The sequence below is a fragment of the Vibrio sp. 10N.286.48.F5 genome (assembly GCF_041469785.1).
Classification (GTDB): Bacteria; Pseudomonadota; Gammaproteobacteria; order Enterobacterales; family Vibrionaceae; genus Vibrio; species Vibrio crassostreae_C.
In genome coordinates this window covers 115,344-173,014 of record NZ_JBFRLG010000004.1, presented here as the reverse complement: position 1 = coordinate 173,014, position 57,671 = coordinate 115,344, and the positions used below count along the sequence as shown (strand labels likewise).

At 44.0% G+C, this 57,671-nt stretch carries 46 protein-coding genes (2 of these 46 cut by a window edge); 23 read left to right on the top strand and 23 right to left on the bottom strand.

Features of this window, described 5'->3' with window-relative positions; translation table 11 throughout:
• The 4 genes from AB4185_RS03505 to AB4185_RS03490 form a co-directional block, all read right to left on the bottom strand.
• On the bottom strand, positions 1 to 487 hold the start of the coding sequence (locus AB4185_RS03505) for a YcjF family protein (RefSeq protein WP_102333205.1). 566 nt of this gene lie to the left of the window's left edge; only the first 487 of its 1,053 coding nucleotides appear in the window; the start codon lies at positions 485 to 487; its stop codon lies beyond the left edge, outside the window.
• 14 nt (positions 488 to 501) lie between these two features.
• Positions 502 to 1,875 carry a YcjX family protein gene (locus tag AB4185_RS03500; protein WP_108149991.1) on the bottom strand — a complete coding sequence of 458 codons (1,374 nt, stop codon included), beginning with the start codon at positions 1,873 to 1,875 and terminating at the stop codon, positions 502 to 504.
• Positions 1,876 to 2,104: 229 nt separating this feature from the next.
• Positions 2,105 to 2,290 carry a hypothetical protein gene (locus AB4185_RS03495; RefSeq protein WP_004734731.1) on the bottom strand — a complete coding sequence of 62 codons (186 nt, stop codon included), beginning with the start codon at positions 2,288 to 2,290 and terminating at the stop codon, positions 2,105 to 2,107.
• Between the two features lie 164 nt (positions 2,291 to 2,454).
• A complete protein-coding gene (locus AB4185_RS03490; RefSeq protein ID WP_102320448.1) occupies positions 2,455 to 3,972 on the bottom strand; it encodes a fumarate hydratase in 1,518 nt (505 codons plus the stop codon).
• Positions 3,973 to 4,226: 254 nt separating this feature from the next.
• On the opposite strand from AB4185_RS03490, the gene pabB reads away from it, so the two are divergent.
• On the top strand, positions 4,227 to 5,606 hold the full coding sequence (gene pabB / locus AB4185_RS03485) for an aminodeoxychorismate synthase component I (RefSeq protein WP_372100855.1): 1,380 nt from the start codon (positions 4,227 to 4,229) through the stop codon (positions 5,604 to 5,606).
• Positions 5,607 to 5,748: 142 nt separating this feature from the next.
• Here pabB and AB4185_RS03480 read toward each other — a convergent pair whose 3' ends face one another.
• The gene (locus AB4185_RS03480; RefSeq protein WP_372134854.1) at positions 5,749 to 7,467 is read right to left on the bottom strand and encodes an ATP-binding protein; all 1,719 of its coding nucleotides are present in this window, start codon (positions 7,465 to 7,467) and stop codon (positions 5,749 to 5,751) included.
• 1 nt (position 7,468) lies between these two features.
• Entirely contained in the window at positions 7,469 to 8,011 is a 543-nt protein-coding gene (locus AB4185_RS03475; protein ID WP_017060423.1) for a heme NO-binding domain-containing protein, read from the bottom strand.
• Between the two features lie 303 nt (positions 8,012 to 8,314).
• Here AB4185_RS03475 and AB4185_RS03470 point away from each other — a divergent pair, with 303 nt between their 5' ends.
• The 3 genes from AB4185_RS03470 (at position 8,315) to AB4185_RS03460 (ending at position 11,959) form a co-directional block, all read left to right on the top strand.
• The gene (locus AB4185_RS03470) at positions 8,315 to 8,914 is read left to right on the top strand and encodes a CoA pyrophosphatase (RefSeq protein ID WP_065584175.1); all 600 of its coding nucleotides are present in this window, start codon (positions 8,315 to 8,317) and stop codon (positions 8,912 to 8,914) included.
• A gap of 309 nt (positions 8,915 to 9,223) precedes the next feature.
• Complete coding sequence (locus tag AB4185_RS03465) at positions 9,224 to 10,477, top strand: aromatic amino acid transport family protein (protein WP_372106222.1); 1,254 nt, start codon at positions 9,224 to 9,226, stop codon at positions 10,475 to 10,477.
• 120 nt (positions 10,478 to 10,597) lie between these two features.
• The gene (locus AB4185_RS03460; protein WP_017060420.1) at positions 10,598 to 11,959 is read left to right on the top strand and encodes an L-serine ammonia-lyase; all 1,362 of its coding nucleotides are present in this window, start codon (positions 10,598 to 10,600) and stop codon (positions 11,957 to 11,959) included.
• Positions 11,960 to 12,092: 133 nt separating this feature from the next.
• Here the strand turns inward: AB4185_RS03460 and AB4185_RS03455 are convergent, their stop codons facing one another.
• On the bottom strand, positions 12,093 to 13,235 hold the full coding sequence (locus AB4185_RS03455; RefSeq protein ID WP_017060419.1) for an amino acid permease: 1,143 nt from the start codon (positions 13,233 to 13,235) through the stop codon (positions 12,093 to 12,095).
• A gap of 81 nt (positions 13,236 to 13,316) precedes the next feature.
• Positions 13,317 to 13,514 carry a hypothetical protein gene (locus AB4185_RS03450; RefSeq protein WP_048611631.1) on the bottom strand — a complete coding sequence of 66 codons (198 nt, stop codon included), beginning with the start codon at positions 13,512 to 13,514 and terminating at the stop codon, positions 13,317 to 13,319.
• Between the two features lie 501 nt (positions 13,515 to 14,015).
• On the opposite strand from AB4185_RS03450, the gene AB4185_RS03445 reads away from it, so the two are divergent.
• Positions 14,016 to 15,638, top strand: coding sequence for a methyl-accepting chemotaxis protein (locus AB4185_RS03445; protein WP_136982513.1), 1,623 nt, complete (start codon positions 14,016 to 14,018; stop codon positions 15,636 to 15,638).
• A gap of 126 nt (positions 15,639 to 15,764) precedes the next feature.
• On the opposite strand, the gene AB4185_RS03440 is transcribed toward AB4185_RS03445, so the two are convergent.
• On the bottom strand, positions 15,765 to 17,255 hold the full coding sequence (locus tag AB4185_RS03440; protein WP_372106220.1) for a SulP family inorganic anion transporter: 1,491 nt from the start codon (positions 17,253 to 17,255) through the stop codon (positions 15,765 to 15,767).
• A 557-nt stretch (positions 17,256 to 17,812) separates the two neighbouring features.
• Here AB4185_RS03440 and asnS point away from each other — a divergent pair.
• A complete protein-coding gene (gene asnS / locus AB4185_RS03435; protein WP_017060416.1) occupies positions 17,813 to 19,213 on the top strand; it encodes an asparagine--tRNA ligase in 1,401 nt (466 codons plus the stop codon).
• Between the two features lie 133 nt (positions 19,214 to 19,346).
• Here asnS and AB4185_RS03430 read toward each other — a convergent pair whose 3' ends face one another.
• Together AB4185_RS03430 and AB4185_RS03425 are read right to left on the bottom strand one after the other, a co-directional pair.
• Positions 19,347 to 19,553 (bottom strand): hypothetical protein, encoded by a 207-nt coding sequence (locus AB4185_RS03430; RefSeq protein WP_004734707.1) that lies wholly within the window; start codon positions 19,551 to 19,553, stop codon positions 19,347 to 19,349.
• Between the two features lie 127 nt (positions 19,554 to 19,680).
• Positions 19,681 to 21,084, bottom strand: a complete 1,404-nt coding sequence (locus tag AB4185_RS03425; protein ID WP_017065418.1) for a PLP-dependent aminotransferase family protein — start codon at positions 21,082 to 21,084, stop codon at positions 19,681 to 19,683.
• 218 nt (positions 21,085 to 21,302) lie between these two features.
• Between AB4185_RS03425 and AB4185_RS03420 the strand changes: the two genes are divergently transcribed.
• From AB4185_RS03420 to AB4185_RS03410, 3 genes are all read left to right on the top strand, one after another.
• Positions 21,303 to 21,602, top strand: a complete 300-nt coding sequence (locus AB4185_RS03420) for a hypothetical protein (protein ID WP_017060414.1) — start codon at positions 21,303 to 21,305, stop codon at positions 21,600 to 21,602.
• A 249-nt stretch (positions 21,603 to 21,851) separates the two neighbouring features.
• Positions 21,852 to 23,393 (top strand): HD-GYP domain-containing protein, encoded by a 1,542-nt coding sequence (locus tag AB4185_RS03415; RefSeq protein ID WP_017071957.1) that lies wholly within the window; start codon positions 21,852 to 21,854, stop codon positions 23,391 to 23,393.
• A 202-nt stretch (positions 23,394 to 23,595) separates the two neighbouring features.
• Positions 23,596 to 24,786 carry an amino acid aminotransferase gene (locus tag AB4185_RS03410; protein ID WP_372106219.1) on the top strand — a complete coding sequence of 397 codons (1,191 nt, stop codon included), beginning with the start codon at positions 23,596 to 23,598 and terminating at the stop codon, positions 24,784 to 24,786.
• Between the two features lie 124 nt (positions 24,787 to 24,910).
• Here AB4185_RS03410 and AB4185_RS03405 read toward each other — a convergent pair whose 3' ends face one another.
• Positions 24,911 to 25,552: an outer membrane beta-barrel protein gene (locus AB4185_RS03405; protein WP_102333202.1), complete on the bottom strand. Its 642-nt coding sequence runs from the start codon at positions 25,550 to 25,552 to the stop codon at positions 24,911 to 24,913.
• A 150-nt stretch (positions 25,553 to 25,702) separates the two neighbouring features.
• Here AB4185_RS03405 and AB4185_RS03400 point away from each other — a divergent pair, with 150 nt between their 5' ends.
• Entirely contained in the window at positions 25,703 to 27,592 is a 1,890-nt protein-coding gene (locus AB4185_RS03400; protein WP_017060410.1) for a DUF294 nucleotidyltransferase-like domain-containing protein, read from the top strand.
• A 5-nt stretch (positions 27,593 to 27,597) separates the two neighbouring features.
• The gene (locus AB4185_RS03395) at positions 27,598 to 28,314 is read left to right on the top strand and encodes a 3'-5' exonuclease (RefSeq protein WP_017060409.1); all 717 of its coding nucleotides are present in this window, start codon (positions 27,598 to 27,600) and stop codon (positions 28,312 to 28,314) included.
• Positions 28,315 to 28,524: 210 nt separating this feature from the next.
• Here the strand turns inward: AB4185_RS03395 and AB4185_RS03390 are convergent, their stop codons facing one another.
• From AB4185_RS03390 to AB4185_RS03375, 4 genes are all read right to left on the bottom strand, one after another.
• Positions 28,525 to 30,414, bottom strand: coding sequence for a GGDEF domain-containing protein (locus AB4185_RS03390; protein WP_102333200.1), 1,890 nt, complete (start codon positions 30,412 to 30,414; stop codon positions 28,525 to 28,527).
• Between the two features lie 20 nt (positions 30,415 to 30,434).
• Positions 30,435 to 31,583 (bottom strand): extracellular solute-binding protein, encoded by a 1,149-nt coding sequence (locus AB4185_RS03385; protein ID WP_372049990.1) that lies wholly within the window; start codon positions 31,581 to 31,583, stop codon positions 30,435 to 30,437.
• Between the two features lie 351 nt (positions 31,584 to 31,934).
• Positions 31,935 to 33,029: a 3-phosphoserine/phosphohydroxythreonine transaminase gene (gene serC / locus AB4185_RS03380; protein WP_017065411.1), complete on the bottom strand. Its 1,095-nt coding sequence runs from the start codon at positions 33,027 to 33,029 to the stop codon at positions 31,935 to 31,937.
• A 163-nt stretch (positions 33,030 to 33,192) separates the two neighbouring features.
• Complete coding sequence (locus AB4185_RS03375) at positions 33,193 to 34,455, bottom strand: DUF945 family protein (RefSeq protein WP_372134852.1); 1,263 nt, start codon at positions 34,453 to 34,455, stop codon at positions 33,193 to 33,195.
• A 183-nt stretch (positions 34,456 to 34,638) separates the two neighbouring features.
• Between AB4185_RS03375 and AB4185_RS03370 the strand changes: the two genes are divergently transcribed.
• From AB4185_RS03370 to AB4185_RS03360, 3 genes are all read left to right on the top strand, one after another.
• Positions 34,639 to 36,582 carry an ATP-binding protein gene (locus AB4185_RS03370; protein ID WP_017060404.1) on the top strand — a complete coding sequence of 648 codons (1,944 nt, stop codon included), beginning with the start codon at positions 34,639 to 34,641 and terminating at the stop codon, positions 36,580 to 36,582.
• Positions 36,575 to 37,072 carry a response regulator gene (locus AB4185_RS03365; protein ID WP_017065410.1) on the top strand — a complete coding sequence of 166 codons (498 nt, stop codon included), beginning with the start codon at positions 36,575 to 36,577 and terminating at the stop codon, positions 37,070 to 37,072. The genes AB4185_RS03370 and AB4185_RS03365 overlap by 8 nt, the downstream gene beginning before the upstream one ends.
• Before the next feature lie 286 nt (positions 37,073 to 37,358).
• Positions 37,359 to 37,901, top strand: a complete 543-nt coding sequence (locus AB4185_RS03360; protein ID WP_017065409.1) for a hypothetical protein — start codon at positions 37,359 to 37,361, stop codon at positions 37,899 to 37,901.
• A gap of 161 nt (positions 37,902 to 38,062) precedes the next feature.
• Here the strand turns inward: AB4185_RS03360 and AB4185_RS03355 are convergent, their stop codons facing one another.
• Positions 38,063 to 38,644 (bottom strand): TfoX/Sxy family DNA transformation protein, encoded by a 582-nt coding sequence (locus AB4185_RS03355; protein ID WP_017060401.1) that lies wholly within the window; start codon positions 38,642 to 38,644, stop codon positions 38,063 to 38,065.
• 358 nt (positions 38,645 to 39,002) lie between these two features.
• Between AB4185_RS03355 and AB4185_RS03350 the strand changes: the two genes are divergently transcribed.
• From AB4185_RS03350 to AB4185_RS03330, 5 genes are all read left to right on the top strand, one after another.
• Positions 39,003 to 39,923 carry an HDOD domain-containing protein gene (locus AB4185_RS03350; RefSeq protein ID WP_017066065.1) on the top strand — a complete coding sequence of 307 codons (921 nt, stop codon included), beginning with the start codon at positions 39,003 to 39,005 and terminating at the stop codon, positions 39,921 to 39,923.
• A 54-nt stretch (positions 39,924 to 39,977) separates the two neighbouring features.
• Positions 39,978 to 40,883: a lysine exporter LysO family protein gene (locus tag AB4185_RS03345; protein WP_017071961.1), complete on the top strand. Its 906-nt coding sequence runs from the start codon at positions 39,978 to 39,980 to the stop codon at positions 40,881 to 40,883.
• A gap of 174 nt (positions 40,884 to 41,057) precedes the next feature.
• Entirely contained in the window at positions 41,058 to 41,585 is a 528-nt protein-coding gene (locus tag AB4185_RS03340) for a hypothetical protein (protein WP_372134850.1), read from the top strand.
• 118 nt (positions 41,586 to 41,703) lie between these two features.
• Positions 41,704 to 43,347, top strand: coding sequence for a pyridoxal-dependent aspartate 1-decarboxylase PanP (gene panP, locus AB4185_RS03335; protein WP_017060397.1), 1,644 nt, complete (start codon positions 41,704 to 41,706; stop codon positions 43,345 to 43,347).
• A gap of 358 nt (positions 43,348 to 43,705) precedes the next feature.
• A complete protein-coding gene (locus AB4185_RS03330) occupies positions 43,706 to 44,560 on the top strand; it encodes a MurR/RpiR family transcriptional regulator (protein ID WP_004734686.1) in 855 nt (284 codons plus the stop codon).
• Positions 44,561 to 44,684: 124 nt separating this feature from the next.
• On the opposite strand, the gene AB4185_RS03325 is transcribed toward AB4185_RS03330, so the two are convergent.
• The gene (locus AB4185_RS03325; protein ID WP_017060396.1) at positions 44,685 to 45,977 is read right to left on the bottom strand and encodes an iron-containing alcohol dehydrogenase; all 1,293 of its coding nucleotides are present in this window, start codon (positions 45,975 to 45,977) and stop codon (positions 44,685 to 44,687) included.
• Positions 45,978 to 46,383: 406 nt separating this feature from the next.
• Between AB4185_RS03325 and AB4185_RS03320 the strand changes: the two genes are divergently transcribed.
• Entirely contained in the window at positions 46,384 to 46,647 is a 264-nt protein-coding gene (locus AB4185_RS03320; RefSeq protein ID WP_009847069.1) for a GrxA family glutaredoxin, read from the top strand.
• 249 nt (positions 46,648 to 46,896) lie between these two features.
• Positions 46,897 to 48,579, top strand: coding sequence for an aspartate:alanine antiporter (locus AB4185_RS03315; RefSeq protein ID WP_017060395.1), 1,683 nt, complete (start codon positions 46,897 to 46,899; stop codon positions 48,577 to 48,579).
• Positions 48,580 to 48,885: 306 nt separating this feature from the next.
• Here the strand turns inward: AB4185_RS03315 and fabV are convergent, their stop codons facing one another.
• The 3 genes from fabV to AB4185_RS03300 all read right to left on the bottom strand — a co-directional run bounded on the left by fabV (position 48,886) and on the right by AB4185_RS03300 (position 53,266).
• Positions 48,886 to 50,088 (bottom strand): enoyl-ACP reductase FabV, encoded by a 1,203-nt coding sequence (gene fabV, locus AB4185_RS03310; protein ID WP_017065406.1) that lies wholly within the window; start codon positions 50,086 to 50,088, stop codon positions 48,886 to 48,888.
• Between the two features lie 210 nt (positions 50,089 to 50,298).
• Positions 50,299 to 52,581 (bottom strand): acyl-CoA dehydrogenase, encoded by a 2,283-nt coding sequence (locus AB4185_RS03305; RefSeq protein WP_017071963.1) that lies wholly within the window; start codon positions 52,579 to 52,581, stop codon positions 50,299 to 50,301.
• A gap of 55 nt (positions 52,582 to 52,636) precedes the next feature.
• Entirely contained in the window at positions 52,637 to 53,266 is a 630-nt protein-coding gene (locus tag AB4185_RS03300; RefSeq protein WP_017065403.1) for a TetR/AcrR family transcriptional regulator, read from the bottom strand.
• Positions 53,267 to 54,021: 755 nt separating this feature from the next.
• On the opposite strand from AB4185_RS03300, the gene AB4185_RS03295 reads away from it, so the two are divergent.
• Together AB4185_RS03295 and AB4185_RS03290 are read left to right on the top strand one after the other, a co-directional pair.
• Positions 54,022 to 55,329 (top strand): TolC family outer membrane protein, encoded by a 1,308-nt coding sequence (locus tag AB4185_RS03295; RefSeq protein WP_010441480.1) that lies wholly within the window; start codon positions 54,022 to 54,024, stop codon positions 55,327 to 55,329.
• Positions 55,329 to 55,940, top strand: a complete 612-nt coding sequence (locus AB4185_RS03290; protein ID WP_102270539.1) for an OmpA family protein — start codon at positions 55,329 to 55,331, stop codon at positions 55,938 to 55,940. Before AB4185_RS03295 ends, AB4185_RS03290 begins: the two co-directional genes overlap by 1 nt.
• 275 nt (positions 55,941 to 56,215) lie before the next feature.
• Here the strand turns inward: AB4185_RS03290 and nhaA are convergent, their stop codons facing one another.
• On the bottom strand, positions 56,216 to 57,382 hold the full coding sequence (nhaA, locus tag AB4185_RS03285) for a Na+/H+ antiporter NhaA (protein WP_010441484.1): 1,167 nt from the start codon (positions 57,380 to 57,382) through the stop codon (positions 56,216 to 56,218).
• Positions 57,383 to 57,657: 275 nt separating this feature from the next.
• Positions 57,658 to 57,671, bottom strand: the final stretch of a protein-coding gene (locus tag AB4185_RS03280) for a lipocalin-like domain-containing protein (RefSeq protein ID WP_017068753.1). It continues 1,135 nt past the right edge of the window; 14 of the gene's 1,149 nt are visible here — the last part of the coding sequence; its start codon lies beyond the right edge, outside the window; its stop codon occupies positions 57,658 to 57,660.

Below are 57,671 nucleotides of genomic sequence, written 5' to 3'. Positions count from 1 at the left end.
CGATGTTTTCACAGAACGCTTTGCCCTTGCCGACACTTTGACTTTGGAGTAGCTCTTCACTCTGCTCTTGCACACTAAAGTGATCTTTAAGTGAACGCAGTTTCCACAGCTCTTTGCCTATTGCGCCTAAACCCAATGAAGCAATGGCAGCAATGAAGCCTGCCCAACCTAACGCCAGCCAGTCAGCCGATTGAATCGCGGTAATGACCGAATCAATTGCCTGCCATCCAACTAGGCCAGAGAAAGCGACCAATAAACCCGTTCCAAACCACTTCTTCTTTTTGCTCGGTCGAATCACTTGTTCCAATTGCTGCTCAGCTTCACCATCAAGATCAGCTTTCACTTGCGGTGCGACAGGGACAAATTTCTCTTGCTCTGTGAACAGTTGTTGAGCGCCTAAATCCGGGCCAACGTCACTCTTGTCTTGCTCATCAAAAGAGGTCTTCAACGGTTCATTAAAGACCTGCTTTGTTTTTAATTCACTCATTTTGATTGCCTCAATTACTTCAACTTGTCGCCAATGAGATACTCTAAAACCTTGTCGACTCTTAGATGTTGGCAAGGCTCATCGGAATGTTGCTCCATCGGTCTAAAGCTCGTGAAATCAAACTGGTTGGTTTCCCAATACTGTTTATTAGGCAACTTACGCGGCACCTCTCCCGGATACATGGTTTGAGGGACATTATCCAAAGTCACACCTTGCAACGCCGGAACATTGTCTGAACCCGACGAGATATAACCCGCGCTGGTCGCTTGAATAGACGCGATACTCATACAACTCATGTCGATGTGTTCAAACGCCGCCTGCTGCCAAGCTGGATGCACCATCTGTTGTAACAGTGACACCAAGTTCGGATGTTGATCCGGTGTCACGTGGTCAGCTTTTGTGGCTGCAAACAAGATCTTGTCGATCTTCGGCGCGAATAAACGTCTTAAGATATTGCTTCGACCGTACTTAAAGCTCTTAAGTAACTGTTCTAACGCGCCACGCATGTCCATGAAAGAGTCATAGCCCGCATTAAGTGGCTGTAAGCAATCCACTAGCACGATTTGTCTGTCGAACGTCGCGAAGTGATTCTTGTAGAACGCTTTGACGACCTTCTGTTGATATTCTTCATAACGCGCTTTCAGTACCGCATAGTTACTTGTTTTTGAGAACTTACCCTCAGGTGCGATGCACGGGAAGAATTGCAACACAGGCGCGCCTTCAAGCTCACCGGGTAATACGAATCGACCCGGTTGTACCCAATGCAGCCCGTTACTTTTACAAGTATGAAGGTACTGAGTGTAGCTATCGGCAATCGCGACCAGTTTCTTTTCGTCCGCTTCTGCTAGCAAATCGATATCACCACGCATGGCGTTCCACTGTTGCGAGTAAGTTTCTCTGTCGCCTTTCAATGCGGCAAACTGAAATTGGCTCCAGGTATCGAAGTCCATATCCAGTAACGGCAAATCAAGCAGCCATTCACCTGGATAATCGACAATATCGAGATAAAGGGTGCTGTTTTTACTCAGTAGCTTTTTCGCGCCCTTCGCAGGCTTATATTTGATTGCTAGACGAATCTCACTGACATCACGCGTTGGCACTGGCCATTCTGGTGGCTGTGCATTCAACGACTCCATCGCTTCATCATAAGAGAAGCGTGGAATCATCATGTTGTGTTGCGGGATGCGCTTTGCGCCAATAATTCTTCCATCTCTCGCAGATGCAAGCAGTGGCAAGTTTTTGTGGGTAGACGTATGAAGAAGCTGATTAACCAGCGAAGTAATGAATGCTGTCTTACCCGCACGAGAGAGCCCCGTGACCGCTACTCGAATATGAGAATCCGTTCCTCTGCTTATAAAGTCACTCATTTCTTGAGTTAGGTGTTTCATTTGAACGACTCCGTGATAGTTAGGCTAGCTGGTTATGATAATAGAAAGGCAAGCCTATGTTCTTTCCCTGTTGGGATAATATGTATGCTTTTGCTTTTGCTTTTGCTTTTGCTTGTTCTTTTACTAATAGTAATGAGTATGCAATACACATTCTTAATGCTAGATGAATAAAAGCCCCTGACTACATTCATAATCAGGGGCTTTAGAATTTTTGCACGATATCCGACGTCTAATCGTCTTCAATCAACTTGTAGATAACAAACAGTGCAATCTCTGCAATTAGCCAAAGCGCACATGTAATCGTCACGTATTTATTATCAAAGATACTGATCCCTTTCAAGATCAGGTCGTAGCCAACAAAAGCACCAATCACCACTGCCAAGATAATCTGTAGGATCTGAATAAAACGAGGCATTCCTCTCTCCTATGTTCTTATATCAAACTATGTGTTTATCACTATATCATTGATAATAAGACAAAAGTGCAGATAATGCTGCACTTTTGTCTTTAACTTTCTGTCAAAAATTGCAATTCAAACGCTGAAGTTAGCGACAATTACGATTTTTTGGCGTCGATTAATTACGCTTTCTCAGCTTCAGCAATCTTCACTTTCCACGTGTCAGGGCCGATCTGGTGTGCGTTCACGCCGTTAGAGTCAACCGCTACCGTTACAGGCATATCTTCAACTTCAAACTCGTAAATCGCTTCCATACCGAGATCTTCAAACGCAACAACGCGTGCTTTTTTAATTGCTTTTGCGACTAAATAAGCTGCACCACCAACCGCCATTAGGTAAACCGCTTTGTGCTCTTTGATTGATTCAACCGTTGCAGGGCCACGTTCCGCTTTACCGATCATGCCCATAATGCCAGTTTCGTTCAGCATCATGTCAGTGAACTTATCCATACGTGTTGAAGTTGTTGGGCCCGCAGGACCTACCGCTTCATCACCTACAGCATCAACAGGACCCACGTAGTAAATGAACTTGCCTTTGAAATCAACGCCGGCTGGTAAGCCTTCGCCGCTTTCTAGCATGCCTTGAATACGTTTATGAGCAGCATCACGACCGGTTAAGATCTTACCTGACAGAAGAACCGTTTCGCCGGTCTTCCACTCTTGTACGTCTTCTTTAGTCACTTCATCAAGGTTAACACGACGTGTATTTGCGCCCGCTTCCCAAGTGATGTCTGGCCACTCTTCTAACTTAGGTGGCGTTAGCTCTGCTGGGCCGCTGCCATCTAGTGTGAAGTGAACGTGACGCGTTGCTGCACAGTTCGGGATCAAACATACAGGCTTAGAAGCAGCATGAGTTGGTGCTGTTTTGATTTTTACATCAACCACAGTAGTGAGACCGCCAAGACCTTGTGCACCAATGCCAAGCTTGTTTACACGGTTGAAGATGTCTAAACGAAGCTCTTCTTCTGCGTTCTCAGGACCTTTCTCGATAAGCTCTTGGATATCGATGTGTTCCATCAAAGATTCTTTCGCTAGCACAGCTGCTTTCTCAGCCGTACCGCCGATGCCTATACCTAGCATACCCGGTGGACACCAGCCTGCACCCATTGTTGGTAACGTCTTCTCTACCCATTCTGCAATATCATCAGAAGGGTTCAACATAACCATCTTGGTTTTGTTCTCAGAACCGCCGCCCTTAGCCGCGATTTGAATTTCAACTTTGTTGCCTGGAATCATATTAATGTGGACAACCGCTGGTGTGTTGTCTTTGGTATTAATACGCTTACCTGCAGGGTCCATTAGGACAGATGCACGCAATGGGTTATCTGGGTTGTTGTAAGCTTGACGAACGCCTTCATCAACCATCTGTTGTACTGTTTGATCCGTTTCCCACCTAACATCCATACCGATGTTCACGAAACAAGTAACAATACCCGTATCCTGACAAATTGGACGATGGCCTTCCGCAGACATGCGCGAGTTGATAAGAATCTGAGCGATCGCATCTTTAGCTGCTTGGCTCTCTTCTTTCTCGTACGCTTTTTCTAGGGCTTGGACAAAGTCTAAAGGGTGATAATAAGAAATGTACTGAAGTGCGTCAGCGACACTGCTGATCACATCTTGCTTACGAATAACCGTCATTGCATGCCTCTTTATTGTTCTGGTTCCATGTGGGTTCACAGTTTGACTATATGTGCCAAATCGAATTAGGTGGTTTAGCTTTTTATTGTGTTGAGCTGTATTTAGTTGCTTTAGCAATCGCTTGCATAGCTTTAAACTAAACCACTTGGATTACTCCGTTCTAATCAAGAACCCATTTTATTTTCAATTTATGATACTCTTGCTTCCTCTCACACGCCATGCAGTGATCGAACTCTTTGTCACAAATTAAACAAATGAATAACAACGAATTTCGCTCTATCCAAATCAAGCCGCTTGAATATCAATCAACTTTAGCTAAACAGCTGTTTTCTCATATTGAAAACCTGCCGTGGGCAATGCTATTACGCTCCGCTTCAGAAAGCCACGTTGATAGTCGATACGATATTTTAGTTGCTCAACCCATCGCCACCTTCGAGACAATCGGTGCAGAAACGACCGTTAATGTTAATGAGACGTGCGAGGTTTCAGACTCTGATCCTTTCGAACTACTCGACCAATATCAGCAACAATTATTGCCTGCGACTAAAGAGCACACTCAGTTGCCATTCGTTGGCGGCGCTTTAGGCTATTTTAGCTATGATTTAGGGCGCAGAGTCGAGACACTTCCATCACTCGCAAAGCGTGATATTGAAGCACCTGACATGGCAGTTGGCTTGTATGAATGGGCTGTTATCGTTGACCACCAATTGAAAACGGCGTGTATTGTCGGTAGCAATATCGATGAACATCATGATTGGCTAATGCAGCAGATGGCTCAATCACACCTATCACATGCGCCCTTTGGGTTAACCACACCGTGGCAATCCAATATGAGCGAAGAGAGCTACGCCACTAAGTTCGATAGTGTTCAAGAGTACCTGTTATCCGGGGACTGCTATCAGATTAACTTAGCTCAGCGCTTCAATGCCCAATACCAAGGTAGTGAATGGCTGGCTTATGACAAGTTAGAACAGTACAACTCAGCGCCCTTTTCGGGTTTTATCCGTTTGGCCGACTGCGCAATCATCAGTGTTTCGCCAGAGCGTTTCTTAGAACTCAAAGACAACGTCATTGAAACCAAGCCAATCAAAGGCACACGACCTCGTTCTGAGGACCCGATGATTGATAATGCCAACGCGCAAGACCTAGCAAGCGCCGATAAAGATCAGGCGGAAAACTTGATGATCGTCGACCTACTTCGTAATGACATTGGCCGAGTAGCAAAACCGGGCACAGTGCATGTACCAAAGCTCTTCGATATTGAAAGCTTCCCTGCCGTGCACCACTTAGTGAGCACGATACGAGCGGACCTTGATGACCAATACTCTGTAACTGACCTTCTGAGAGCCTGTTTCCCTGGAGGCTCGATTACTGGCGCACCAAAAGTTCGCGCGATGCAGATCATTGAAGAGTTAGAACCGCATCGACGTTCAGCGTACTGCGGCAGTATTGGCTACATCAGCCGAAATGGCAGAATGGATACCAGTATTACCATTCGTACATTAGTCGCCGAGAACAACACGCTTTATGCTTGGGCTGGCGGTGGTGTGGTATTTGATAGTGATTGTGCTTCTGAATACCAAGAAACACTGGATAAGCTGAGTCGAATTCTACCGGTACTTGAAGATTGCTAAACCTAGTGTCATTAACTGCGAGTTCCGTAGCTTAACGGCTAGCAAAAGTTCGATATAAAAAGAAACCGAAGGATCGTAAGATCACTTCGGTTTTTTAGTCTGTAAGTTAGAGTACATAACTCACAACGCTTTATTCGCGTGTTTAAGCGACCTTCACCGCAGAGACACCCCACTTCTTAAGCATCTCTTTCAGATCGTTGGCGGTGTAAGGTTTACTCAAAATGTCATCCATCCCACACTGAATACAACGTTCGCGTTCTTCAAGTGTCGTTCCGGCGGTCAGAGCCACAATAGATTTAACGTAACCCTTCTCTCTTAGCTTCTCTGTTGCTTCAAACCCGTCCATAACAGGCATTCTGCAATCCATGAATACAATATCGTATTCATTGTCTGACGCGAGTTCAAACCCTTCGACACCATTGCTTGCGATAGCAGGTTCAATCTCATGTTTACGAAGCATTTGCTGGATGATGATCTGGTTCATCTTAATATCATCAACCACCAGCACTTTAAGTAGTGACAATTCCGCCTCATACTCAAAGCCCTTGGCGACACTATCACTCTCTGCCGGAACATCGACAACTTGAAGAGGAATCGAGATGGTAAACGTCGTGCCTGAACCAACGACACTGGTCACCCCAATATCACCATTCATCAGAGCCACCAGTTTGCGACAAATCGCTAACCCAAGTCCTGTACCCTCATAGTTCCGACTACTTGAGTTATCTGCCTGCGTAAAAGGTTCAAACAGCGTCTTATGTGCTGATTCAGCAATTCCGACTCCAGTATCTTCTACAGAGAAAACAAATTGGTTTTTGTCCCATTCGATATCGACATTCACATGTCCTTCTTCTGTAAATTTAATCGCATTACCGATTAAGTTCACAAACAGCTGAGTGATGCGCTCTAAATCACCTTGGAAATGGGAGGGAACATTTGACGCAACACTGATATTAAATTCAAGCTGCTTCTCGATTGCTCGATTGACGAAAATACTATCAATCGTGTTTCGCAAGTCATTCAGGGCAAATTTCTTTGGAATAAGCTCTAACATCCCTGCGTTAATTTTGCTGTAATCCAATAGATCATTAATGATGGTTCGGAGAAACTCTCCAGATTGGCTCAGGTTGTTCACTATCTCACGCTGAGAGCTATTCAGTTCGGTATCACTGATCAACTCGGCACTGCCTAGTAAGCCATTAAGTGGAGTTCTTAACTCATGATTAATCATGGCCACAAAGTCACGCGTTGCCCTTTCGGACTCTTCCGCTCGTTTACGTGATTCAATATTTCGGTTGATTGCTAGTTGATGGGTTAAGGCACTGCAGATAAGGTCCGTGACCAACAACAGTTGGCTTTGGATAAACTCGTAGTCTTGGTCTAACAACCTGACTCTGACGATTAACGCACCAACTATGACTTTTTCAACCTCTAAGGGCACGGTCAGTAGGTTGTCTTGCCAATGAGGTTCTTGAATGTCTTGCTCTAACACCTCGACAGTCTCATCGCCATAATCATAGGTCTGTAACTGAGGGATGAGCTTGGGAGGTAGAATCAAACGACTGGCTTCGATTAAGTAACTGTTAGTCACGTTGGTCGTTAGTTCAGATAGCATGACATCATCGAGATCATTTCTTAGAAACGCGCGCCCAAAATCAATCAACAGGTTGTCGATTTGTTCTTGGAATTCAATGCGGCGTATATTCGCGTTGGAGCGCTTTTCTAACTGACGCAAAGCAAGCTCAAGCTGTTGGTTAGCCTCGAACAGTTCGAGGCTCTTCTGTTCCAACAATCCTTCAGCCGCTTTCCTTGCTGCGATTTGACGCTTAAGCTTCTTCTCTAGGGCAGATACCAGATCCATATTACTTTTCTACTTTGAGATTAAACCTAACCACGCTTTGGTCATCATTTTGTGGCGTCATCTCCACCGCGATAGATTCACCGTGGTATTCAGCACATCCTTCAATAAGCCCTAAGCAAACATGAGACATACACCTTGCGCTTTTGTAGTCAAAAACAAGTTGTGCTTCGGTCGTGGTGATAAAACTGAATTCAGGTGGCTCAGCATCCGGATAGAGCTTCTTCACTTCAACATGAATGTAACGCTCTACGTGCTGAATAAATTGAAAGGTGGTATTGCTGTGAGCAAGGCTCGCTTTATTCGGTAATGAGGCCAGTAAGTTCTTAAATACAGACTGCCCAAACACGCGTTGCAAGCTTGCCGCATCAATATCGGTTTTCTTACTCAAGTTGATAATCAACCTGACAAGGTCTTTGTGGTCGTAACTGCCGACCGACGTATAGATTCCTTCATCTTCTGACATTTCTAGAACTTCTTCCAAAAGCTCTAGCCCAAACTTGTCTTCAACAAGCTCTAAAAATTCGGTGAATATGATTCCTTTCATCTCATACCTTTTCTTCTATTTCTTTTTAGAATGGTCCACTAAGTTATTGTTATCAAATTCTTAAACAAAAAATCTACGTTTCGTCACCCAATTTTATGACATCGATAACGCTTACTCGCCTGTATGCACATATTGAATATAGCAAAAATCGTCATTTTGAGGAGATTCATCGGTAAACAGCCCCTCATGACGCCCAATTAATAACTAAAAGAGGGAAAGTGAATGAAGAAAAACTCAATATTGGTAATCAACCCACGGTTATGTCTATAATTAAAATCATAATAATCAATATATTGGCTTGATATGAATAAAGAAAACTTCCTTCAGCAATTCCAACTTAACCCTACCGTTGGCTATCACCCAGAGTCAGTAGAGCGTGTTTCGCACATCAGTGGCGAGCAATTACGTAAAGCGGCAGTGGTGGTAGGTTTAGTTGAAAGAGAAGATGGTTTACATGTCATTTTTACTAAAAGAGCGGCTCATTTAAAGCATCACCCCGGCCAAGTCAGCTTTCCTGGTGGTAAACACGAACTTTCTGACCCTTCTATGCAATTCACTGCACTCAGAGAGCTCCATGAGGAGGTGGGAATTCGATCGGATCAAGTTAAAATTGTTGGGCAATTACCTGCATTGAGTACTATTAGTAAATTTTCTGTGACGCCGATTGTTGCCATGGTCGATCCTGACTATGAAGCCATCATTGATGAGAACGAAGTTGCCTCAATTTTTGAGGTACCCGCTACCTATGTTTTAGACCAAGCCAAGTTACACAGCCACACTGTTAACTTTAAACAAATCAAGCATCGGGTTTTTGCGATGCCTTTCCAAGAGCACCTAATTTGGGGCGTTACGGCGCAAATTATCCAATCGCTGCAGCAACACGTACTGCAACGAATCACATAGCAACTACGTTTTGTTTAATCTCTGTTAACAAAATCCAGACTTTCTATGGAACAGATTTATTAATGCAATTTTACGCAAACGTTTCCCTGGTATAAATCTATACAACCCCGCCTTTCGAATAAATAAAACTAATACCAGGCATAAACATAAATCACATGTAGCACGCCATTTTCGTGATCAAAAATTCGTTTTTCGCATATCATGTGACACGCCGTTTCATTACATGATTTAGATCTATTTTTTGCAGAAGAAAATTCTGCAGAATTAGCCCCGACTTATTTCCTGTTCCCAAAAAATGAGTAATTTAACATGAACACAACAACTTCTTCGGCAAATGCCGTTAAAGATTCAAGCAAGTTTAACTATAAAGATTTTACCTGGTGTTTATCACTATTCGGTACAGCAGTTGGTGCTGGCGTACTATTCCTTCCAATCAAAGCTGGTGCGGGTGGTTTTTGGCCATTAGTTATCCTAGCTCTAATTGCGGCACCAATGACTTGGTTCGCACACAAATCTCTAGCTCGTTTCGTACTGTCTGCTAAAAACCCTGAAGCTGATATTACAGACACAGTTGAAGAGCACTTCGGTAAGACTGGCGCAAACATTATTACTTTTGCTTACTTCTTCGCTATCTACCCGATCGTTCTTATCTACGGTGTTGGTATCACAAACACAGTTGATTCTTTCCTAGTAAACCAAATGGGTATGGAATCTATTCCTCGTCCTCTTCTTTCTGGTGCACTTATCCTTGCTATGACAGCAGGTGTTGTATTCGGTAAAGAGCTGATGCTTAAAGCAACTTCAGCAATGGTTTACCCACTAGTATTCATCCTACTAGCGCTATCTTTTTACCTAGTTCCTGATTGGAACACTTCAATGATGGAAACAAGCCCAGAATGGTCAGCAATGCCTTCTATTATCTGGCTTGCGATTCCAATCATCGTGTTCTCTTTCAACCACAGCCCAATCATTTCACAGTTCTCTAAAGAGCAACGTCGTGTATACGGTGAAGACGCAGTTAAGAAAACTGACGCGATCACTGGCGGCGCAGCAATGATGCTGATGGGTTTTGTAATGTTCTTCGTATTCTCTGTAGTGCTTTCTCTATCTCCAGAGCAACTAGCAACAGCACAAGCACAAAACATCTCTGTTCTTTCTTACCTAGCTAATGTTCACGAGTCTCCACTTATCTCTTACATGGGTCCTCTAGTAGCGTTCGCAGCGATTACTTCTAGCTACTTCGGTCACTTCCTAGGTGCTCACGAAGGTCTTGTTGGTCTAATCAAGTCTCGCTCTGGTTCTTCAATCTCTAAGATTGAAAAAGCATCTCTAGCGTTCATCGTTGTTACAACTTGGATTGTTGCAGTAGTTAACCCAAGTATCCTAGGTATGATTGAAACAATGGGTGCTCCAATGATTGCAGCTATCCTGTTCCTAATGCCTGTGTTCGCGATGCAGAAAGTACCAGCTATGGCTAAGTACAAAACTTCAGCACCTGTGCAAATCTTTACAGCTTTATGTGGTCTAGCGGCTATTAGTTCTGTAATCTACGGCGCTCTTTAATCTCAAGCCCTTTTTATAAGATGGCATCCATCTTATATCGCGAGATTAGACAAAAAATATAATGATAATAAATGAGCCTCCCTACTCCCCTTGGGAGGCTCTCTTTTTGAGGTAATCGCTATGATTAGTGTATTTGATATCTATAAAATCGGTGTTGGTCCATCGAGCTCACACACAGTTGGACCAATGAAAGCGGGTAAAGAATTTATTGATGACCTACGTTCAATGGGAAAATTGCGCGACATCACTAAAATCACCGTGGACGTATATGGATCACTATCACTGACAGGGAAAGGTCACCACACAGATATCGCAATCATCATGGGTCTTGCTGGCAATACTCCTGAGCGTGTTGATATCGATTCTATTGCTGGCTTCATTGCTCGCGTAGAAGAAACTGAGCGCCTTCCTGTTGGCATGCACTGTCATACAGTATCGTTCCCACGCGATGGCGGTATGAACTTCCACACTAGCAACCTTTCTCTACACGAGAACGGCATGAGCATTCATGCATGGGTTGGTGACGAAGTTGCATACTCAAAAACGTACTACTCAATTGGCGGCGGTTTCATCGTTGACGAAGAGAACTTCGGCAAAGAAGAAGAAAACCCAATCAAAGCACCTTACGAATTCACAACAGCTGAAGAGCTGGTTAATCAGTGCAAAGAAAGCGGTCTTTCTATCAGTACACTGGTTATGAAAAACCAAGCAGCGTTCCACTCAGACGAAGAGTCTCGCACTTACTTCGCTAACATCTGGAAAACTATGCGTGAGTGTATGGATCGCGGTATGAATACTGAAGGTATCCTGCCTGGTCCACTACGTGTTCCTCGCCGTGCAGCAGCACTTCGCCAACAGCTAATGACTTCAGAAAAAACAACCAATGATCCAATGTCGGTTGTTGACTGGGTAAACATGTTTGCTTTCGCAGTAAACGAAGAAAATGCAGCTGGCGGCCGTGTAGTAACGGCACCAACAAACGGCGCATGTGGCATCATCCCTGCTGTATTGGCTTACTACGATAAGTTCATCCAAACAGTGACAGAGAAAGATTACATCCGTTACTTCGCAGCTTCTGGCGCGATCGGTGGTCTTTACAAGCGTAACGCTTCAATCTCTGGTGCTGAAGTTGGCTGTCAGGGTGAAGTTGGTGTGGCATGCTCTATGGCTGCTGCTGGTCTTGCTGAGCTTATGGGTGGTAGCCCTGAGCAAGTATGTATGGCTGCAGAAATCGGCATGGAGCACAACCTAGGTCTAACATGTGACCCAGTTGCTGGCCAAGTACAAGTACCATGTATCGAGCGTAACGGTATTGCTGCAGTTAAAGCAATCAACTCGACTCGTATGGCACTTCGTCGTTCTTCTGCTCCTACTGTTTCTCTAGATAAAGTTATCGAAACAATGCTAGAAACAGGTAAAGACATGAACGCTAAATACCGTGAGACTTCTCAAGGTGGTTTGGCTGTTAAGGTTGTTTGTTGATAGCCTTTGAATCAATCTGTTTTTAATCAGCAGATAATAAAAAGGAACGCCGATGCGTTCCTTTTTTGTATCTGAATTCCGGCCACTTATATCTAAGATGCTCGATTCGCATCTTAGATAATGGACCAAAGAACTAGATCACTTGTGAGATAAGCAGGAAGCAACCAAACAGCAGTGAGAACAACATCATTGCGCTGCCACCTTCTGCTCGGTATCGGTCATCAGCAACTTTCATGAAACGCTGTTTGTGGACCATAACCAGAGGAACAAACACCGCTAGGAACACCAAGATGATACCTGCGTAATTCAGCACTTGTAGGAACTTGTCTGCAGCAAGCAATGAACCCGCCAACGGCAAGATAAAGCTAATGCAGTACGTTACCGCTGTATTTTGGTTGAACATGTCTTTGTTCTGGTTGAACAACGCCATTGCTACGCCAAAGAAAGAAGTCAACAACGCCAAGCCAGTGAAGGTAGACAAGACGTTACCCACCCAAGGAGACTGAGCCTCAAACGCCGCCATCAAATCTGATACGTTCTCAAAGCTTCTGAATTGCTCTTCACTCAAGTTGCCCACTACCGCAAACAACCAACACAAGTAACACACTAATGGGATCAGAGAACCGATGATCACCATGTTACGCAGCTGTTTGTCTGTCGCTTCGTGGTTGTAAGAAACCAAGGTTGGAATCACCACCATAAAGCCAAAGCTCGTAAACAGGATGGCACTGGTTTTGATTAGGTCAACGTGGTCATGGCTGGTTACCTGCATCAAGTTTTCTTGAGTCATGCTCGGCGCTAAGAAGGCCATGGTTGCAAACAAACTAGCAAGCATCACGAAGAACAATGCTCGATTGAGCTTATCAATCACACCAGTACCACTTGCGACTACTGCGCCAGCAAGCAAGGTAAACACGGTTTGGCTGGTAGTCGCGGTAATTTCGACGCCAAAGTTAGACAGTAACTTACTCAGCAAGTCACCTGCGCCCAGAATGTAAGCCATTAATAGGCAAATCAACAACGCGTATAGCAAGCCGTTGGTAAGCAACTGACCTTGTTTACCCAAGGTTTTTCGGGCAATAGAGTTTAATCCTAGACCGCCACCCGCTTTGATGGTCGCTTCTAGAAGTAGTAATGCTGCGTAAGTCGTACCGAAACAGATCAGTACCATAAGCAGTGTGCCGTAAAGCAATCCGAATTGAGCTAATACCATTGGGATCGCAAGCATACCAGCACCGAGAGCGGTACCAGCGATAATTAGGGAGCTACCCATCATTTTAATATTCATTGTTTTTAACTTATTTGTTTAGTTTTTATAGATGTGAGTCTTCGTTCATCGAGCGGATGACAAAGGAGTTCAGATAGAAATAAAGTTATAAAACGAATAACAATAGGAGCGATAAGCGGTAAAGAAGCGTGCAGAGACGTTGTCGAACAGGGCGTTCAAAGGGGAGCTTGTCTTAAAAGAGGTAAAACGAGAAGCGTGAGTAAGCATTAACTGATGTGGTGAACCTTCCGTAGGTTCAATAATCGGTGATGTAATCTTGAATTTCATGTATGTGTCCAATAAGTCACATTCCATAGTATTTGAAGCAGCGTATCCGTTGCTGCCCTACCTCTATCATAGAGGTCTTTTCATCTTATCGAATGAGCCTCGAAACACAACGCTATAACCACAATTTTTGCTATTAAATTGAACAAAACAACCATTTGGATATAAATTGACCACTAAGTCGTCTAAAACAATAGTCTTTATTGATAAAAGACAAGCGGACAAATACATCGAACTAATTAACAACCTAGGCTTTTCTAATTATCAGCACAATCAAAACTCGATGGTGCACTTCAATTTTCCCAAAACAACAGTCTGTTTTAAGAACAGCGAGGAGCTTGAAGCGCGTTCCATTTCAACATCAGACACGACACAAACTCGCTACATCACAGAAACATAACCACAACCGGAGTGTGGTCACACAATTCGTTATACCCCATAGGTGGTAGGAATTCTTACTAGTACAGTATTTGCGTCATTATAATTAATAAAAACAAACACCTTATGCGCTCAACAATCACCTTTAAAATCCTAGTGGCCCTCGCCATCGTGTTCACCTTTTTGCTGGCAATATCGACCTATTTCCAATATTCGCAACAAAAGCAACTTGTAAACTCAGTGTTAAGTGAGCAGCTTCACGACAAAGCAAGTAACTACTTCGATAGCCTCAATATGATGATGCTCACCGGCACCATGGCACAAAAAGAGACCCTTCGTCAGAAAGCACTGGCTCAAGAAGGCATTGAAGACGTTCGTGTTTTACGCGCCGACGCTGTCAGCAAGTTATATGGCCCAGGTAATGACAACCAAACACCGGTTGACGATATTGATAAACGAGCGCTAGCGGGCGAAACCGTTATCGAACCTTTTTCTGCTGATTGGGGCAAAGGCTTGGTTATTGCTCTGCCAATGAAGTCGAGTGAAGATTACCGAGGAACCAATTGTGTCGCCTGTCATATGGCACCAGAAGGTGAAGTCTTGGGTGCGATTCGTCTCGAATATAACCTTAACCATGTTAACTCGCTGATTAACACTCAAACCATGGCTGCTATTGGCATTATGGCAGTGATCTCGTTTGCCGGATTTGTCCTTACGATGGGATTAATTCGTAAGATTATCGTGCGCCCGCTGCAACAGACTTCTCGCTTTATGACCCAAGTCAGCAACGATAAAAACCTATCCACTCGCCTGCCGGAACAAAGCAAGGATGAGATTGGCACGCTGGCTAACTCCATCAACTCGTTCATGGGAACCGTATCCGACAGCTTAGAAAAGGTACAAAACACCTCGCACAAACTGAATGCGTCTGCCAACCAACTGACTAGTGTCGCGCAAATTACCGAGCAAGCCGCCAGTGACCAGCAAAGCGAAACCGCCGAAGTGCAACATAATGTCGAAGGAATACAGGCACAGCAAGTCAATGTAGAACAAGCGACTTTAACGGCTTCAGAGCTTATCAATCACACCGCTGATGTGGCGTGTAAGAGTGCCAACCAAGCACACGAAGCAAGCAGTGAGATAAAAAACCTCGTTAGCAGCATAGAAGAAGTGAAACACAAAATACTGACACTCAATGAGCAAACCGGAGAGGTCTCTTCAATATTGAGTGTGATTCGTGGCATTGCTGACCAAACCAATCTTCTGGCCTTGAATGCAGCAATTGAAGCGGCACGTGCGGGAGAACAAGGTCGTGGGTTTGCGGTGGTGGCTGATGAAGTTCGCCATCTTGCATCACGAACCGCTGAAGCAACAGGCAGTATTGAGTCAATCATTCATCAGTTCCAGCAAGGCAGCGAAGAGTCGCTGACTTCTGCCGATCGCGTTTGCGAACAAGCCCATCAAAGCTCAACCGATATCGACGCACTTTCAATTGAAATGAATGGTGTGGTCGAAGAGATGAAACAGGTGCTGGCTCACGCACAGAATATTCAGCAGCAAACGCAATCCACCACACAAGCGACTCAAGATGTTCAACAAAAGGTTGAAACCATCACCTCTCACGCCAACAACACATCGCAATCCGCGGCTGAAACTCGCAACATCAGCAATGACTTAGAAGAGCTATCTGATCATCTTGAATCGCTGATTAATCAGTTTACTTTGTCGAGTACAAAGAAGAAGTCATAGATCGCCAACAAAAAAGCGCTCAACAATGAGCGCTTTATCTTCATAGCAACGTCTAATTCAGGCTTTCAGGCTTTCAGGCTTTCAGGCTTTCAGGCTTTCAGGCTTTAAAAGAACCGTAAACCAAGATTAGTGCGTAATGGAAACCGCGGTTAAGTCTTTATGCTTGTGATACATCGCGTGTTTGACTATCAGGTTCGCACTCACGCTATCCATTCCTGACACTTCAACGTAAGCCCCTTTTTTACGGAACTTGAACACAACCTTATCAAGCGCCTCGACCGAGGTATTATCTAAGAATGACGCATCCGATATATCGATGGTCACTAAAGAGGTCGCGTTGTCATAATCAAATAAGTCGACAAACGCATCTGACGAAGCAAAGAAGACATGGCCTTTTACTCGGTGAATGGTGTGCATTTCGTTTGTCACGACTTCATCGGATATAAACACCATGGATTTGCTGGCATGTGCATAAAACAGAGCCGACAGCACCACGCCAACCGCAACACCTATTGCTAAATTATGAGTAAACACCACCACCGCCACGGTTGCTAGCATGGTTACATTGGTTGGCAGTGTGTGATCTTTAAGCTCAACAATGGAACGCCATGAGAATGTGCCGATAGAAACCATGATCATCACAGACACTAAAGCGGCCATCGGTATCAGCTTCAACCAATCAGAAACAAACACCACCATTAGCAACAAAACCACCCCAGCGATCATGCTGGACAATCGGGTTAAGCCACCTGATTTGATGTTAATGATCGACTGACCGATCATTGCGCAGCCCGCCATTCCACCAAAAAGGGAAGCCACGATGTTCGCAACGCCCTGCCCTTTACACTCATTGTTTTTATTGCTTTCAGTATCAGTCAGGTCATCGACTATGGTCGCTGTCATCAAGGATTCCAACAAGCCAACCAGAGACAGAGCAATCGAATATGGCAGGATGGTTGCAAGCGTCTCAAACGTGAATGGAATATTAGGAATCAAGAACACAGGCAGTGAATCGGGAAGCTTGCCCATATCGCCAATCGTTCTCACATCTAAGCCGAAGAGCAAACTAATGATTGTCAGAGCAACAATCGCGACCAGTGGGGAAGGTATTGCACGACCAAACTTGGGAAAATAAGGAAGCAGATAAATGATCGCCAAACCCAAAGCGACTAACACGTAAACGCTTGAAGGGACGTTGATTAATTCAGGAAGTTGAGCCATGAAAATTAGAATGGCGAGCGCGTTAACAAATCCAGTAATCACCGATTTGGAAACGAAATTCATCAGGTTACCAAGCTTGAGATACCCAGCTGCGATCTGAATGACGCCAGCTAGAAATGAAGCGGCGAGTAGATATTCTAGTCCGTGCTCTCTCACTAAAGTGACCATTAGTAGCGCCATAGCGCCTGTTGCACCGGAAATCATTCCCGGACGACTGCCAACCAAAGCAGTGACGACACAAATACAGAACGAGGCATAGAGCCCTACTTTAGGGTCAACGCCTGCAATAATTGAAAATGCGATGGCTTCAGGGATCAATGCGAGTGCAACCACAATCCCAGATAATGAATCTCCTTTAACGTTTGATAACCAATGTTTTTTTAAATAATTAAGCATGTAATTCTCTTTTACTTGTACAGCCAGTCCTGCCTTGTTGAGACATAATTTGATCGACTGTTTTTCTTGAATGAGCGAGCGCTCGAAAAGTGCGGGTGTAGAGAGAATGCAGGGGTTAAGGCGGCGTAATTAACACGTAGATATTAAACTCCTCTTGTACTTTAGTGGGAAATTAAGAAGGTGATCAAGTCCAAAATGACTGAATCCGCGCCAATATAGAGTGAGTCTCAACACAATCACACTCCCATTATTGAAAACAAAGGTTTCGATTACGCCATGCTCGTTCAGCAGCTCACATAGGGTGAAAGGTAAGGCTGACGCTAAGATCGAACAAAAAACACACCCTCAAACCTATTTATCGTCAGTAGACACAATATTTCTTTCACCAAGCAAGAATAAAGGTTGAAGCTGTCGGTATGACAGGTAATATGTTCAATCGATTTAAAAAGTTTATACAACTTAATGTTTCGGCTAATTATTGTGCAAATGTATATTTATTTGCAGCAATACCAGAAACTTTGAGTTGAATTTGTCCCTCAATGGAGAATGAAATCAACATGACTTACGCGCCTGTAACAGACGTACTTGGCGGCAAGCTAGCGGTAGACAGTGAAGTAACTGTTCGCGGCTGGATCCGTTCACGTCGTGATTCCAAAGCTGGAATCTCTTTCCTTGCCATTTATGACGGCTCTTGTTTCGACCCGATTCAGGCCGTGGTTCCTAATAATCTTAATAATTACGAAAACGAAGTATTAAAGCTAACAACTGGCTGCTCTGTTGAAGTAACGGGTAAGATTGTTGAGTCTCCTGCGAAAGGTCAAGACTTCGAACTAGCAGCAACTGACGTTAAAGTTGTAGGCTGGGTTGAAGACGCTGACACTTACCCAATGGCTAAGACGCGTCACTCTATCGAGTACCTTCGTGAAGTTGCTCACCTACGTCCACGTACAAACGTGATTGGCGCAGTAGCACGTGTACGTAACTGTCTATCTCAAGCGATTCACCGTTTCTACCACGAGCAAGGTTTCTTCTGGACTTCTGCTCCGCTTATTACTGCATCTGATGCAGAAGGCGCTGGTGAAATGTTCCGTGTTTCTACGCTAGACATGGAAAACCTACCACGCACTGAAAAAGGCGACGTAGACTTCAACGAAGATTTTTTCGGTAAAGAGACGTTCCTAACAGTATCTGGCCAACTTAATGCTGAAGCTTATGCTTGTGCACTAAGCAAGGTTTACACGTTCGGTCCTACGTTCCGTGCTGAAAACTCAAACACAAGCCGCCACCTAGCTGAGTTCTGGATGGTTGAGCCTGAAGTTGCGTTTGCAGACCTTAACGATGTAGCGAAACTGGCTGAAGACATGCTTAAGTACGTTTTCGCTGCTGTTCTTGAAGAGCGCCGCGACGACCTTGAATTCTTCGCTTCTCGCATCGACAAGCAAGCAATTACTCGTCTAGAGCAATTCGTTGACGCTGACTTCGCACAAGTTGACTACACTGACGCAATCCAAATCCTACTAGACTCTGGTAAGAAATTTGAGTTTGACGTTGAGTGGGGCATCGACATGTCTTCTGAGCATGAGCGTTACCTAGCTGAAGAGCACTTCAAAGCACCTGTTATCGTTAAGAACTACCCGAAAGACATCAAAGCTTTCTACATGCGCTTAAACGACGACGGCAAAACAGTTGCAGCAATGGACGTACTTGCACCAGGCATCGGTGAAATCATCGGTGGTGCACAACGTGAAGAGCGTCTAGACATTCTAGACGAGCGTATGATTGCTATGGGTATCGACCCTGAGCACATGAGCTGGTACCGCGACCTACGTAAATACGGTACAGTGCCACACGCTGGTTTCGGTCTTGGTTTCGAGCGTCTAGTATCTTACGTAACAGGTATGGGTAACGTTCGTGACGTGATTCCATTCCCACGTACACCACGCTCTGCAAACTTCTAATTCGAAACCTATTCGATATTAAAAGTTAAGAACAAACAAAAACCTCCGCACTTGCGGAGGTTTTTTTATGTTCGGAATAAAACGAGTCCAGATGCTTCTGCGTGCCACTATCTGAGACTCATTATTTCAAAAGCTAATCCACATCTTGGTCGATAGCGTATTTTATTGCAAGACCGCAAATTGCCATCATAACGAATGGGATCGCGGCAGTGGTGTATTCCGCCCACGCCATATCAGCGAATGCTTTTGCCAGCAGTACGTGGCCGAGAATAAGCAGAAGCGCACACACAATAGCGACAATAATCAGCTTAACTTCATTTCCCATAGTCATTTTCAACATAACGGTATCTCCAATATTTGGTCTACCGTTATTGAATCACAACTCTTTGGTCAATTAGGCGTACAGTTACCCCACAAACAACCCGTACAGTTGGAATGATTGTCTTTTTTATGAGGGACTTAAGGTTTTACGAGTGCGTAAGTTGATGTGCCAGTTTGCCAAGCCAGATGAGCGCCTGTTCTTTCTCTTCTGTCAGTTCATAAGAGAAGTTCAATCGTATCGCGTTATCCACTCTGCCATGCTCACTAAACAGATCGCCAGATGCAACGCTAATACCTTGTTCGATAGCCAGTTGATGAAACTGTTGGCTGTCGAATTTTTCAGAAAAGCGAATCCATATCAAGTAACCACCAGCCGGCTCTTCAATCTCTATTGAATGCGGAAAGTACTGCTTAATGACATCGATAAATCGCTCTTTCCTGACGACAAGGTTTTTACGCAGTTTACGAAGGTGATTGTCGTAGCTTTCATGCGTTAAGAAATGAGCGACACCAAGTTGAACAGGAGCGCTACTCGATAACGTAGAAAGAAGCTGTAACTTTTGAATCGCGTCGTTAAAACGCGTGTTCACAACCCACCCTACTCGATAACCAGGACACAAACTTTTTGAATACGACCCACAAAGCAAGACGGAATCGGTCTTATCGAAGGCCTTTAGTGGCTTCGGCTTATGCCCTTCGTAATAAAGATCGCCATACACGTCATCTTCAATAATGTAGGTTCCATGCTGTTCTGCAATCTCTACCACACGGCGCTTTGCCTGTTCCGACAAACTGGTTCCCGTTGGGTTTTGAAAAGTCGTCATCAGCCAACACGCTTTAACATCTTGGTTTTGTAGCGCGTTTTCAAACTGCTCTATATTCAACCCATTGATTGGGCAAACGTCCACTTCGATCGGGTTAAGCCCGAGCCTCTCGACAGCCTGCAGAGCACCATAGAATGCGGGAGACTCAATCACGACGTTATCACCCGACTTGGTGACCGTTTGCAGGCTCAAGTTGAGCGCCTCCATAGCACCCGACGTAATCACGATGTCTTGATGATTAACCGTGATCCCTTGCTGCAGATAACGCTGTGCGATTTGCCTTCTCAAGGACTCACTGCCCGGTGGTAAATTATTTATCACACTCGCGCCAGTCATCTTCCTACCCGCGCTGGCAAGGTTTCGAGTCAAGGTAGGTAACGGGAAAAGGTCGGGATCTGGGAATGCAGAGCCGAAAGGAATCACACCTTCGGCTGAACTCGACTTCAAGAAATCAAATAAGCGGTCATTAATGGCTTTCTTTTCACTAACGAGTGGCTGTGCGTAGTCAACGCCGTCCAGCCTTGGCGCTACAAAGTAGCCCGACTGAGGTTTAGCGATGATCCACCCTTCGCTTTCTAGCAACTGGTAGGCTTGTAAGACAGTACTATTGCTGACGTTGTAATTTCGACAACTCATGCGTACCGAAGGGATCTTCTCTCCGGATCGCCACGTATTGTTGGCTATCTGAGTTCGAATATCCTTTGCAAGCTCTTCATAACGCGCCATCTAATTGTACTACCTAGAGAAATTCTGTGAGCCGGTGATTTTATCACTTACGCCAACAACTATTGCTGCTATCCATATGATCGCACCTAATTTCCACAATAGTGTGAATTGGTTCACAGATAACTTTGTAAGCTTTGCTAAGTTTGTACCCAAGGTAGGAGCTAAGTTGGCTTTCTACCTCAATAATTTGATGTAACCCAAAAACATGCGAGATAACAATGAAAAAAATAGAAGCAGACCAATTAAGTTATAAAGGAGAGTCAAACGGTGTTCACAGTTGGACAACACCGAGCGGTCAGCCATATTACTGGCACCCAGATTGGCTCCATATTGCTGAAGATGCGACAGGCTCACATCCAAAGCAAAAGATCGATGTCGAACAAGACCAAGCACCAACGGAAAAACACGCGGTGTCTGCTATTCTGAAACACATCAACCAATGGGCTGCAGACAAACTAGCGTCTCACCCTGAGATTGAAACCGGCTCAATCGAAGCTGAAATCAATCTCAAAAAGTAACGGGGTAAAGTAGATAGCAAACTCAATCACTCGCGATTCTAACCAGTACACAGACTGAATAGCCTCGAACCTCGACCGAGGCTATTCAAGTATCTTCATAAAAATGCTGCAATAACCCCCACCTAGCTAACAAATCTCTAACACAAACCAGTTTCTTGTATCAATCCACGAAAGCTATCGATAGAATTTCCGGTCTTATTCACGTCAGTTATGCTAATTATTCGCAATTCTAAAGTCGTGAATCAATGAATGCGTAAATCTAATAAGAATGAGAACAAAGGCTTACCGATGGATACTTCAAATTACAATCAATCGCTAACGACTAAGTTATACGTCATTGCTGGCGTGCTGTTTGGCACCTATGGCAGTCGGGTGTGCCCTATGCTCGATAGCTTAACGACGTTAGAGATTTTCACACAAGTCAGTATTGTGTTTATCTTATTATGGCTCGCACGTCGTTACCCATTGGCGCAACATACCTTGGTCAAGCAAGGCCGATTCACGCAACTCGATACCCTGCTATTTTTTGCTGCAAGTGTGCCTTTCGCGCTCTACTACAACTTAAGCTATGAATTCACCATAGATAGTAATTTGAAGGTGCTGTTTGGCATGAGTCTATTCGGCTTCTTTACCGGAACCATTCTTCAATTGAATGCCAAGCTCAGCCAAATGGATAAAATGGAGACGACTGGACAATTCGACTTCCAACTGGTTGGTGAAAGAAGTTCACTGGTCAAGCAGATGATAGGCTTGGTTATCGTGCTTCTGGTAACACTGACGACTATGTTGACGATGATTGCTGTCAAAGACATCTTCTGGTTAGAACATAACCCTGACCGCTTATTGGATGGCACCGGCAAGATCAGCGTGATCAAAGAGTTTATTTATTTGGCTGTGGTACTGGGTGGCTACGCGATAACCATCATGACGCTTTGGAGTAAGCTAATTAAGCGTATTCTCCTAAGCCAAGAGCACGCATTAAACAAAGTCACCAATGGCGAGCAAGGCGTTCGCTTACCTATTTTCGGCTACAACGAGCTTGGATCAATGGCATCTATGACCAATACCATGCTTGATAGCCTTGAAACCGCGCAAAACGAAGTGAAAACCACACGTGACGTGGCCATTGTGAGCTTATCGGCATTGGCTGAATCTCGAGACAATGAAACGGGCGCACATATCCTAAGAACTCAAGAGTACGTCAAGGTGCTCGCACAAGAGCTCAGCAAATCAGAAACCCACTCAAGCTTGTTAACACCAAACTACATCGAGTTGCTCTACAAATCTGCGCCTTTGCACGACGTGGGCAAAGTAGGTGTTCCTGATAGTGTGTTATTGAAGCCGGGCAAATTGACGGACGAAGAGTTTGAGATAATGAAAGGTCACCCCGCGATTGGGGCTGAAGCGTTATCTATTGCAGAAAAGCAGTTGGGAAGTAGCTCTTTCTTAAGAGTCGCAAAGGAGATATCTCTGACTCACCACGAGAAATGGAATGGCAGTGGTTATCCTAATCAGTTGTCTGGTGAAGATATCCCGTTATCTGGCCGTTTAATGGCATTAGCTGATGTTTATGATGCGCTCATCTCGAAGCGAGTCTACAAGCCACCCTTTACTCATGAACAAGCTAAACAGATCATCTTAGAGGGCAATGGGACGCATTTTGATCCGCAAGTTGTCCAAGCTTTTCTGGTCGTCGAACAAGCGTTTGTTTCAATTGCTGCGACCTACAAAGATGGCAAAAATGTAGCGAGTGAACTCGAGCGCGAAAGCTTTATTGCTCAACCAGCGTAATCTATTCAAAATCCACTAACTTCTTGCACCCTATAGGTTAATCCGTAGGGTGTTTTGTTATCAAATATCCTCTTTAGTCAATAAATCTGATTGAAATGGATTTTTTTTGGTCTTTCTGTTCACTTCGTATTGTCTTAAAAATTCCATACAGGTATAACTACCCATAGATACTATCCCCTCTCAATTGACATGGATGAAGATTATGTTTGAAAAAGTGTTAGCTGCTCCCGCCGATCCTATCCTCGGCCTTACTGAAGAGTTTAAAAAAGACTCTCGTGCAGAGAAAATCAACCTTGGCGTTGGCATCTACAAAAATGAAGATGGTCAAACACCAGTACTTAAAACAGTAAAGAAAGCAGAAGCTGCACTTCTTGAAAACGAAAAAACCAAATCTTACCTAACGATTGAAGGTACAGCTGAATACGGTCTAGCGGTTCAGAAACTTCTTTTCGGTTCAGACGCAGAGATCGTTGCATCTCAACGCGCTAAAACAGCACAAGCTCCAGGTGGTACAGGTGCACTTCGCGTAGCGGGTGAATTCATCAAGCGCCAACTGGGCGAAGTGAAAATCTGGATCAGTAACCCAACTTGGGCTAACCACAACGGCGTTTTCGCAGCTGCGGGTATCGAAACTGCTCAATACAGCTACTACAACGCTGAAACTAAAGACAAAGACTTCGCTGGCATGGTTGCTGACCTAGAGAAAGCTTCTGAAGGCGATATCATTCTTCTTCACGGCTGCTGTCACAACCCAACAGGTATCGACCCAACAACTGAAGAGTGGGAAGTACTGGCTAAATTGGTTGCTGAGAAGAAACTACTTCCTCTATTCGATTTTGCTTACCAAGGTTTTGCAAAAGGCGTTGAAGAAGATGCTGCTGGCCTACGTATTTTTGCTCAATACAACAAAGAGATCCTTGTTGCTAGCTCGTTCTCTAAGAACTTCGGCTTGTACAACGAGCGTGTTGGCGCATTCACTCTGGTTGCTGAATCTGCAGACGTAGCAACAACTGCGTTCTCTCAAGTTAAGAGCATTATCCGCTCTATCTACTCTAACCCACCAGCGCACGGCAGTGCTGTCGTTACTCACATCCTTGGTGATGCTGATCTACGTGCTGAATGGGAAGCAGAAGTAGCAGAAATGCGTGACCGTATCCAAGAGATGCGCGAGCTATTTGTAACAACACTGAAATCAGAAGGTGTTGATGCAGACTTCACATTCATCGAACGTCAAAACGGCATGTTCTCTTTCTCTGGCCTAAGCAAAGAGCAAGTAACTCGCCTAAAAGACGAATTCGCAATCTACATTGTTGGTTCTGGCCGTATCAGTGTTGCTGGTATGACTAAGTCAAACATGGGTCCTCTATGTAAAGGTATCGCTGCGGTTCTTTAATCGAAAAGCGAAACCTTTATTTGCAGACCAATAGATATGCAAAAGCCAGCAATCAAGCTGGCTTTTTTGTGTCTGCCTCTTTGTATATAAGAGCTATTAGGGCATGTAGCCTTTTCGTTACTGGCTAATACTCTAGGAAAAATTCCACACCTAGCTCGTTAGTACGTTCGCTACGAATTTTACCTTCACCATCTCGATGTTGGTATGACCCACCAATCGCAAACTTATTGGTCACTAGATAACGTAAACCTAAGTGATAGATCTGTTCATCAAACAGGTCACTTCGATTCACTTGCACACTCCCGTTAGCTATCCAACGTTTCGCAAATCCATAGTTAAGCTCAGCTTTTACCCCTTGGATGAACTCGGTGTCTGAAGATTCAGTTCGGTTGGTGTCATTATCTTCAACCTTACCTTTCGTGATACCAAGCAGGTAGTAAGCCACTATATCTAAATCTTTCTTAATGCTGTAACGGTAACCAACACCTGGCATCAGCGTATCAATTCGAGTTGTGGTGTCATCAGGGTGAATGAAGCGTGCGCTGTAGTCTCCCAGCAGCAACCAATCATCCGTCATCGCGTAACTGACGCCTAATCCATAAGACGAGGCATTGTTATTACTGCCTGCATCTTCATTTAAACTGCCCGAATGCGCCGTGGCATAAATATGGTCGTAATCTAAAATATCCACCGCGTTAGTGTCCGCCCACAAACTTGGAGAAAACATAAAAACCGCAGATACAAAACTAAGCTTCCACTTCGACATTCCTATCATCCTTAAACTGTCACTCCATTAATTGAAAGGTTAGTCTATCCATAAGACTTTAAAAAGGTTTTAGCTCACAGATTGATTTGTGACGGCAAAATATTATCAAATGTTGTACCATGAAATCATACAAACCAATGGATGATCATTATGGATGCTGAGTTATTAGAGATTCAAAACTTTCTGGCACAATACCCCCCTTTTACAGAACTCCCTGAGGAGATGTTGGCGAAAGTGACCAGTAGCGTGGAAATTTCTTATTACCGCCAAGATACCCCTATCATTCACTTTGGTGATCAAATTCATGACTTATACATCGTTCGAAGTGGCGAAGTCGAAGTCTACCGCCGTAAAGGCGAACTCTATAACCGCCTGGATGAAGGCCACTTGTTCGGTCAAATGGGCCTACTGACCAACAACAAGGTGCGTTTCCCAGTTAAAGCCACCGAAGATACCCTGCTTTACTGTATTCCTGAGCCTATCTTCCAAGAGCTCTACGACAACTACGACTCCTTTGCCGATTTCGTAGAAGTAGAAGATAACGCGCGACTGCGCCAAGCCAACTCAGACAGCAACGACGCTAACGACTTAACGACATCCAAGGTTAAAACGCTGCTGACCAGCGAAGCACCAATGATCGAAAAAACGCGCACGATTCAGCAAGCTGCGACCATGATGGCACAGGATAATGTTTCCTCTTTGTTGATCATCGACCCAGAAATCGTTGAAGATGATGAAGATGACTCAACACCCGTGATTGGCATCATCACCGACCGAGATTTATGTACTCGCGTTTTAGCTGAAGGGCTTGACCCATCGGATGAAGTCTCTAGCGTAATGACACCTGAGGTTATCTCTCTCGATCACAATGCTTACGTATACGAAGCTATGATGACCATGCTTCGCTATAACGTGCATCATTTACCAGTGCTTAAAGATAAGAAGCCGATTGGTATTATCGAAGCGACCGATATTGTTCGTTATGAGTCTCAAAACTCGCTGTTATTGGTAAGTAGTATCTTCCAGCAACAAAGTATCGAAGATCTGAAGGTGCTTTCCGAGCAAGTAAAAGACAGCTTTGTGCGCTTAGTTAACGAAGATGCCAACGCCCACATGGTGGGTACTGCAATGTCGGTAATTGGTCGTAGCTTTAAGCAGCGAATTATCGAACTGGGCGAAGAGAAATTGGGCAAGTCGCCTATTCCTTACTGTTTCCTCGCACTGGGCTCTATGGGGCGTGATGAGCAGCTGCTGGTTACCGACCAAGATAACGCAATCATTCTTGATGATACCTACGACGAGAAAAAGCACGGTAAATACTTTGAGGAGCTGTCGACCTTTATTTGTGATGGCTTAGATCAGTGTGGCTATGTGTATTGTACTGGCGATATCATGGCGACTAACCCAACGTGGCGTATGACTCGTCGACAATGGGAAGAGTGCTTTGCCGATTGGATTGATGATCCAAACCCGAAAGCACTGTTAAATGCTTCAATCTTCTTCGACTTAGATGGCGTTTATGGTCGTCTGAAATGGGCCGAGCAATTGAACAGCTTTATTGTTCGACGCGCACGTAAGAACAATCGCTTCTTGGCGTGCCTTGCACGTAACGCACTCAACCGTACACCTCCGCTCGGCTTCTTCAAAGATTTCGTGATGGAGAAAGATGGCCGTCACAACAACTCTATCAACCTTAAGCGTCGTGGTACTGCGCCACTCGCCGATTTGATTCGTGTTCACTCGCTCGCGGTAGCGTCTCGCTCTAAGAACTCGTTCGAACGCTTAGATGACATTATTGACGCCGGTATTCTGCCAAAAGGCCGAGCTCAAGATTTGAAAGATGCGATGGAGTTTATCTCTCTGGTTCGTATTCGCCACCAAGCACACGATGTCGACAACAACATCGAGCCTGATAACAACATCGAGCCAGAGAACCTGTCTGACTTCGAACGACGTAACCTAAAGGATGCATTCCAAATATTAAGTAATGCGCAAAACTTCCTTAAGTTCCGTTATCAAGCCAGCAACAAGTTTAAGTAGGGCCTATGAACAAACTATTCAGATCACCTGCGGTCGATTGGCCATTTAAGTTTGCTCAGAAGCTTGAACGAGCGAGAGACGAGCGCTTAAAGCACTTTTATAGCCAGCCTCTTCCTGCGCCTGATACGCCACTTTCAGAAGTGATGTTTTTGGCTGTCGACTTTGAGACAACGGGGTTAAACCCAAACAAAGACGGCATCATTACCATTGGTTTAGTGCCATTTACGCTCAATCGCATCTACTTGCGACAAGCCAAACACTGGACTCTAAGACCAAAACAGAAACTTGAAGAAGAGTCTGTCGTGATTCATGGCATCACTCACAATGACATCATTGATGCGCCAGACCTTAGCGAAGTGTTGGGCGAGATCTTAGAATCAATGGCGGGACATATCCCTGTGGTTCACTATCGTCGTATCGAACGTGACTTTTTGGACAATGCATTGAAAGTGCGACTCGGTGAAGGCATTGAGTTCCCAGTCCTCGACACGCTGGAGATTGAATCTCAGATCCAAAATAAACTGGCTGGCGGCTTGTGGAACAAGCTGAAAGGTAAGAAGCCAGCTTCAGTGAGACTGGGTCAGAGTCGTCGTCGATACCATCTGCCCGACTACACGCCGCATCATGCATTAACTGACGCTATTGCGACCGCTGAGCTACTCCAAGCGCAAATTGCTCATCACTTTGACTCTGAGATGCCTCTGAAGAGTTTCTGGCTCTAGCTGAGTTACGTAAGCTAAATACAAACACAAAGCCCATCAACTTCCATTGGTGGGCTTTTTCATTTTTATCGTCTGTGTTTAAGCAACGGTTGGCCCGACTAAGCGCATTTCCCATAAGCGTTTAAACATATTATAACGTCACACCGCAGCAGTTCCGCTCTAATGGACGTCGAAAATCGTGATCGCTATTTGTCAGCGCGATTGGCATTATTACTTCCCAACCACAGACAACGTTTGATAATAAAGACGCTTTTGCTGATACATATTCTCATCAGCGACAGAGAACAATTGCTCAACGTCTGTTGAATCACTAGAGGCTGCACCAATCGAGAATCTGACAGGAATAGAGATACCCGCTTTAGTCTCGATTGCCTGTTGCTCCTGAGCAATGTACAACTGCTCAGTCATCTTTGCGACATTGAGCGAACTCGACTCACCAGACGTTAAGGTAAGCACCGCAAATTCATCTCCACCCAAACGGTATAGATTACTGGCAGGTGTCAATTCGTGGCTGATTACGTCTACGCAGCGCTGTATCAGCTCATCCCCGGTCTCATGCCCATGAACATCATTGGTCGTTTTCAAGCCATTGATATCAATAATGATCAAAGAAATCTGATTTTGATTGTCGTTAATGCTGCGTTTACTGAATTCGAGATCTTCATTAAAAGCTTTACGATTCAAACAGCCAGTCGGCATGTTAATCCGTGTAATATTTTCGAGCTCTAGCCAACCAGCTAACTGTTTTTGGTACATGTCAAAAATCAGAAGATCTTCTTCACTGAGGACATCAAATGAACTTGAACAAAAATACCCGATCGCCGTCCCCTGTGAGTCACAGAGTATCAGGTCAGCCTCGCCAGTCCGGTTAAAATGAAACTGAATCGAATGTTGAACAAGTAATGTCTTTAACTCTTGATCGACCATTTGAGGAATCAACCGATATTCAGCCGCGTGTCTTGATGATGCAAACTGAACGATCTTCAAAAGACGATGCTTCTGGGATTCTTCACGCGCGAGCGAATTAGTTAACTTGCTGGTTTTCTCTTCGACTAAGTCCTCTAGCTGAACATTAAATCTTTCGAGTTTATCGTTACTTTCGGTAAGCTCACGGACTTGGTATTGTATGCGACCCCACAAGGTTTCCAATAAACGACTCAGCGTGACGAACTCTGTAAAACGATGTTCATCCACACTATGAGTCGGTGACTGGTTATGCGAATACGACGTAACAGATTCAGCCAACAGGTTTAACTGCCCTGAGAACCAGCGGCTTAGGAACAGAGCAAACACAATCGCGATGGCAAGCGTCGCCACCAATATTCTGACAAAGACCACCTGAGCTTGTTGCATCTCTAATAAACGCTCACTGTCGGAAATATGATGTTTGACGTTCAGTACCAATTTGTCGGTAAAGAATGTGCTGTCGATAGAGATAATGTTCGCACTTTGTTCAGAAGATTGAGCATCCGTTGAATCAATATAGTTAAACTCAACCGACTCATTTTGATAAAGGAAAGGCGTCACTTTAGTCTTAAGTCTGTCATACCCCATAAGAACCACAAGATAACCCTGCGGCGTGTATGTAGAACCTTCTATCAAACGATAAGGTAAAATCGGCGCGACAAAAGCGATACCTGCAGCGGCATTATCCGCCACTTCAGTTTCGGTAAACTCGGTGTGGAACAATTTCCCTTGCCCATAAACCGATTGAGGACGCTTCAAGCTTTCTAATAACTGGCTCTGCTCAAAATGGTACAAGCTGCCTTTGCTGTCATAAATGGGCTTCCAGTTTTGGTCCAGAATATAAGTCGCGGACACACTCTCCGCTAGCGCATTGAAGCTATCCATCTTGTCCCAAACAACACTCGAGAAAAAGATATTACCACCCGCTTTAATCAATGATCGGTCATGCGAATACCATTGAGTTAGGCTCGCCGTCAGCTTAATTTGCTCTTGTACGGTTTGACGAATACCGGTCGTAGAGTTGTCCAGCTTGGTTTCTTTTTGCTCTAAAGAACTTTGGTTTTGTTTATTGAGAATCAACTGTCCCGCTAGGTAAACAGGAAGCATTGAGCAAGCCAGCAACACCAAGCCCATGGTGTATTTTAATGATAGCTTCAATCTCTTACCCTCATATTCGCCGAGTAATATTGAACAAAATCATTGTAAAACTTATGCAGTTCACTCTTTGGCATCCCTGACTTGTAACGCTGATACGCCCGAGCCGATGCCTCCCAAACGATCGCCATCTTGTAGTCACTCGACATCATTTGCGATGCTTGAAACTCATCGTACATATTTGAAAGTGTCTGGTTACCTTCCTCAACACGGCGTTGATTAACCTCATAAAACGGCGAAACCATGGCACTCGAGTGAGCTAAATAGGTGAAACTGTTTGATTGCAGGTATTGAACGACTTCTTTCAAAGCCAATTTCTTATCTGGGTTTTGCATGCCTTTTTCCGTGACAGCAAAAACCTTTGCGCCACTAAATGAAGACATACTTTCACCACGATAGGTCGGCAACGAATTGATGTACAAATCTCGACCAAAGGCGGCATCGAGTTCGCTGAACGCCCAATCACCGTCAATCAAAAACTCGACTTCCCCATTGATGAACCTCTGCCTCGCGCAAATATCGCTGCACGATGATTCGATGACTTTTTTCTGCTGCAACATGTCGATGAAATCAAAGATAGCAACTAACCCTTCACCATTAACATTCTTCGACGATAATAAGTCTTCAGAAAAAAGCTGATAGAAAGCTAGATAGAAGTACATGTTTGGATTGGGAAAAAGCACGCTCACTTGTTCGGACTGAGCAGAGCGTTCAATTAGGCTCTCCCATGTCACGACTTGCGCTTGAGGCTTGCTCGAATACAGAACGACTTGGTTTCCAATACCAACCGGTAACGCCTTAAGCTCACCGTTGATGACCACTGCATCAAGCGCTTTTTTCTCATAGCGTTGGGTATCGACCCAAGCATCAGGAAGCGTCGCTAAATCGATATATTCAGTTAGACCTAAGAAGTCAGAAGGAACCCAGATGGCGTCGGGAAAGGTATTGTCTCTAGGATCAGCAACAAGCAGTTCAGAACGAATACTGTTGACGTCAAACGAACGAATTTCTACACGATGATCAGTCATCGCTTCGATATGTTCTTTTACATAATCGGCCGTTTCATAATTAATACCAGCCCATATTTCAAGTGTGGACGAACAAGCAACGGCCGGAAATAGCATCGCAAATAGACTCAATAACCTCACACTTGGTTCCTTGTGGTAAAAATTAGACGTTGGATTTTAATCGCCCATCAATAAACCGGGCGATGCGGCTTATCGCTCACTGCTCATGATTAGAGACCTAGCTTTGGGCGACACGTTATATAGTAAAAAGTGCCTAAATAACAGTTGATACTCTCGCTTTAAGAGAAAGGTCTGCTCATTCTGATACATCCGTCATATCTCTGGATGACTGTTCTTACAATAAATCAACATACCATACCCTTTATTATTAACGACAAAAAAAATGCCGCAAAAGCGGCATCTATCTCGTTCGGTGCATTCGACACAATAAAAATCAAATAAGCAATTTATCAGTCAAAGCCCTATCATCGATTAAGCGTATTTCTCTTCGAAATCTTTCATGAAGCTAACCAGCGCTTGAACGCCTTCCAGAGACATTGCGTTGTAAAGTGAAGCTCTCATTCCACCTACTGCTCTATGCCCTTTCAGTGATTTCAGACCTGCAGCATCAGCCAATTCTAGGAACTTGCCATCTAACTCAGGTTTCGCCAGTTGGAACGGCACGTTCATTCTAGAACGGTTTGCAGTGTGAACATCGTTTTTGTAGAAAGCTGAGCTATCGATTGCATCGTAAAGCAGCGCTGCTTTCTCTTTGTTCACCAACTCCATCGCTTCAACGCCACCTTGAGCTTTCAGCCACTTGAACACAAGGCCTGATAGGTACCAAGCGTACGTTGGTGGTGTGTTGAACATTGAGTCTTTTTCAGCAAGTACTTTGTAGTTCAGAATACTCGGCAACACGTCGTTTGCGAGTTCGAGTAGATCATCACGTACGATTGCAATGCAGATACCCGCAGGGCCGATATTCTTTTGCGCGCCCGCGTAGATAACACCGTACTGAGACACATCAATCTTACGAGACAGAATGTTAGATGACATATCCGCTACGATTGGCTTATCCGTTTGAGGAAGCTCGCTGATTTCAATACCATCGATGGTTTCATTCGGACAGAAATGTACATACGCAGCTTCCGGGTCAATTTTCCAATCTTTAGCTGGAACAACCGCTGCTTTACCATCAATTGACGTCTTCGCGTTGAATACATCGATTTCGCAATATTTGCTCGCTTCAGTCACTGCACTTTCTGCCCAGTAACCCGCATCAATGTAAGTCGCTTTCGTCGCATCACCTAAAAGGTTTAGAGGAACAGCAGCGAATTGAGCACGAGCGCCCCCCTGACAGAAAAGAACTTTGTAGTTGTCTGGGATGTTCAGAAGATCACGTAGGTCCTGTTCGGACTCGTCAGCAACTTGAATAAATTCCTTGCTGCGATGGCTGATTTCCATCACGGAAGTCCCTAAACCATTCCAATCAATAAAGTCCGCTTGCGCTTGTTTCATTACCGGTTTAGGCAGTGCAGCTGGGCCAGCACTGAAGTTGAATACGTTATCTAATGTAAGTTCCATGGGGATGATTGCTCCTGCTAAATAATAACTATGCAAGTAATACCATGTTTTACCCAACATAAAAACAACAAAAGAGGTCTTAAGACCTCTTTTGTTTTGTACCGTATAAAATGTTTAAGCTTAACCTGCTAAATCACCCTATCAGTATTCACGCCTGCTCTGTTTATTGAACAAAAACCGGCATAAGTAGAGCGATTAATGGAATTTCTTGTCCATTTTCGAACACTAGGTTTCCATTTTCTAAGTCAGCGCTGATTTCATAACCACTGTCTGTTTCCTTGATCATTTCCATCACAAGCAATTCATCGATACCTTCACGGATGAATGGATACTCTTCAACAAGTTCATTTGAGAAGCTAGAGTGAACGTTGCCCGTTAATGCAGGCATGATCATCGAAGGGTTGCTGCTGATGTTTTCGGTCCCTTCCGGCACGCTCACCAACCACTTAGATTCGAACTGTCCCTTACCTAACTCTAACGACATGTTGTTCATTGAAAGGTCGAAACCTTTAGCAAACAGGATATCGATAAATGGAATGATCTCTGCAACGTCTTCTTGCGTCATCACAGGATTAGATTGGTAAATCTCAAAGATTTTCTCAAACGACTCGCTATCCAACTTCGACATTTCAAAATCGACGTTTAGGTTGTTCAACTGGCCTTCACTGGTCTCGATATTTGCGATATCCAGCTTGAGGTTGCTGCGCAGACGCTTAGTTGCTTCATCTAGATGTGATTCAAAATCGTACTTAGAATTTTCAATGGTCATGAAAGGCTGCATTGCAGAATCTGAAACCAAGAAGCTATCGATAGTAAAATTCTGAGTACCTAACCAGTAGCCTTTCGCTTGTTGGCCTGAACCCACACCTTTCAGATTAGACAGCGTTACCTCTTCACCGGTTTCAAAATCAATTTGAACTGAAGGGATTGAAAGCTCGTAATCAACTTGGCCTAAAACAGTCGCATGGCCAGAAAGATTCGATTTAGTGATCGAGACCGAAGTCCTATTCTCATCAGAACCTTGGTGATTGAACTGGCTTAACTCAAAGTTAAAGTCAGTGTTGCCGTTTAGCTCAGTACTAGTGGTCAGAGTTAAAGGCAGAATATCGGTATTCTCAAACGTCGACAGTGCATTTAGACTCACCAAACCATGGCTAACCGCACTATTTATGACAAACTCACTCGGCAACCCATCAATCGCAAGTTGCTCTTTCAGGTTTTCATCCGTCACAGTTAAACGAGTGGTTACGTTGGAAGACAAGTAACCTCTATCGTATTCCACGATCTCAGCTTGAATGCTTGAATTGTTAAGCTTTGCAACGCCATCGGTAATCGCATTTTGTCCAATTTGCCCAACCGCTAGCGGCCAACAAAGTGCCAGTGAGATTGCTCCGCCAATAGCACCAATTTTTCTTAACTGTTCCATGAGTTCTCTTTCTACACGTGTCTATTTTTTTTAGTCTAACCCATCAGTAGCAAACAAGAAACATTGAGTTAAATCAGTCTATTGCTCGATACTTCGATTGCCTCAATAAATTAACGGCTAGCTCTCATCCTTATTCGGCGGTTCTTGCTAGGCTAAAGACGTCGCTACTATTAAGGTTGAGCTGTGAATCAATACGCTGTTATCTGTTTGGACAATAATCCGGTTAGCATTGAAAGAATACGTTCGGAGCTGGCTCCGTTGGCTTCTGTATTCGATATTTATACTGCCGAGAACATAGAAGACGCACATCACGCATTAGAAGATATTCATGATCACAACCAAACCGTTGCCTTGGTGATCACTCATCATCATTCTGAATTTAATGGCGTGCAATTCCTGATTGAACTTCAACAGCTGCCCCATAGTAATACCGCAAGAACGATATTAGTCAGCGCTTCGTCAGACATTCAATCCATTTTAACCGCTGTGAATGAAGGTAGGCTCAACCACTGTTTAACCAAACCGGTTCAAGATCAGGTTCTGTTCAAATCAGCGCAAAAAGAGCTGACCTCTTTTGTTATCCAATACGACTCAGAAAACCTGCTCTCTTACAGCGATGCATTGGATCAACAACGCTTACTCAGAGCGCACATTGAGCAAAAGATTCACTCTTTCCAATCGGGTTTCATTCACGACTACCACCAGCTTTCTGATAATGCCCTTGCAGAACGTGTCGTCAGTGCCTTACAAGATGTGTTTTCAAAAGATGACAAAACTAAGGCCATTCGTGACTATTCCCCCGAGCATCTACTCACTGTGGAAGGCGAAGACAATCGCTTTTTATGGCTGATCATTGAGGGTGAAGCAGCTCTTTATAAGAAAGATGAACTTGGGCAACAGCGGGAAGTGGTACGTCACTCCAAAGGGAACATTGTTGGCGGGATGTCATTTGTAACAGGCGAGCCTTCGTTTTCTACGGCGATCACCCTAACGCAGACTCGCGTTATCAAACTGGATAAAGATAGCTTTGCTCAGGTGATGCATTCAAACAATACCCTGCTGCCTTTATTTACCAATCTATTGCTCCGTCATTTTAATCGACGTTTGCAACGCAGCATCACCAATAAGATCAAACTGCAGCAGACACTAGAATCATTAGAGTCTGCACATCAACAACTGATCGAGAAAGAGAAAATGGCGATGCTCGGGCAGCTAGTCGCGGGAGTCGCACATGAGCTGAATAACCCGATTGCTGCCATATTAAGAAGCATCGAAACTCTGTCAGACCATCTCGACCAAATATTGGCAAACCTATCCGTTCCAGAGTCCAATAAAGGGACTGACGTACTGGCACATTCAAAGTTAGCTAAGCCACTATCAACAGCCCAAGAAAGACAGCTCGTAAAGCATCTTACGTCGACGATTAATGACCGTGCTTTAGCAAAAAAAGCCGTGAGACTAAACCTAAGCCAAGACTCTACGGTTCTAAACACATTAAAGGCGTCCCCTGTCGCAGGCAAAGAGCTGCTCAATGACTTAGAGCATTACCATTATGTTGGAAACTCTATCCGCTCAATTCAAGTGTGCAGCAAGCGTATTGCTGATATGGTCAAAAGCTTAAAAAGCTATGCTAGAGAAGATGAAGAAGTTCGCCACTACACAGATATCCACGAAGGGCTTGAAGATACCTTAGTGATCTTCGAAAACAGGCTTAAACACCACCAACTCGAAAAGCATTACGATACCGACTTACCGCCTTTATTGTGCCAGTCGCTCTCGCTGCAACAAGTGTGGACCAACCTTATCTCCAATGCGCTCGATGCCCTATCTGAACGAGGAAAAGTGACCATCACCACTTCTCAACAGACAAAAGGCGACGACGCGTTTCTTGTGGTGCAAATCTCCGATACTGGCCACGGCATTGCCAAAGAAGACATCAACACCATTTTCAACCCAAATTTCACGACTAAAAAAGAAGGCAACTTTGGTTTAGGGATTGGGTTATCCATTTCTCAACAAATCGTTTCGGCTCATCAAGGGTTTATTTTGGTGGAGTCAGAGGTAGGCAGCCATACAAACATGCAAGTGTGGCTTCCATTCAAACAAGAAGGAGCACCTCATGAATAAGTACCTAATTTTATGTGTCGATGATGAACCTGAAGTTCTCAATAGTGTCCTTCAGGACTTGGCGATATTTGAAGAGAACTTTCTGGTTGAAGGTGCAGAGTCGGTCGATGAAGCCAAGCAAGTAATCAAAGAAATGGGACAAGATGGTATTAAGCTCGCGTTAATCTTATGCGACCACATCATGCCAGAAGAAACCGGCATTGATTTTCTGATCGAACTCAACCAACACGACGCTACTAAACCAACGCGTAAGCTGTTGCTCACCGGGCAAGCTGGGCTAGAAGATACCGTCACAGCCATTAACAACGCAGCACTTGATTTCTATATTTCAAAACCTTGGCAAGGCGACCAACTGAGAGACACGATTACTCAACAATTGACTGACTATGTCATTGCCAACGACAAGCAATTGCTTAACTGGACTTCGATCTTGGATACCGAGCGCATACTGACTTCAATGGCGGATAAACGCACCAGTTTTGGTGAATAGCACTGATTGGTTAATGGATACTGAGAATAGCGTCATCCGATATAAAAACCTTCCGAATGTATACAAATTTTGGATAATTCGCTCGTCTATTTTTCTCATTCGCCCTAAACATGAGATCTCCGTTACATACTGATCCTTAATTTGCTTGTTTTTTAACTAAATGAGTAAGGTTTTACATTTTAAAGGATTACTTTTCCGTGAGTTAGATTAAACTGTCTCAATGTTTATGGTTTGCCGATTTGTCTCAAACCAAAGGAATTAACACTAATATAGGTTTACGGTCGTTATGCGCAAAATTCTACTTACTACCGCTATGCTATTGGCTTCTGGTCAAGCACTAGCTGTTGATGAACAACCACAGGTAATGAGCAACTTTAACTATGATTACTTTGAAGCACGTATCGGTGCTAGCCCAGTAACATTTGGTGGTGCGTTCAGTAAGTCCATTCACCCGAACGCTCACGCTATAGCACGTATCGATTCAGAATTTGAAAGCGATTACGACTCAGCTGTAGGTCTTGGTTTCCACGCTCCATTAAACAACTGGGCAGACCTAACAGGTGAAATGCTAGCTCGTATCGTTCAACCTGAGAACTCAAGCTCTACTGATATCGGTATGGAAATCAACATTGGTGTTCGCCAATGGCTTGGTCCACAACTAGAAGTTGGTGGTAAAGGTGGTTACGTTTCTATCGATGACAACGATGATTGGACAGGTTCTGTTTACGCGCGTTTCCACTCTACAGAGCTTTTCTCTTTAGGTGCTGAAGCTCGTATTAACGACTTCTACGGTGACCAACTTATGTTCACTGCTCGCTTCAAGTACTAATACTTAAAGCTCAAGCCCTAGCAAATAAGCTCTCTATGAGCACTTAGCCTTTTGATACTTAGTCTTTTAAGAAATCCGGCTAAGACAGAAACAAAAAAACCGAGGACATTCCTCGGTTTTTATTTATTAACAGTAATCTTAAGCATATAAGGTAAACTTCTTTAGTGGCAGCTCTTTAGTAATTGCTGCTTGCGTGGCTCTTGTAATAGTTTCCAGTGAATACCATCAATTGCACCCGCAAATTTCCAAAGTAGTTTTAGGTCAACATCGTTTCCGTACGCTTCGCGAACCTTATTAAACACTTCAGGTGCGCCCAACTGCATAAACATTGAAACATCATCCACACCTGCCTTTTTAACCATGCGCTCTAACGTAAGCTGCATGTTTGGTAGATCTCTTAATCTACGGCTAGCTGATGACTTCTTGAAGCTACGCTGCTGAATTGAATTATCGATTGAAGTACGAATAATACTATCCAATTCAGGATGTTCACAGGTAAACAGATCCGTAATGTCGTAATAGTTTACGGTTGCTGTTGTCTGCTTCTTTACATGACGATACTTTTCACAATCAAGATCGGTCAGTTTTTTATCTAATGATTTTCCACCTCTAATGAATAAACAACCTTCACTCAATAAAGCGAACATAGCGTCATTTTGAAAGAGGCCAATACCTCCGAACATAGAACGTTTTTGATGCTCACCAAATTGATTCACGTAATTAATAAATGCTGTCTCGGTCATATCCGTTGATCCTTAATCAAATTACCCCGATTAGGTTGATCACCAGACAAGCAGCTTGTTATGCGAAAAATTTTAAATCTATTTTTTTATTCTATAGGTGAATATTATGGTTTCGTTTTCCACCTTTAAATAAATGATACTTCGAAAAGAAAAATAAGTCTGGACTTAGTTCACATCAATCAATTGAGTATTCCGGTTTTTCATGATTGACTTCACAGTAAACTATCAAACCATGCTTGAATTTGGACACCTAGTGATACACCGGTTCAAATTATTAAAGGTTATGTAGACGGGTGAGTATTGCCTCGCAGCATCGTGGCTTGTAAAATGGCAGGACAGACCTGTTTTTACTTTTTATATGAATCATTTATCGTTTTTCTGGCTACCTCAAAATAAGACTCTTCTCTTAAAGGGTCTAGAATCAGAGTTTGCCCAACTTGTTGGACATTCTATCTCAGCGGGAAAAATAACACTTCCTCCTATCCCTAACGTTGTACTGAAGATTCAATCGCTTTGTACCCTTGAATCAACTGGGATTGCTGACGTTGCCGAGTGCTTACTCGAAGACCCAGGCCTCGCTGCTATTGTCATTCGTGTGGCTAACTCTGTCGTCTTTAACCGACGTAATATTACTTGTGTTGATATTATGACGGCGGTGTCGCGCCTTGGCATATTAAGAGTACGTGACATCGTGACGGCTCAGGCTATTGAGCAACTCAAACACTCAGTCAACCTCAGTAAAGAATGTAATAAGGTATTGGTTCAGAGCGCTTCTGTATCAAAAGAGCTGGGCGCTACTATGGTGCTTGTTACCAACAGCTTCAAAGAGCTCTCCCCTACTGAATACCGTTACCTTGAGCATGAAAAATCGCTGCTTGTTGGATTACTGGCTGATATTGGTTTGTTCTGTTTGGTTAGCGAATACCACCTCTACCTCGAAAATGGCAATTACCTAGATCACGACATCGCTCTACAAATCTTCCAAGGCCAATGTTCTGCTACCAGTAAATTGGTGCTTAACCGTTGGGGCTTCGACAGCGACTTTATTGATGTGTGCAGCAATACCATCAATAACCACGAACAGCGTGAAGTCTCTTACTTAGATATCGCTCGAATCGCTAACCACCTGCTGATGTTCAGAAACAAGGATGAGAACATCGATGATCACGAAGTTGAACTTAACGTGACAGGTGCAGAGGTGCTTTATAAATTAAGCAACTTGAGCAAGCATGATTTTAATGCAAAGCTAAGCGACGTGATCAATACTAGCGGCTTCTAAGTCACTGTTAAATTACAAGTAAGTGTAATATGAAGTAAATGCAATGGGGAAAGCATGTTTACAGGGATGATCTTTATATTTGCGCCACTCGTCGTGGGGTATCTTTTTGCAATTTCGAACGCTCAGACATTAGAATTTATCAACCGCTCAACATCGCGGTTGATCTACGTGATTCTGGCGTTAATGGGACTAAGCTTAGCCGCCCTCGATAACCTAGGCAGTAACCTGCAGACAATCCTTCTATATACCGTCACTTTCTTTGTCTGCTTAAGCGTATGTAACCTAATGGCACTGCCCGCTATTGATAAGTTATTGCCACTCAAAACCGACAGTAGCAAGAAGAAGCTTCCCCTCTCTTCTATGGCGATGGAATCTGCAAAACTCATCTTAGTGGTAGGTTCAGGGCTAATCGCTGGCTTAGTGCTGCCTATTGGCCTTGATTGGGTTGATACCGCAAGCGAATGGATTCTGTTTGTTCTTCTATTCTTTATCGGCATTCAGCTGCGTAATAGCGGACTCACACTTCGTCAGATCTTACTCAACAAGCACGGTATGGTTATCGCAATCACCATTATCATCACCTCAATGTTAGGTGGTGTAATCGCGGCTTACATCCTAGATATCCCTCTGTTCAAAGCCTTGGCAATGTCTTCTGGATTTGGTTGGTACTCTCTGGCTGGTATCTTAATGGGTGACGCCTTTGGTCCTGTCTATGGTGGCGCTTCTTTCATGCTTGAGCTGTTAAGAGAGTTAGTTGCCTTGGTACTGATTCCAGTGCTAATTCGCAGCTACCCATGCACTTCCATTGGTTATGCTGGTGCGACTGCGATGGACTTCACCTTACCGGTCATTCAAACAACAGGCGGCGTTAGATGTGTGCCTATCGCTATCGTCAGTGGCTTTATCCTCAGCTTGCTTGTTCCGATATTGATGTTGTTCTTTGTATCTCTTGCTAACTAGATCGCAGGAATAGCGTTTGTTTTAGATTAGAATGCAACTCGAATACCAATGCCCAAGACACCGATACAGTTACCGAAATAAAAAGACACTAAGTGTCATTGCTCAACAAATAACGATCACGGTAACCTGTAACGACAAAGTTATAAAAAGAATAAACTTACAAAAGGAACCACTATGAAACGCCTTTGCGTCGCATTACTGCTAGCTTCAACTTCTACTTTCTCTTTTGCAGCAGATTCAATGTCTGAGACAAACCAGTGCCAAGCAAAAAAATATGATGCGTACATCGACGCTTCTTTGAATTGGTATGCCGACCTTGCTGCATTAACCTCTGAGCAATATCCAGAGCTAACAGAAGTGAGTGAGTGGTTCTTAGAAGGTCGTAAGCACCACTTTGAGCTGAATCGTGCTGCGGTTCACTACTACTTAGTAAACGACTCAAGCAAAGTGGCAACAGAGCAACCTGTAGAAGGTTGGTTGCAACTTGAGCAACACGACATTAAAACGCTATCAGCACGTGATGATGAGCTTGGTAAAATCGCGAAAACAACATTCGATGACCGCCAATCAACGCCTCACGCTCAAAACTACGAACTACGTTCTGCCTTTGCAGAGCTGCTTAGTCACCCTAAGCAAATCGACTCAGCGCTGCAGCGTTACAACCAGTCGATCAGTAAACTGGAAGCGATTAAGTGTAAATAACCCCGCATTTAATATGCTTTTTTGAGAAGTTGGATTTCATAATTAAGACGGGACATTGTTCCCGTTTTCGTTTAGATTGTCCCGCTCGCGTCAATATTAGAAAAATAACTCGCTTGCTATGGTTACGGAACAAAAAACAGCAGATGTTAGCTTCGACAGTCTTCTACGTATCTTCACGGTACCTGAAGGCCCAGATTCAACACTCACTCAAATTGAAGACAAACTTTCACGAAACCTGAATCAATTCTTACGTGAACATATTGTGGCTGAAGAAAAGCCGCTGCGTGAAATTGAGAAAGATTTTTCAAATGCTCATATCCCAGAGCAGCCTGAGTTTGTTTCTGAACATACTGAGCATCTCCTCGATTCTCTTGTGTCTCATTCGGTTCACACGTCTTCGCCAAGTTTTATTGGCCACATGACCTCTGCGTTGCCGTACTTCCTGATGCCGCTTTCAAAAATCATGATTGCGTTGAATCAGAATCTAGTAAAAATCGAGACCTCAAAAGCTTTCACTCCCCTAGAACGTCAAGTTCTGGGCATGTTACATCGCCTGATTTATCAAGATAGTGACCAGTTTTATTCTCGTTGGATGCACAGCGCAAACCACTCTTTAGGTGCGTTTTGTTCTGGCGGTACCATCGCGAACATTACAGCGCTCTGGGTTGCACGTAACAACGCACTAAAAGCGCAAGGTTCGTTCAAAGGTGTAGAAAAAGAAGGCCTGTTTAAAGCCATGAAGCACTACGACTACGAAGGCCTTGCCATCTTAGTCTCTGAACGTGGCCACTACTCTCTGAAAAAAGCCGCGGATGTCCTTGGTATTGGTCAAGAAGGTCTAGTGTCTGTTAAAACAGATAACGACAACCGTATTTGTACTGATGATTTAAGACTCAAGATCGAGCAGCTCAAGCAGAACAAGATCAAACCTTTCGCCGTCATTGGTGTGGCTGGTACAACCGAAACCGGTAATATCGACCCGCTAAGAGACATTGCTGAGGTGTGTGCCGAATCCGATTGTCATTTCCACGTTGATGCAGCTTGGGGCGGTGCGACTCTGATGTCTAACAATCATCGTCACCTACTTGATGGTATTGAACTGGCGGATTCAGTCACGATTGATGCGCATAAACAGCTTTATATCCCTATGGGCGCGGGTATGGTTCTGTTTAAGAAGCCAGATGCGATGACTGCGATTGAACATCATGCTCAATACATTCTTCGTAAAGGCTCAAAAGATTTAGGCAGCCATACGTTAGAAGGTTCTCGTTCAGGTATGGCAATGCTGGTTTACGCCGCAATGCACATCATTAGCCGCCCAGGTTATGAACTGCTGATCGACCAAAGCATCAACAAAGCGCGCTACTTTGCCGACCTAATTAAAGATCAGAGCGACTTCGAGCTGGTTTCAGAACCTGAGCTTTGCCTACTGACTTATCGCTATGTCCCTGAGTCAGTCAAAGCGGCACTGCTTAAAGCTGAGCCTGAACATCGTGTCGAACTGAATGAGTTGCTCAATGAGCTGACTAAGTTTATTCAGAAGAAGCAGCGTGAAACAGGTAAGTCTTTCGTGTCACGTACACGCTTAAACCCTGAAGCATGGGTACATCAGCCAATCATCGTTTTCCGCGTAGTATTAGCAAACCCACTAACAGGCAATGATATTCTTTCGTCAGTGCTTGAAGAACAGCGTGAGATCTCTAAACTAGCACCAAACTTGATGGGCAAAATCAACAAACTGGTTACGCAAATCAACGCATAGTCATTCAATTTTAGTTGCATCAAATTGAAAATTTCTTTCTTTTTGATGTAACTAAGCTGTCAGTTCATACTCATTTTGCATTCTTTTTGCTCAAACTCTCTTCCAATTCTGTAGTTTTCTAAAATTTTGTTGAGGTTTGTCATATTCTTAAGCATTCATGCCCTGTTTTTGTATTAGTAAATAGTATGTTGGGTTTATACTGACTCTATGGTGCTAGTTAGCTTGATATCTATTTGACGCAGCAGTATTTACGAAACCGAATATACATCGGCTTTGTGTTTACTGATATTTGCTTCAGCCATACCCCCTGGTAAAAGATATTAACTAGCAAGTTGTTCTCTATACCCTTGTGAACACTATGAATACATTAGAAAAAATACAAAAAAACCTGGAAAATTTCAGCAAGTCTGAGCGCAAGGTAGCCGAAGTAATTATGGCTTCCCCTCAAACTGCAATTCATTCTAGCATTGCTACCTTAGCTAAAATGGCTGACGTGAGTGAGCCTACAGTTAACCGCTTCTGTCGTCGATTAGACACAAAGGGCTTCCCTGACTTCAAACTTCACCTAGCTCAAAGCTTGGCAAACGGTACACCTTACGTGAACCGTAATGTTGAAGAAGATGATGGTCCAGATGCTTATACGCATAAGATTTTCGAATCAACTATGGCTTGTCTAGACGTTGCTAAAAACAGTCTAGACGCGATGCAAGTAAACCGTGCTGTTGACTTGCTGACTCAAGCAAAACGCATTTCGTTCTTCGGACTGGGTGCCTCTTCTGCTGTCGCCAAAGATGCTCAAAACAAGTTTATTCGTTTTAATATCCCAATCACATGTTTCGAAGACATCGTGATGCAACGAATGAGCTGCATTAACTGCAGTGATAACGACGTTATTGTTCTTATCTCTCATACTGGCCGCACTAAAAGCCAAGTTGAGATTGCAAACTTAGCGCGTGAAAACGGTGCGACAGTTATTGCTATCACAGCAAAAGATTCTCCACTGGATAAAGCGAGCTCGTTGTCTATTTCTCTGGATGTTCCAGAAGACACTGACGTTTACATGCCAATGGCAAGTCGCGTTGTTCAGATGACGGTTATCGATGTGCTAGCGACAGGCTTTACGCTACGTCGTGGTTCTGGTTTCAGAGAGAACCTAAAGCGCGTCAAAGAGTCACTTCGTGATTCACGTTACGAGAAGTACTCTCAGTTCTAATCTGCTTAGTCATGAACTGAAAACAGATGACCAGAGAACAAGTTGAATAAAAAAAACGGAGCCTAGAGCTCCGTTTTTATTTGTCTGTATAAAATGACTTATACAACGAACAAGTTTAAGACCGTTAGATAGTCCAACTATTGCCCTTCTCAACCACGCTGTTTTCGGACGCATAAGAATTGATAATGGTAAAGCTCGACTCGACAGCTGGCTCTTGCCCAATTTGATTCATTGAAGCTCCCTCATGATGCCCTTCTCTACAACTGCACTTCTCGCATACTTGCTTCAAAATATGCACGAGCCTCTCTTGGTTAAGCGGTAAAGGGTTTCCTTTAATCGCCACTGATTTGAGCGCGTCGGCAGACACCTCATCAAACTGGGCTTCACAGACACCAAATTCCAACAAGTTGGGTAACTTAAGCGTATCAAGCACTTCCGATAACCAAGAAATTGCCTCCTCTTCTATTGCTTCTACGTTACCTGTTACTATCTGAGCGATTCGCTGATAACGCGCTAGGATGTCGCTTCTTTGCTGCTCTTTTGCAACGGCTATGTTCTCCAACATCACAAACGGCGCTAAACGCGCGGTAATCACACTATGAGGCGCAGAAATCTTACCTCCTAGTGCGGAGGCTAAACCATGGGCTGCGCCAAGCTTGGCATTAGTTATCGCCATACCACCGAGCATAGAAGCGAAAGCAAGATCAGAACGTGCTTGAGGCTCATCATAAACACACGCTTTAACCACAGAACCACTCAACTTACGCAGCCCTTCTTCACAAATCATATCGGTTAACGGATTCGGTTCACCACACACGTAGGCTTCCATTAGATGAGTAAAGGCATCCATCGCACCTCGCCCAGATAGATATAGATTGGTTCCATGAGTTAGGGTTGGGTCGACAATCGCAACGTCGGCCAGCATGTCTGGGCTTCTCAGGCTGATTTTTACTTGGTCTTGGCCTGATTTCAGCACCGCGTTTTTAGTGACCTCGGCGCCGGTACTCGCTGTGGTTGGAATTGCGATAAACGGAAGTGGTTTGGTTTTAAGAGGAACATTACGCCCGACCACTTCAACATAGTCATATAAATTGCCTTGATTAGGTAAAACCGCAGCCAACGCTTTGCCCATATCGATGGCGCTACCGCCCCCCATGGCGACAACCATATCTGGCTTAAATCGACGAGCAGAAATAGCCGCCTCTTCAACCATTTTGATATTAGGTTCACCGGAAACGGCAATGTGCTGATAACGCATACTCTGCGCATCAAGATAGTCAGTAACAATTGAAGTGCGCTCTAATGTATTGCCTGTAACCAATAGCACGCTGTAGCCATATTGATTAAAGAGAGACAATGAAGCGGAAAGTGCTCCATCACCAAAGATGATCTTTGTAGATGTCATAAATTGAAACATGGTGCCTCCTGCGCCTATGACCGAACAAAACTGCGAACTCTTGGTTATTGGAATTTAGCCTTTATATAGTGCATCAGTATTAAGATGCCTCGTTCTGTATGCGCTTTTTTTGACGAGGTGCAACTTGTCGCATTAAAGATGGATTAATGTCGTATTCTTAGGGGTAATTCACACTCTTAAATTAAGGGGAATCAATCTGAATACCCATCAGAAATCAGCATGGATCCTTTTTGTGACCATTATTTGCTCTGATAGACAAAACCTATTGTATTAAGAGGTAATTCCATCTTTATTTCCCCATGGCATTGAGGCATAGTTGGTTTTATGAAATTTTGAGTGGCATTCACTAAAGAATAGTTAACATAATCGAGTTAACGAGCCTCATCCCGTATTTAGGAGAAATTAAATGTTTGTAGTTATTTTTGGTCGCCCTGCTTGCCCATTCTGTGTTCGTGCAAAAGAGCATGCTGAAACTCTTAAAGCTAAACGCGATGACTTCAACTACCGTTACGTTGACATCCACGCTGAAGGTATCAGCAAAGCTGATCTAGAGAAGACTGTTGGTAAACCTGTCGATACAGTTCCACAAATCTTCATCGACCAAGACCACATCGGCGGCTGCACAGAATTTGAAGCATACGCAAAAGAAAACCTAGGTCTTTTCGACTAAGCTAGGATTTCTCAAACGAGAATCAGGGCTAAAGCCTTAAACAGCTGACCCATTTAGGCGTTAGACTGTACGATTTATAGAAAGCCCGCTCACTGTAGCGGGCTTTTTTATGACCAGTTTTCATACGGAATAAGAATAAGGTCAAAATCAAGTAAATTAACAAAATATTGCTTATAATTTATTTATATTTAGATACAATTCACCTCTCAAACTTACCCTGTGTTCCACGCCAATTATTGAGCGACCACCGTGAATATCGACGTTGTTTTTCTGTTAGAACAAAACCCCATTCTCCTCATCTTTGTTGTTTTATCGATTGGATTAGCCATTGGTAAAATTCGTTTCGGCAGCCTCCAACTTGGTAATTCAATCGGTGTTTTGATTACTTCCCTTATCATGGGACATCTTGGCTTTTCTTTTAACGCAGATGCGCTCACCATTGGTTTCATGCTGTTCATCTACTGTGTTGGCATTGAAGCTGGACCAAACTTCTTCGGTATCTTCTTCAGAGACGGTAAGCACTACCTCATTCTGAGCCTTGTGGTACTTTCTACCGCAATTGCCCTAACCTATTTCAGTAGTCATTACCTTGGCCTAGGCTTTGGTTTATCTGCAGGCATGATGGCAGGTGCCTTAACAGCAACGCCGATATTGGTAGGTGCTCAAGATGCTCTGAATTCTGGGCTTGCAGAATTACCAAGAAACATGGACTTGAGCCTGATTATCGAAAACCTTTCAGTCGGTTACGCGATGGCTTATTTGGTTGGCTTAATCAGTATGATTATGTTTGCTCGCTTGATTCCAAAACTTCAAAAAGTGAACCTACACGACTCGGCAGAGCAAATCGCCCAAGAACGTGGGTTAGGCGCTTCAGGTCAGCGTAAGGTTTACTTGCCCATTATTCGTGCTTATCGAGTGGGACCAGAGCTCATCTCTTGGACTGACGGTAAGAATCTGCGTGAACTGGGCATCTATCGCCAAACAGGCTGTTACATCGAGCGTATTCGACGTAATGGTATTCTTGCCCATCCAGATGGTGATGCAATTCTGCAAGAAGGCGATGAGATCGCATTGGTTGGTTTCCCAGATAGCCACGCTCGTCTAGACCCAAGCTTCCGTAACGGTAAAGAAGTTTTCGACCGTAACCTTCTCGATCTGCGTATCGTGGAAGAAGAGATCGTCGTTAAGAGTGACAGTATCGCAGGTAAGCGCCTATCAGACTTAAACCTGTCTGAATACGGCTGTTTCCTTAACCGCGTAGTACGTGCTCAGATTGAAATGCCGATGGACTTAAACATCGTGCTTTCTAAAGGTGACGTCCTACAGGTGAGTGGTGAAAAGAGTCGAGTGCACGGCCTAGCTGAGAAAATTGGTTTCATCTCAATCCACAGCCAAATGGCGGATTTGATGGCCTTCTGTAGCTTCTTCATTTTGGGTATTTTGTTTGGTTTGATCACCATGACATTCGGTCAGGTATCGTTTGGGCTAGGTAACGCGGTTGGCCTGCTTCTATCGGGCATCATGCTTGGTTTCCTACGAGCGAACCACCCTACTTTCGGTTATGTGCCTCAAGGTGCTCTGAACATGGTCAAAGACCTCGGTTTGATGTTCTTTATGGTCGGTATCGGCTTGAGCGCCGGTGGTAAGATATTTGAGCACTTAACCCAAGTTGGCCCACAGGTAATAGGTATTGCCCTAGTAGTGAGTGTGCTGCCAGTATTCTTCGCTTACTTGGTTGGCGCTTACGTATTGAAGATGAACCGAGCTTTGTTGTTCGGTGCAATCATTGGCGCGCGAACTTGCGCTCCAGCGATGGACATCGTAAATGACCACGCTCGCTCAACGATTCCGGCTCTGGGTTATGCGGGTACTTATGCGATAGCCAATATATTGATGACCTTAGCAGGCACTTTCATCATCATAATTAGCTAGCATCTGCTGCATTAAAAGCAGCCAAGCTTAGATATTTCAAATGCACTAATTCACTTTGGGTTAGTGCATTTTTTATAACCTGTTTTAAGCGGTTCAAGCCTTCTTCCCCACTCCTGCTCTTAACTCTCTTCATCCCTTATTTCTACTCTTGTCCCCCTTCGAATCGCGGTAGCCGTATCCGCTCTTAAATCTCTTCGCATCCCGCCACTCGAATCCCATATCTGCTCTTAATCTCTTGAACCAAATAGCAGACAAAAAAATAGGCGCTCAATGAGCGCCTATTTCGTTTAGATTCGATAACTTGAATTAGATGTCAGCTACATCAAATTCAACAGCTGGGTTAACGTCAGCTTCGTAATCAACACCTTCAACACCGAAACCAAATAGCTTCAAGAACTCTTCTTTGTACTCTACGTAGTCAGTCAGTTCTTTTAGGTTCTCAGTTGTGATTTGAGGCCATAGGTTACGACAGTGATCTTGAATGTCTTCGCGAAGCTCAAGGTCATCTAGACGTAGACGGTTCACTTCATCCACTTCTGGCGCGCTGCCGTCTTCTTTGTATAGACGTTGGCTGAACATACGGAAGATCTGTTCCATACAACCTTCGTGAATACCTTCTTCACGCATCTTCTTGAACACCATAGCGATGTAAAGAGGCATTACAGGGATTGCAGAACTTGCTTGAGTCACTACAGACTTAAGAACAGCAACGTTTGCAGTACCGCCAGTTTGGCCTAGCTTCTCGTTCAGCGCTGTCGCTGCACGGTCTAGATCCATCTTAGCTTTACCTAGTGCGCCATCCCAGTAGATTGGCCACGTTAGTTCAGTACCGATGTAGCTGTAAGCAACCGTCTTACAACCGTCCGCTAGAACACCAGCTTCAGAAAGAGCATTGATCCAAAGTTCCCAATCTTCACCGCCCATTACAGTAACAGTGTCTTTGATCTCTTCTTCAGTTGCAGGCTCTACGCTTGCTTCGATGATTGTGTCTTTGTTGGTATCAACCGCAGTTGACGTGTACGTTTCACCGATAGGCTTTAGAGATGAACGAATTACTTCGCCAGTCTCTGGCATTTTACGCACTGGAGATGCCAGTGAGTATACAACCATATCGATTTGGCCTAGATCTTCTTTGATCAGGTCAATTGTTTTCTGTTTCGCCTCGTTAGAGAAAGCATCGCCGTTCAGGCTTTTTGAATATAGGCCTTCTTCTTTAGCAAACTTGTCGAACGCTGCTGAGTTGTAGAAACCAGCTGTGCCAGGCTTTTTCTCAGTACCGGCTTTCTCAAAGAAAACACCGATAGTTGAAGCGCCGCCACCAAATGCAGCCGCAATACGTGAAGACAAGCCGTAGCCACTTGAAGAGCCAACAACTAGTACACGTTTAGGTGCGTTTGCGATTGGGCCTTGAGCTTTTGTGTAAGCAATTTGTTCTTTTACATTAGCTTCACAACCGACTGGATGTGTTGTAGTACAGATGAATCCGCGAATTCGAGGTTTGATGATCATATTCAACTTCCTTAAAAAATCAGGTTAAGGATAAAAGTTTCGTACGCAAATGGCATCTAATTTCTGTAAAAATGTGGCGAAAATGCAAGTGGTTGGAGCACTCAGTGAATATTTGCTGACTAAGTCACCATTTGTTAACGCCTCTATTGCAACTTCTACGACAAAAACAAAAAAAGGCACCTAATAAGGTGCCTTTTGTCATTTCTTTATCTAAGCAACGCTATTTAGCTTAGGTTTTAACTCTTTTCGCGTCAAAGTTTCACTGTAATCATGACTGAAGTGGTCAACTTGAATCGCTGCGTAGCGAAGTTTGTCTGCTGCAATGATTTGGTCAACTTCGTCTTGAGTAAGAACATCTGCCGCCAGTGCTTGAGCAAGTTTATCTTGCAATAGACCTTTACGAGCCACTTTGCCCTCTTTCACTGCTTTGAAGATCTTACGTTCGAGAGGCTTGATGCTGTACATCGCATTGAACGCATTCTCCATTAGGCCAACACTATCCTCTTCTTCTTTGCCTATGTAGCAAAGGTGAGTTAGACGTTCACGGTGTGCACCCGGAGTCATCAAGCTTTCTGCCAGTTGTACCGTTAGATTATCACTTGGTTTTTCAAAGTGGTTACCGACAGGGAAAACTAGACCTTTAAGTACTTTACCTACCATCTTGTTCGGGAAGTTTCTGTACGCTTCTTGTAGCGATTTAGCCGCGTTATGGAAACAGTGTTGAACCGCGTAGTGTACGTAGTCTAGGTCAGCTTGTTGACGACCTTCATCTTCATACTTCTTAAGCGCTGCAGACGCCATGTATAGGTAACTTAGACCATCACCTAGACGTGCAGAGATAAGCTCTTTACGTTTCAGTTCGCCACCTAGTGTAAGCATTGCGAAATCCGCACTCACTGCAAGCGCACGGCTCAAGCGAGTTAAGTCTTGGTAGTAAGGCTTCGTTGGACCGCTCATATCCGCTTTAATGAACTTAGAGCCTGTCAATGCCGCACCGAACGCACCAAACGTGTTCTTAGTTGCGTGAGAGATATGCTTGAACAACAAGTTATCGAAATCCTTCGCACCTTGCTTCTCATCTGGGTTTGCTGCCGCTTCCATTTCGCTTAGCACGTATGGGTGACAACGTGTCGCACCTTGACCGAAGATCATCAGGTTGCGAGTTAAGATGTTCGCACCTTCTACTGTGATAGCAACTGGAATACCTAGGTAAGGCGCAGCTAAGTAGTTCATTGGACCATCTTGAATTGCACGACCAGAGTGGATATCCATTGAATCATTCAGGATAGTACGCGCCATTTCTGTCATGTGATATTTCGCGATAGCCGTAACGATACCCGGCTTCTCTTTCATATCGAGTGAAGTAGTTGTTAGTGTACGAGTCGCTTCTAGTAGATACGTTAAGCCACCAATACGACCTAAACTCTCTGCAACTCCTTCAAACTTACCAATCGACATACCGAACTGCTTACGAACATAAGCGTATGCGCCGGTCGTTTTCGCCGTTAGGTGGCCCATCGCCGTGCCAAGTGCGGGTAATGAGATACCACGACCTGCAGACAGACATTCCACCAGCATACGCCAGCCTTTACCTGCGTAATCGGCACCACCGATTAACCATTCCATAGGAATAAACACATCGTGACCGCGTGTTGGACCATTCATAAACGCAAGACCAAGTGGGTCATGACGCTCACCAATCACAACACCTTCGTGGTCAGCCGGGATTAGCGCACAAGTGATGCCAATGTCTTCTTTGTCACCCAGTAGCTTTTCTGGATCGTGCAGTTTGAAAGCCAGACCAAGTACCGTCGCCACTGGTGCTAGTGTAATGTAGCGTTTGTTCCAGTTAAGCTTGATACCTAGCGTCTCTTTACCTTCGTGCATGCCCATGCACACAGTACCGACATCAGGGATACCACCCGCATCAGAACCCGCTTCTGGGCCTGTTAGTGCGAAACATGGGATATCTGTACCGTCAGCAAGACGAGGTAGCCAGTAGTCTTTTTGGTCTTGAGTGCCGTAGTGAGACAGCAGCTCACCAGGACCAAGAGAGTTTGGAACCATTACTGAAACCGCAGTACTGATACTGCGAGTCGCAATCTTAGTTACGATAGTTGAGTTAGCGTGTGCTGAGAATTCACGACCGCCATACTCTTTCGCAATAATTAGCGAAAAGAAACGCTCTTTGCGTAAGAAGTTCCACACCTCTTCAGGAAGGTCTCGATCTTCTTTTACAATTTGGTGGTCATCAAGCATAGCGAGCAAGGTTTCAAGCTCATTATCCATGAACGATTGCTCTTCTGCTGTCAGCTGAGGTTTTGGGTATTGGTGCAGCTTAGTGAAATCTGGTTTACCAGAAAACAGCTCTCCGTCCCACCACACGCTACCCGCTTCCATCGCTTCTTTCTCGGTGCTAGATAGTGGTGGTAGTACTTTTTTAAAGAGTTTAAAAGCTGGGTCACTTACCCATTTTTGTCTTAGAGAGCTCATAGTTCAGATCCTTTTGTTCACTATATTGGTTGTGAATGTTTCGCTTTTTATTGTTTTATTCTTCTGCTGACATGCCAGCGGCTAAATATGGAATAAGAATATCGACCACTGCCTTAGCATCTATCTTTCTGTCATAGTCATTCTCTGCAATTTCTACCAGAGCCTGACTTGATGCCATGGTGAATACACAAGTCCCTAGGGTGAAGTGTAATCGCCAAAATAACTGTTCTTGAGTGAGGTTCGGATTCGCCTTCATTACAGATGTCGTAAACAAAGAAAGTACTTCGCTGTAGCGAGTAGTAATGAACCAACGCAAGTGTCCTTGCACATCCGTATAGCCTCTGCCGATAAGTAACATGAATCGGCTTGTACCATTTGGCCTAACATCATTAAGTGCTCTTAGTGGCTGTCTCAACGACTCAAACACGTCACTCATAGAATACGTTTCGTTCAAGTTTAAGTTCACTAATGCATCTTGCAGTGCTGGCATAAATGCTTCTAAGTAACGATTGAGTACCGCACGAACCAGAGTCTTCTTATCGCCAAAGTGATAGTTCACTGAAGCTAAGTTGACATTCGCTTTACTCGTAATCGTACGTAAAGAGGTGTCATTAAAACCGTGCTCAGCAAATAAGCCTTCAGCCACATCTAAGATTTTGTCTTTGGTTGTACTTCTTGGTGCCATTTCAATCACTCGTATTAAACAACTGTTTGAAATATACGCTTAGTACATTTATTTAACAAGCAAGCAACATCACATTTTCACAAATTGGTCGTACCAGTTAATAAAACTCAGCACTAAACGATTGAATCGCTGTGTGTTTATAAAAAAAGAAAAAAATAATGAATTTTCTTGGAACTGAAATGGAAATGGAGAGTCCTAAATTAGGTAGAAAACAGCGTATTTAGAAGTTTAACAGGCCGTCAAACTTGTTCTTCTCACTGCTTTCTTAATTACTGCATTTTCCTTATTAACTCCTATACTTGTATCCGCCCAAACCACGTTGGTTTGGGCTTTTTTTTGTTTGTTGTTTAGGGTGAAACCTTACTTACCCTTCTTCACAGCTACAACTACAAACTAAACAGCGCGATCGATTCTTTTTATATTGTCATTTTTTACTAAAAATCGAACTACCACGCTTGGCACATTGCTATCACTGAGATACGTATTTCAAACAACCTCCTAACCAACGTTTACCAATCTCTGCCCAAGCCGAATTCTAGCCTTGCATTTATTTTCAACACATCTACTCGAAGCTTGCCACCTGTCACAACTGGTAAATTAATCAATAGCGATAGAGACTTACATTCGAAATAAAGCCAACAAACTTAGCAATTTCTAGCAGATGTCCTAAGCTTCGTTTAATACCCTTCTCAATTAAGTAGTTAAACGCTAGTTGGGAGGAGGCGGGAGCTTTTAAAAGTAGAAGGAGACCTACTTTGAGACTGTTTAAATTACCCATCATCTGTTGCTTAGCTATTGCAACCCCACTCTCTGCTCAGACTTTAGAACAGGCTGTTGCCATTACCTTGGCTACCAATCCTGAGATAAAAAGTATTTTTAATGAGTTTGTGAGTGTACAAAAACGAAACGATGCCGCAGGTGGTGCTTATAGGCCGAGTATCGATCTTGATGCTGGTATTGGCTATGAAGGCATAAACCCTGCGCCAAACAACGGTCCTGATACCGATCTCACACGAAAGGAAGCCACCATATCCCTCACTCAGTTGTTGTGGGATGGTTCGTCGACTCTCAATGATATTGACCGTACTGCCGCAGAAGCGGAATCGGTTCGCTTACAATTACTCGCGGATGCCGAAGACAAAGCGCTAGAGGTCACACAGATCTACCTGGATGCAGTCAAAGCAACTGAAGTTTTAGCCCTTTCGGAAAGTAACCTTGCTATCCACAAGAAAATCTATAAAGACATCAAAAAACGAGCAGCCTCAGGCATAGGCTCAACCGCAGATGTATCTCAAGTAGAAGCTAGGATTGCAAAAGCGCACGGCAATTTATTAGCCGCACAGAACAACCTAATTGATACCCACACTCAATTTAGAAGAATAGTGGGTCAAGAACCGCTTGGCTTGGTCTACCCAAGAGCCGATATTTCTATGATTCCTCTGTCATTGTCAGACGCCCTTGTTAATGCTCTGGACCAACACCCGGTAATCAAAGTCGCAACTGCAGATGTCGATTCGGCGCACTTCCAGTACAAACAATCAAAAGGGGTTAACTACCCTACTTTCTCTATCGAGGCATCTCAATCATGGCGCGATGATGCGGGAGGCGATGAAGGTTCGAGCCAAGAGACGTTGGCAATGTTAAGAATGCGATACAACCTCTACAACGGTGGTACCGATAGTGCTAATTCAGAAGCTGCAGCTTACCAACTCAATAAAGCAAAAGATCTAAGAGATCGTGCTTATCGACAAGTTGAAGAAGGCCTTCGCCTCTCTTGGAGTGCATTAGATCTGACGTTACAACAAAAGAACTTCTTGTCTGATCACGTGGATTCGGCGTCAGAAACCGTTATCGCTTATGAGAAACAATATCGAATCGGTAAACGTACGCTACTTGATCTGCTTAACACTGAAAACGAATTGTTTGAAGCCCGCAAAGATTACTTAGATGCGCATTACTCTGAACAGTACGCTAAATACCGTGTAATGAACGCGACAGGCTCTCTATTGAACGCTCTACTGGTCGACATTCCAGACGAGTGGACAACGGCAGTGGAGTATTAATGATGAAAATACCTTACTTATTGCTTTCCGCATTAACGATAACGCTATGTGCATGCTCTAGCCAAAATGAAGAGCCCTATATAGAAACGCCAGAAGCGGAGCAAATTTCAGACCTGCAAGACGATGATAATGATGGGGTGGTCAATGCACGAGATACCTGCCCAAGTACACCTAAAGCGTCATTAGTTGATAATGAAGGTTGTGGCGAGACTATACGCTCAGAAGAAATCAGACAGCTGAACATCCTTTTCGCCAATGACTCTTATGAAGTTAACCCTATCTTCTCAGATCAAATCACTACCATGGCTGAGTTCTTAGAAACCTACCAAAGTGCATCGATAGAAATTCAAGGTTACGCCAGTAAAGTCGGCGCGAGTGAATACAACTTAGAGTTATCAAAGAAGCGCGCTCACCACGTTGAAGATGAATTATTGTCGAATGGTATAGACCCGAGCCGAGTAAGAGTTGTCGGTTACGGTGAAAACCGCTTAGAGAGCGATGGCAACGATGCTACTTCTCATGCACTGAACCGTCGAGTAACAGCAACGGTTGTCGGGCTGAATGAGCAGATCGTCGAGGAGTGGACCATATTTACCACGCTAGAAAAATAACATGACACTGTCACTCTGGTCATCCAAAACGATCCGCAATTCATGCCGATCAAAATAATGAGTTGAATCTAGGAGTTTTAGATCATCAATAACTAACCAAACTAAAAATACTAGCAGTTAGGATCAATAAAGCCGAGATAGGAAACCCTATCACGGCTTTTTTGTTCTTTGCTATCACATGAATCGGGGAGGATGATTCTGTGACTCGTCTTGCTACTCAGAAGTTAGCTTGTTAATCAGTGAATAGGCTCGCCGTTAAACGAGCCTACCGCTGATTATAGTTTTACTTCTTGTTGCTTTGCTGTTTTCGGTAAAGAAACGCTTAGCAGGAAGTAACCTAGAATTGCAGCTGTTGTAGATCCCATCAGGATGCCTAGTCGAGCTAGTGTGTCAAACTCTACATTCGTTGGGCCAAATGCTAGTGATGAAATAAAGATAGACATTGTAAAACCAATACCACACAGGACAGATACTGCGAAGATGTTCATAAAGTTCACACCTTCAGGGAGCTTAGCAACACCCAATTTCACCGCACCCCAGCTGAATGCAAAGATACCAAGAGGCTTACCAATCAATAGACCCATAGCGATACCAAGCGGTAGCATACCTGTTAGGCTTGAGATTGAGATACCTTCCAATGAAATACCTGCGTTTGCAAAAGCAAAGACTGGCAAGATTGCAAAAGCGACGTATGGGTGCAGAGCATGTTCTAGATGCTTCAGCGGAGAATGTTCACCTTTATTGCCTTTCAGTGGGATAGCAAAACCAATCACTACACCAGCCAGCGTTGCATGAACACCAGACTTCAATACTGCAAACCACAGAATTGCACCAACAATGAGATACACACTCAGCTTAGTTACATGCTTGTTGTTTAGCATGAACAGCACACCAGTTGCGATGAAACCAACCGTTAACGCAAGCGTTGATAGGTCGCCTGAGTAGAACAGTGCAATGATAACAACAACGCCAAGGTCATCGATAATTGCTAAAGCCAATAGGAACACCTTCAAGCTAACCGGTACACGGTTACCAAGAAGAGCCATAATACCCAATGCGAATGCGATATCAGTCGCTGCTGGGATAGCCCAACCTTGAAGCGCTTCAGGGTTACTTGAATTAAATAGCACGTAAATAAGTGCAGGAGCTAGCATACCACCCACAGCTGCGATAGCTGGGAAGATTGCTGTCTCTTTAGACTTTAATGCGCCTTCTAAAAGTTCGCGCTTAACTTCTAAGCCGATTAGAAGGAAGAAGACAGCCATTAAGCCATCGTTAATCCAGTGAGACACAGACATACCAAGAACGTAACTGTGAAGTACACCTTGGTACATTTCGTTCAGTGGTGAGTTTGCTACAAACATTGCGATCGCCGCAGCGATGACTAGTATGATGCCGCCAGCAGATTCCATTTTAAAGAAGTCACGGATGACGTCGGTCATGATTTCGCCCTTATATTTATTATTTAAATAAACGAATAACAAAGAATAACCACGAGTTTATATCCAAGTTTAATTGATAGATAATCACTTCTTCGGATGTTTAACTTCGGTTTTTCCTACAAATACTAAACAATACGTCGTATATTCCATAATGTTGTTATGCACCATGAATTAAGTATAGATGAGATCATCGAACCTGTATGCACAATTCATTGGGGGACGCTAAAAGGCGCAGGCATAAAAAAAGGCTATCAAATTATAGCCTTAGGTGTTTTTTAGTAGCCAGTTA

Coding starts and splice junctions, on each gene's coding strand:
- AB4185_RS03500 (WP_108149991.1), bottom strand. CDS start 1,875: ATGAAACACCTAACTCAAGAAATGAGTGACTTTATAAGCAGAGGAACG.
- AB4185_RS03495 (WP_004734731.1), bottom strand. CDS start 2,290: ATGCCTCGTTTTATTCAGATCCTACAGATTATCTTGGCAGTGGTGATT.
- AB4185_RS03490 (WP_102320448.1), bottom strand. CDS start 3,972: ATGACGGTTATTCGTAAGCAAGATGTGATCAGCAGTGTCGCTGACGCA.
- pabB (WP_372100855.1), top strand. CDS start 4,227: ATGAATAACAACGAATTTCGCTCTATCCAAATCAAGCCGCTTGAATAT.
- AB4185_RS03480 (WP_372134854.1), bottom strand. CDS start 7,467: ATGGATCTGGTATCTGCCCTAGAGAAGAAGCTTAAGCGTCAAATCGCA.
- AB4185_RS03475 (WP_017060423.1), bottom strand. CDS start 8,011: ATGAAAGGAATCATATTCACCGAATTTTTAGAGCTTGTTGAAGACAAG.
- AB4185_RS03470 (WP_065584175.1), top strand. CDS start 8,315: ATGAATAAAGAAAACTTCCTTCAGCAATTCCAACTTAACCCTACCGTT.
- AB4185_RS03465 (WP_372106222.1), top strand. CDS start 9,224: ATGAACACAACAACTTCTTCGGCAAATGCCGTTAAAGATTCAAGCAAG.
- AB4185_RS03460 (WP_017060420.1), top strand. CDS start 10,598: ATGATTAGTGTATTTGATATCTATAAAATCGGTGTTGGTCCATCGAGC.
- AB4185_RS03455 (WP_017060419.1), bottom strand. CDS start 13,235: ATGATGGGTAGCTCCCTAATTATCGCTGGTACCGCTCTCGGTGCTGGT.
- AB4185_RS03450 (WP_048611631.1), bottom strand. CDS start 13,514: ATGAAATTCAAGATTACATCACCGATTATTGAACCTACGGAAGGTTCA.
- AB4185_RS03445 (WP_136982513.1), top strand. CDS start 14,016: ATGCGCTCAACAATCACCTTTAAAATCCTAGTGGCCCTCGCCATCGTG.
- AB4185_RS03440 (WP_372106220.1), bottom strand. CDS start 17,255: ATGCTTAATTATTTAAAAAAACATTGGTTATCAAACGTTAAAGGAGAT.
- asnS (WP_017060416.1), top strand. CDS start 17,813: ATGACTTACGCGCCTGTAACAGACGTACTTGGCGGCAAGCTAGCGGTA.
- AB4185_RS03430 (WP_004734707.1), bottom strand. CDS start 19,553: ATGTTGAAAATGACTATGGGAAATGAAGTTAAGCTGATTATTGTCGCT.
- AB4185_RS03425 (WP_017065418.1), bottom strand. CDS start 21,084: ATGGCGCGTTATGAAGAGCTTGCAAAGGATATTCGAACTCAGATAGCC.
- AB4185_RS03420 (WP_017060414.1), top strand. CDS start 21,303: ATGAAAAAAATAGAAGCAGACCAATTAAGTTATAAAGGAGAGTCAAAC.
- AB4185_RS03415 (WP_017071957.1), top strand. CDS start 21,852: ATGCGTAAATCTAATAAGAATGAGAACAAAGGCTTACCGATGGATACT.
- AB4185_RS03410 (WP_372106219.1), top strand. CDS start 23,596: ATGTTTGAAAAAGTGTTAGCTGCTCCCGCCGATCCTATCCTCGGCCTT.
- AB4185_RS03405 (WP_102333202.1), bottom strand. CDS start 25,552: ATGTCGAAGTGGAAGCTTAGTTTTGTATCTGCGGTTTTTATGTTTTCT.
- AB4185_RS03400 (WP_017060410.1), top strand. CDS start 25,703: ATGGATGCTGAGTTATTAGAGATTCAAAACTTTCTGGCACAATACCCC.
- AB4185_RS03395 (WP_017060409.1), top strand. CDS start 27,598: ATGAACAAACTATTCAGATCACCTGCGGTCGATTGGCCATTTAAGTTT.
- AB4185_RS03390 (WP_102333200.1), bottom strand. CDS start 30,414: ATGGGCTTGGTGTTGCTGGCTTGCTCAATGCTTCCTGTTTACCTAGCG.
- serC (WP_017065411.1), bottom strand. CDS start 33,029: ATGGAACTTACATTAGATAACGTATTCAACTTCAGTGCTGGCCCAGCT.
- AB4185_RS03375 (WP_372134852.1), bottom strand. CDS start 34,455: ATGGAACAGTTAAGAAAAATTGGTGCTATTGGCGGAGCAATCTCACTG.
- AB4185_RS03365 (WP_017065410.1), top strand. CDS start 36,575: ATGAATAAGTACCTAATTTTATGTGTCGATGATGAACCTGAAGTTCTC.
- AB4185_RS03360 (WP_017065409.1), top strand. CDS start 37,359: ATGCGCAAAATTCTACTTACTACCGCTATGCTATTGGCTTCTGGTCAA.
- AB4185_RS03355 (WP_017060401.1), bottom strand. CDS start 38,644: ATGACCGAGACAGCATTTATTAATTACGTGAATCAATTTGGTGAGCAT.
- AB4185_RS03350 (WP_017066065.1), top strand. CDS start 39,003: ATGAATCATTTATCGTTTTTCTGGCTACCTCAAAATAAGACTCTTCTC.
- AB4185_RS03345 (WP_017071961.1), top strand. CDS start 39,978: ATGTTTACAGGGATGATCTTTATATTTGCGCCACTCGTCGTGGGGTAT.
- AB4185_RS03340 (WP_372134850.1), top strand. CDS start 41,058: ATGAAACGCCTTTGCGTCGCATTACTGCTAGCTTCAACTTCTACTTTC.
- panP (WP_017060397.1), top strand. CDS start 41,704: ATGGTTACGGAACAAAAAACAGCAGATGTTAGCTTCGACAGTCTTCTA.
- AB4185_RS03330 (WP_004734686.1), top strand. CDS start 43,706: ATGAATACATTAGAAAAAATACAAAAAAACCTGGAAAATTTCAGCAAG.
- AB4185_RS03325 (WP_017060396.1), bottom strand. CDS start 45,977: ATGTTTCAATTTATGACATCTACAAAGATCATCTTTGGTGATGGAGCA.
- AB4185_RS03320 (WP_009847069.1), top strand. CDS start 46,384: ATGTTTGTAGTTATTTTTGGTCGCCCTGCTTGCCCATTCTGTGTTCGT.
- fabV (WP_017065406.1), bottom strand. CDS start 50,088: ATGATCATCAAACCTCGAATTCGCGGATTCATCTGTACTACAACACAT.
- AB4185_RS03305 (WP_017071963.1), bottom strand. CDS start 52,581: ATGAGCTCTCTAAGACAAAAATGGGTAAGTGACCCAGCTTTTAAACTC.
- AB4185_RS03300 (WP_017065403.1), bottom strand. CDS start 53,266: ATGGCACCAAGAAGTACAACCAAAGACAAAATCTTAGATGTGGCTGAA.
- AB4185_RS03290 (WP_102270539.1), top strand. CDS start 55,329: ATGATGAAAATACCTTACTTATTGCTTTCCGCATTAACGATAACGCTA.
- nhaA (WP_010441484.1), bottom strand. CDS start 57,382: ATGACCGACGTCATCCGTGACTTCTTTAAAATGGAATCTGCTGGCGGC.